Origin of the sequence: Micromonospora sp. NPDC002296 (assembly GCF_040296145.1) — a bacterium.
Lineage (GTDB): Bacteria > Actinomycetota > Actinomycetes > Mycobacteriales > Micromonosporaceae > Micromonospora.
Window position 1 is genome coordinate 1 of record NZ_JBEOWQ010000033.1, and the last position, 57671, is coordinate 57671.

The window sequence follows — 57671 nt, forward strand, 5'->3', positions numbered from 1 at the left end:
CTCCGATCGGGCCGCCCGGCTCCCCGCGCCGCCCCCCCGGGCCCCGCGGCGGCGGCCCGGCGCCGGGCCACCGCTCGGGCGGTCGGGAGGAGCCGGCATCGCGCGGATCGGCGACGCGACGGCGTGCAGGCGCGTCAGAGGGGCCGGGGCTGGTCGGGGGGCATGGGCACCTGGAGGTAGGTGGTGCCGCGCAGGTCCAGCCAGGCCCGGTCGGGCGCCCGGACCAGGCGCAGCATCACCGCCGCGCAGGCCGGGCAGCGGGCGACCAGGCCGGGGGCGTGCGGGTAGACGTGCAGGCCGGCGAGCGGTCCGGTCATGCCGCACGACTGGCAGCGCCCGGTGGCGGTGCTCAGGTCGACGGCGAACAGCTCACGCAGCGGGCCGTCGAGCATGTTGCCGTCCAGGTAGGTCATCTCGGTCATCGGGTCTCCTCGGGCGGGTCGGGGCCGGATCGGCTGGGGCCGGCCGCGTCCGGCCGGGCCTCGGTCAACCGGTCGGGCCGAAACGTTCGGTGCGGACCCGCCGGGGCTGGTGGCCCAGGCCCACCAGCAGGTCCGCCACCGTCTCGACGAAGCCGGTCGGCCCGCAGACGTAACAGAGCGGCTCCAGGTCGGGCGGCCAGCCGTGGACGTTGACGTCGGCCAGCCCGATCCGGTGCGGCTCGCCGCGCCACCCGTCGGGCGCGGCCCGGGTGTACACGTACGCCACGTCGAGGCCCCGGTCGTCGCGGGCGCGGCGACGCAGCTCCTCGGCGTAGAACACGTCGGTCGGGGTGCGCACCGAGTAGACCAGCCGGAACGGCGTCCGGCTGTCGGCGGCCCGGCGGGCCCGGACCATCGCCATCAACGGCACCACGCCCGAGCCGCCGGCAACCAGCAGCACCGGCGCGGTCTGGGTCGGCCGCCAGACGAACCAGCCGCCGACGGGGCCGCGCACCTCCACCGGGTCGCCCGGCGCCCAGACGTCGATCAGGTACGGCGACACCTCGCCGTCGGGCACCCGCTGCACGGTCAGCGCGATCCGGTCACCGTCGGCCGGCCCGGCGAGGGAGTACGACCGGGCTGCCTGATACCCGTCGGACGCGGTGAGCCGGACGTCGACGTGCTGGCCGGGCAGGTGCCCGGGCCAGCCGGGCACGTCGATGACGAGCGTCCGCGCGGTCGGTGTCTCGCCCCGCCGCTCGACCAGCCGGGCCACCCGCCAGGTCAGCGGGGCGTTCGAGGGGGCGTTCAATCGCCGGTGTAGCGCTGCTCGCGCCACGGGTCGCCGTAGGCGTGGTACCCGGCGGTCTCCCAGAAGCCGGGCTCGTCCATGGTCCTGAGCCGGATGCCGCGCACCCACTTCGCGGACTTCCAGAAGTAGAGGTGGGGCACCAGCAGCCGGGCCGGGCCGCCGTGCTCGGCGGGCAGGTCGCGGCCGTCGAAGCGGTGCGCCACCCAGGCCCGGCCGCCGCGCAGGTCGGCCAGCGGCAGGTTGGTGGTGTACCCGCCGTACGAGTGGACCAGGGCGTACGCCGCGTCGGTGTCGACGCCGTCGAGCAGGACGTCCAGCGAGACGCCCTGCCAGGTCGTCGCGATCTTGGACCAGCGGGTGACGCAGTGGATGTCGACGGTCGGGGTGTCCTGGGGCAGGGCGGTGAACTCGGCCCAGGACCAGCGGCGCTCCGCGCCGGTCTCGGTGGTGACGACGAACTCCCAGGTGTCCGGCCGCACCTTCGGGGTGGGGCCGGCGGAGAGCACCGGGAAGTCCTCGGTCAGGTACTGCCCCGGTGGCAGGGCCGGCTCCGCCGAGCGGGGCCGGCCCTGGAAGCCCGGTGACACGATTCCCACCAGTCAGTCGTACCACCTGCCGGATCTCGGCGGCGCCGTTCGTCCGGACCCGCCGGGCGGACGACCACGGCGGACGCGGGTCGGGCCGGAGTCCCGCCCACGCCCGTCGCGCCGTGACCGATGTCGACGGCGGGCGGTGACGCCCGGCCGTCGACGCGGTCAGTGCCGGTCGGCGACGGTCTCCTTGTCGCCGGGTGCGGCGTTGCGGGTGGCCCGGAGGCTGGTGAACGTGACGACGACCAACACGCCGATGATCACCCCGAGCGAGGCCAGCGTGGGGATCTGCGGCACGCCCGGCCAGATCCCGTGCGCCCAGTGCAGGCCGAGTTTCACGCCGATGAAGGCGAGGATGATGGCCAGGCCGTAGCTGAGGTGCACCAGCCGGCTCAGCGCGGCGTGCAGCACGAAGTACAGCGCCCGCAGGCCGAGCAGGGCGAAGGCGTTGGTGGCGAAGACGAGGTACGGGTCCTCGGTGATGCCGTACACGGCGGGCACCGAGTCGACGGCGAAGACGATGTCGGTGGCGAACACCGCGACCACCACGAGGGCGAGCGGGGTGAGCGCCCGGCGACCGTTCTGCCGGACGATCATCCTCGTGCCCTGGTACTCCTCGACGACCGGCATGAACCGGCGGAGCAGCCGCACCGACCGCATCTTGTTGATGTCCACCGTCTGCTCGTGGCCGGAGAGGGCGTCACGGAGCAGCTTGACGGCGGTGACGATGAGGATCGCCGCGAAGATCAGGAAGGCGAAGTCGAGGCGCTGCAGGGCCGCCGCGCCGAGGGCGATGAAGATCGCCCGCAGCACCAGCGCACCGGCGATGCCGTAGAGCAGCACCCGCTGGGCGAGGGCGGCGGGCACCGCGAACGCCGCCAGCAGCAGCATGAAGACGAACAGGTTGTCGACCGAGAGGGACTTCTCGACCAGGTAGCCGGTCAGGTACTCCACGCCCTGCTGGGAGCCGAACCGGGACCAGATCCAGGCGCCGAAGGCCAGCGGCAGGGCGATGTAGAAGGCGGACCAGCCGAGCGCCTCCCTGATCGACACCTCGTGCGGCTTGCGGGTGACGAGGAAGTCCAGCACCAGCAGGGCGAGCACGCCGGCGATGGTGACCGCCCAGAGCATGGGCGTGCCCACCGATGACAACTCACCGGCGGACAGATAAGACAATTCGGTCATGGAATCCCCTCGAACACCCTGTCATGTTCGAGGTCTCCTTCACCCACGTACTCGTGGGCAACCACCCGAGGCGTGCTCCGGGCACGCCGTACTGACCGGAATGATTCGTGGGAAGTACTCCCCTCGTGCGACAAGGTTAGGTCAGCCCGGTCGACTCGCCAAGCCGCGACCCCGGCCGTCACCAGCGGTGATCGGGCCGGGACGCGCGGAGCGGATCCCCGACGCCTTACGGGACAAACGCGAAACGCCTATGGTGGCCCGATGGACGAGCGCGCGAGCCACCCCGACGCGGGCCGGTCGGCGGCCGGCGGCGGGGCCGGCCCGCTGGCCGGGGTGCGGGTGGTCGAGCTGGCCGGCATCGGCCCCGGCCCGTTCGCCGCGATGATGCTGGCCGACCTGGGCGCCGACGTGATCCGGGTGGACCGGGCCACCGACGTCGACCCGTCGGCGTTCGGCACCCCCCACCCGGACCTGCTCAACCGGGGCCGCCGTTCAGTCGCGGTGGACCTGAAGTCGGCCGGCGGCCGGGACGCGGTGCTGGCCCTGGTCGGCCGCGCGGACGCGCTGGTCGAGGGCTTCCGCCCCGGGGTGACCGAGCGGCTCGGCCTGGGCCCCGCCGACTGCCGTGCGGTCAACCCCCGCCTGGTGTACGGGCGGATGACCGGCTGGGGGCAGGACGGCCCGCTCGCCCCCTACGCCGGGCACGACATCGACTACCTGGCCCTGACCGGGGCGCTGCACGGCATCGGCCGGTCCGGTGAGCGTCCGGTGCCGCCGTTGAACCTGCTCGGCGACTTCGGCGGCGGCGGGATGATGCTGGCCCTGGGCATCGTCTCGGCCCTGTACGCCGTCCGGGCCGGAGCGCCCGGACAGGTGATCGACGCGGCCGTCGTGGACGGGGTGGCGGTGCTGTCCACCCAGGTCCACGCGCTGCGCCGGCTCGGCCTTTGGCAGGACCCGCGCGGGGTCAACCTGCTCGACGGCGGCGCGCCGTTCTACGACACGTACGAGTGCGCGGACGGCCGCCACCTCGCCGTCGGAGCCCTGGAGTCCCGCTTCTACGCGGAGCTGGTCCGGCGTACCGGCTTCCCGCTGCCCGGCGACGAGGCGCCGGACCGCGACGACCCGGCGAACTGGCCGGCGCTGCGTGCGGCGTGGGCGCGGCTGTTCCGCACCCGAACCCGCGACGAGTGGACGGCGCTGCTCGGCTCCTCGGACGCGTGCGTCACGCCGGTGCTGGACTGGCGGGAGGCGCCGGAGCACCCGCACCTGACGGCCCGGGGGGTGTTCGTGGAGCACGCCGGGGCGACCCAGCCGGCGCCCGCGCCCCGGTTCACCGAGACACCGACGGCGCTGCGCCGGCCGCCCCCGCACCCGGGCGAGCACACCGACGAGGTGCTGGCGGAGGCCGGCCTCGCCGCCGACCGGATCGCCGCCCTGCGCGCCGCCGGCGCGGTCGCCTGAGGGTCGCCGCCTCGATGGGCGGCCCCGGGTGGCACGACGCCGACACGTTCGCTGAACCCGGCCGGCACCACCCGGGCCGGGGTTCGCCGCCGGGGGCCGGTCGGCCGGTCAGGCTCGGCGCGGGACGGCCGCCCCCGGGGCGAGCGCCGGCTCGACCATGTCCCGGTAGTCGCGCGGCATCTGGATCACGATGTCGTCGAACTCCCCGCCGCTGACCGCCTCGCGCAGGGTCACGAACACCGCCCGGACGGCGTCCCGGGCGGCCCGCTCGTCCAGGCCGGCCCGCTGGCCGACCCGGGCGACGAACTCGGCCGCGCCGAACCGGTCGGCGGCCTCGGTGTCCGGGCTCGGCCGCAGCACCAGCTGCAACGGCTTCGGCAGCTGCGCCGCGAGGTCGAGGACCTCGCCACCGGTCAGCCGCTCCGCCAGGGTCTCCAGCGTGGCGCGGGTCAACTCCACGGCCCGCTCCCCGGGGACCTGTGCCCGCAGGGCCACCTGTTCGACGAAGGTGTCGTAGTTCATGGTGCTCCTTCCGCTGCCTCGGGCCGGTCGCGTACCCGGCCTGCGGGGCCGGAAACGGCGGTTCGGCCGGATCGACCCGACCGGGCCGTGTCCGCGATTTCCCCCGCGACGGACGGGCGTGGGCGGCCGGCGGGTGGGTAACCGCGGCCGGTCGTGAAGTCGTGAACCGGATCGCACCGGCGAGGAGAGCCCACACCATGGCGAGTTACGACGACGTCCTGCGGTACCTGTCCAGCCTCGACTACCCGGCCGGGAAGGCCGACGTGGTACGCGAGGCGCAGCGGGAGGGGGCGCCGCCGGACGTGCTGCGCGCGTTGCGGGCCCTGCCCCCGGTCGACTACGCCAACGGCAACGAGGTGGCCCGGTCCGCCAGGATCGACGCCGCCCCGGAGATCGGCAGGTCGCAGCGCGCGGCGCAGGCCCGAAACCCGCACACCCGGATCTCGCAGCACCTGCGCGGCATCTGAGCGCCGCGCCAACGGGGGCGGGTGAGTGCGCGGCAGGGACGGGCACACCCCGGCGGTGGTCCAGCTCGCTGTGCTCGGGCTGGCCGGCGGGCTGGGCGGCGGCCTGTTCGCGCTCGTCGGCCCGCCGGCCCTCGGCCCCCTCGTGGGCTGGGACGCGGCGGCCCTGAGCTGGCTGGTGCTGGTCTGGCGCACGCTGTGGCCGTCGGACGCCGACCGGACCGCCCGGCTCGCCGTACGCGAGGACCCGAACCGGCCCACCCGCGACCTCCTGCTGCTGGTCGCCTGCCTGGCCAGCCTGCTCGCCGTCGCGGTCGTGCTGGTCACCGCGCGCGGCGCCCGGCCGGGGCCGGCGCGGGACGCCTACGGCGTGCTGGGGGTGGCCAGCGTGCTGCTGTCCTGGCTGGTGGTGCACACCGTCTTCACCGCCCGGTACGCCCGGATCTACTACGGCGGACCCGACGGCGGGGTGATGTTCCACCAGGCGCAGCGCCCGCGCTACTCGGACTTCGCCTACCTGGCGTTCACGGTGGGGATGACCTTCCAGGTCTCCGACACGAACCTGACCAGCAACGAGATGCGTACGACCGTGCTGCGGCACGCGCTGGTGTCGTACCTGTTCGGGGCGGTGATCATCGCCGCGACGGTGAACCTGCTGGCCGGGCTCGTCAGGTGAGCGGACCGCCCGGAGACAGGCGGGCGCCCCGGGCCACGAACCGCGACCTGGGGCGCACGCAGAACCTGTCTCCCGGCGGTGACCGCGACCCGAACCGGGTCGCACCGCCGGACGGCCACGTCCGCCCGAACCGGGCGAACTCGACTGCCGAGATCATCATAGCTTCCGCCATCGTACTTACGGTCAAATTTCGAGGAACTGTGGGCCGGCACACGTTCAGTCGGTCAGCTCGGCGTACCGCTTCTCCAGGTCCACCCGGGCGAGCGCGCCGACCAGCCAGGCCAGCCGCTCCGACTCGCCGCCGCCTGCCAGGTGGGCGAGATCGGTCGCGGACCGCCCCAGGCCGAGCCGGCGGGCCGCCGCGAGCGCCCGTCGGTCCGCCACCGGGGCCACCTCCCGCCACAGCGCCTGCGCCTCGCGCAGGAACAGGTCGACCACCCCGGCGTCGACGCCGGGCAGTTCGGCCAGCAGCGCCCGCTCGCCGGCCGGGTCGTGGTGCCCCGCGGCGCGCAGCCGGCGCAGGTCGCCCCGATACCGATCCACCACGGCACGGGCGAGGTCGCCCAGGGTGTCGGCGAGGGCGTCCACGTCACCGCGCTGCCCGGCCGCCCGCAGCACCCGCACCCGGTCGGCGTGCAGCGAACGGGCCATCCGGGCCGCGCTGTCCCAGCCGGCGTCGCGCAGCGCGGCGGCGGTGTCCAGGGCCCGCCGGAAGTCGCCCCGCCGGGCCAGCAGGACCGACAGGACGAGGAGCTGGAACAGGCTGGACGGATTGTTGGTGACCCGGAACCCGTACTGCTCGGCGAACCCTCGCCCGCTGCCGGCGAGCCGGCGAGCCAGTCGTTTCTTGTCCTCGATGCTGGAGATCGCAATGGTCGGCATGCCCGCGACTACCCGCGTCGCCACCCGCCACGCCTCCACCCGCCGGCCCCTGTGCCGCCCGGCCCCGCCCGGGGTTCAGGCCCGGATGTCGCCGTGCCGGGTGCGGGCCTTGAGCCGGGTGGTCGGCAGCGCGGGCGCCGGCAGCGGCGGCGCGTCGTCGTCGGCCACCGTCCCGAACCTGCGGCCGGCCGCCCAGTCCTCGCGGGCCGCGGCGACCTCCTCGTGCGACCGGCCGACGAAGTTCCACCACATCACCAGCGGCTCCTCGAACGGCGCCCCGCCGAGCAGCAGCAGCCGGCTGTCCGGCGCCGCGCTCAGGGTGAGGCTCTCCCGGCCGGCGCCGAGGTAGAGCAGCGCACCCGGCTCCAGCGGCACGTCACCCACCTGGGCGGAACCGGACATCGCCAGCAGGCCGTACTCGAAGTCGCGGCGCAGCGGCAGCCGGGCCGGCCCCGCGCCCCGGGCCGTGAGCTGTGCGCCGACCAGCGGGGTGTGCAGCACCGCCGGGGACCGTTCCCCGCCCAGCTCGCCGGCCAGCAGCGTGACGTCGAGGTCGCCGTCGCGCCACACCGGCAGGTCCTCGTGGTGGGCGAAGTCGGGCGCCGCCGCCCGCGCCGGGTCCGGCAGGGCCACCCAGAGCTGTACGCCGTGCATCACCGGCGGATGCGCCGCCGGCGACCGCTCCGAGTGGGCGATGCCGTGGCCGGAGGTCATCACGTTGAGCTGCCCCGGCCGGATCGGCTGGACGTTGCCGAGGCTGTCCCGGTGCACGATCTCCCCGTCGAGCAGCCAGGTGACCGTCTGCAACCCGGTGTGCGGGTGCGGCGGCACCTCCATACCGGGCCGCTCGGCGACGTCGTCCGGCCCGAAGTGGTCGACGAAGCACCAGGCCCCGACCATCCGCCGCCGGCGCTGCGGCAGCAGCCGACGCACCGTCGTGTAGCGGCCGAGCGGCACGTCGTGCCCGGGCAGCAGCACGCTGCCCGGATCGGCGGGCGCCACGCCGGGCGGTCGCGTCTGTGCCGGCAGGGATTCGGTACGGTCCACCGTCCGACTGTACGCTCAGCCCCCCTCGCCGGTCACCGAGTCGGACGCGCAGACGCCGCCGGCCGGTCCCCGGGGTGTCGGGGACCGGCCGGCGGCGGTGCCGTAGTGGTGCGGTGGTGTCGTGGTGCGGGTGTCAGCTGTTCCAGTGCTCGGCGACGAGGTCGGCTGCCTGCTGCTCCCACTGCGCGTACGCGTCGGGGTACGCCGACACCTGCACGGTCTGCGCAGCCTCGGTCAGCGGCATGTCCTGCCACCCGTCGACCTGCTTCAGACCCTTCAGGAACGCCAGCGTCGAGTACTCCGGATCGGTGATCTGCTCCACCGTGCCCCAACCCGACGACGGACGCTGCTGGAACAGGCCCCGCGAGTCATGATCGTTACGGTCACCCAGATGGCCCAGGTTCTCCAACTTCGACTCCTGCAAAGACGTGCCGACCGAGATCACAGCGGCCCGCTCGCCCATACCGGCCTTCTTCGTCGCGGCCACGATCGCCTTCACGTTCGCGGTCTGCTCGTCGCCGAGCGCGATGCGGGACTGCTCACCCCGCACACCGTGCGGAATCAGCTTGCCCTCGTCCACACCCGGCTTGTCAGCCTGCACGGCCACAACCGTCGGGGCGGCGCTCGACCCGGCGGTCGGGGCGGTGGTGGCGTGCAGCGGACCGGCGGCCAGACCACCGGCGAACGCCAGACCAGCGATACCGAGAACGCTCTTACGCATGAACGTGTTCATCAGGGTGACTCCAATCGGGGGTCGACACACCCCACCCCAGGGGAAAAAGGGTGAGCATGTGAGCACCACGTCGAGGCGCCCAAAAGATCAAAAAGGGGGAAAACCCATCCGGCAACCCACCGCACCCCGGGGGGGTGCTGGCGGCGGCGGGACCATGTGCAACGACCGGCCGCCCACCCACATTCCACCAATGAAGTCACCGGGGGGTCGGGCAGCTCAGCAGCGGCGTGCGCTACTCGATCGTCCGCCATGTGTAACGACCCCAGGCCCGCCCATGTTCCGCCGGACGGATGCCGCCGGTCACACCCCCAAAACCCCCCAAACACCCCACCCTTCTGCGCGGTGATCAAGAGGTACGTCGGATTCGGGGCGCGAACCTGACGCAAACCTCCTGATCACCGAAGGCGGGGGTAGGCCGGCCGGGTGCGCGGGGCGACGGGCCACCGGGGTCAGCGCTCGGGCCCTCCCCGCCAGGACCCGCTGCGGTAGACGGTCCCCCGGTACTCACGCGCCCCACCGAACTCCGGCCCGACCGACGGCGACGCCTCCGCGTCCGAGGCGTGGACAGCGTCGACCGGGGCGATCGGGTCGGGCCTGTCGACGGGCAGCCGTCGGGCGGCGCGGGCACGCCGCACCCGGGTGACGACGAACCAGCCGAGCGCCACCGCGCACACCACGATGACCACGTTCTGGAACGTGCCGACGTAGCCCTCGACGACGTGCCACTTCTCCCCGAGCAGATAGCCCGCCATCACGAAGATCGTGTTCCAGATCAGGCTGCCCAGGGTCGTGAACAGCAGGAAGGTCGGCACCGGCATCCGTTCCACGCCGGCCGGGATCGAGATGAGGCTGCGGAACACCGGGATCATCCGGCCGAAGAACACCGCCTTGACCCCGTGCCGGAGGAACCACGCCTCCGTCCGGTCGACGTCCTCGAGCTTGACCAGCGGCAGTCGCGCGACGATGGCGCGCATCCGGTCCCGGCCCAACATGGCACCGATCACGTACAGCGCGAGGGCACCCACCACGGAGCCGAGGGTGGTCCAGCCGATCGCCCCGACCAGGCTCATTCTTCCCTGGCTGGCGACGAAACCGGCCAGCGGCAGGATCACCTCGCTGGGGATGGGCGGGAAGAGATTCTCAAGCGCGACCGCCAGTCCCGCGCCGGGACCGCCCAGCCGTTCGACCAGTCCCGTGACGAATCCCACGGGCCCGTCGGAGCCAGGCTCGGGACCGGCGGCGACCGTACGGGGGAAGGGCAGGAGCGGTTGCGTGCTGATCATCCGACAAAGCTAATGACCGTCGCCGCCGACTGCCATGCCGTCACCCGCCGCAGTCGCGCGGGGGCTGAGGGCGGTCAGTCCGCCTCGACACCGCGCAAGTGGCCGTACCCGGTGAGCAGGTCGCGCAGCCGGTTCGCCACCGCCGCGCCGAGCCGGTCCCGCTCCACCGCCTCGGAGACCCGTTCGAGCAGGTCCCTGACCCGCTTGACCCGGTCCTTGAGCTTCACCCGGTTCAGCGCCTCGGCCTTGTCGCGCAGCTCGTCGGCGGTCTTCCGGTCGACCTCGCCGCGGGCCTGCGCCTCGTCGACCACTGCGATGAACTCGGCGGCCAGCTCGCGCAGGGTGACCGGGCGGGTTCGAGTGGTGGTCGACGAGGCCGGGCGCGGCGCGGCGCTGGTCGGCGCGGGGGCCGCGGCCCGCGTCGTCGTCGGCCGGGGAGCCGGAGTGGTCACGTCGGGTGCGGCGGCCGGCGGGGCCGGGGACCCGCCGCCGAGGGCGAACAGCCCGACCACCAGCGCCACCCCGGCCGCGACAAGGACGCCGAGCAGCCGGTTCCCGTGCCGCGACCGCCCGGACGAGGCGACCGAGGACGACCCACCCGAAGGCGAGGCGACCGAGGCCGAGGCCGAGGCGGGGAACGACGACGCGGCCGAGGGTGCGGCGGGGAACGGCGACGCGTACCGGGTCGCCGGGCCGGGGGCGGCACGGGTGGCGGGTGGGCCGGCCCGGTCGATCAGGGTCAGCGGGTGGGATGCGGCCGGAGGCACGACGGGCAGGAGCGCGGTAGGTGGTTCCGCCGGGGGCGCCGCGCCGAGCCGGGCGGCCAACTCGGCGGCGGTGGGTCTGCGGGCGGGATCGACGTCCAGGCAGGCGAGGGTGAGCGCGGCGACGTCCGGGGGCAGCCCGGTGACCCGCAGCGGCGGCACCGGCACCCGCCGGGCGTGCACCTCGACGGCGTCCGCCCAGGTCTGCACGGGCAGCGGGGCGCTGCCGGTGAGGGCCCGGTAGAGCAGTGCGCCGAGGGCGTAGACGTCGCTGGCCGGGTCCGGCGGCCCGGGGGTCATCCGCTCGGGCGCGACGTACCCCGGGGTGCCCATCATCAGCTCGCCGCTGTGACCGGAGGACGGGCCGGCGAGCGCGGCGATGCCGAAGTCGAGCACCTTGGCACCGGTCCCGGTGAGCATGACGTTGCCCGGCTTGACGTCCCGGTGCACCACGCCGATGCGGTGCGCGGCGGCGAGGGCGGCGGCGACCTGCCCGGCCACCCGGACGGCCTCCGGCCAGGGCAGCGGGCCGGCGGTGAGCCGGTCGGCCAGGCTGTGCCCGTCGACCAGCTCCATCACCAGGTAGGGAAGCACGGTGCCGCCGGCCAGGGTGGCCTCGCCGTAGTCGTACACCTGGGTGACGTGCGGATGGGTGAGCCGGGCGGCGGCCCGGGCCTCGCGCTGGATGGTGGCGCGCAGCTGCGGGTCGGCGGCGGGCTGCCCCGCGAGCGCCTTGACCGCGACGGGACGGTGCAGCACCTCGTCGTCGGCAAGCCACACCTCGGACATCCCGCCGAGGCCGATGCGCGCGCGCAGGACGTACCGGTCGTGCAGCCGCAGGCCGGGGGTGAACGGCGACATGGGGGTCAGTCTGCCTGCCGGACCGGGGCGGGCACCAGCCGCGGTACCCGGCCGGGACCACGATGCCCGACCATGGGAGCAGCCATGTGCGGGTGCCCCGGGACGGGCGCGCCAGGGCCGGTCAGGGCTTGCGCGCCACGGCCGCGTACAGGCTGACGTCGGCCGCCGAGGGCCGGGGCTGCGGCTCCGCGGCGGCACGCCACTCGGCTGCGGAGACGATGCCCGGCTCGACCAGTTCCAGGCCGTCGAAGAACCGGGTGAAATCGGCCAGGCTGCGCAGGTAGAGCGCGCCGTACCCGCCCCCGTTCCTCGTCGCCGCCCTGGCGTCCTCGCCGACCTGCGCCGGGAGGTGGTCGTACGTGGCGTGCGTGGCGGCCAGGTGGCTGCCCGGGGGCAGGGCGTCCAGCAGCCGCCGGACCAGGGCGTACGGCTCGTCCGGGTCGGGCAGGAAGTGCAGGATCGCCACCAGTATCAGCGCCACCGGCTGCCCGAGATCGACGGTGCGCCGCAGGTCGGGGTGGGAGAGGATCTTCTCCGGGTCGCGAAGGTCGGCGTCGATGTAGGCGGTGGCGCCCTCGGGTGCGCTGGTCAGCAGGGCACGGGCGTGGGCGAGCACGATGGGGTCGTTGTCGACGTACACCACCCGGGTCTGCGGGGCGACGGCCTGGGCGACCTCGTGGGTGTTGTCGGCGGTGGGGATGCCGGTGCCGATGTCGAGGAACTGCCGCATGCCGGCCTCGCGGGCCAGGTAGCGCACCGCTCGCTGGAGGAAGCGGCGGTTCTCCAGGGCGGTGACGCGGATGGTCGGGAAGGCCGCGGCCATCGCGTCACCCGAGTCGCGGTCGGCCTGGAAGTTGTCCTTGCCGCCCAGCCAGTAGTTGTAGCGGCGGGCGGGATGCGCCACCGAGGTGTCGATCCGGTCGCTGCGGTGGACGGGGTCGGTCGGGGCACCGGGGGCATCGGTGGTCAAGGCTCCTCCATGCTCTGCGCTGGCATCGCGCGCCGACGTCCGTCCACTGTCGTCGGTCCCGACCATGCTAGAGGCTCCCGGGCCGACTGCGCGCCCGGGAACCCGTCACCCCGGAAAGATCTCGTCACGCAGCCGGGCCAGCAGCTCCGGCGTTCGCTCCGGGGGCTCGGCCTCCACGCAGAGGCGCTCCATGGCCGCGGCGTAGTAGTCGAGGTCCTCGCGCTTGTCGAGGTAGATGGCGCTGGTGAGCTGTTCGATGTAGACGATGTCCGGCAGGTCCTGGTCGCCGAAGCGCAGGATGGTGAAGGCACCGCCTGCGGCGGCGTGCCCGCCCGCCTCGAACGGGATTATCTGCAACCGCACGTGCGGCGACCGGGTCGCCTCGATCAGGGCGGCGAACTGGCCGCGCATCACCTCGGGGCCACCGATCGGTCGGCGCAGCGCGGCCTCGTCGACCACCGCCCACAGTTGGGGCGGCTGCGGGCGGCGCAGCAGCTCCTGGCGCTGCATGCGCAGGCCCACCCGCCGGTCGATCTCGTCCGCGCCGGCGCCGCGGTGGCCGAGCAGGACGACCGCCCGGGCGTACTCCGGGGTCTGGAGCAGACCGGGCACGAACTGGACCTCGTAGCTGCGGATCAGCGCGGCGGCCGCCTCCAGGCCCAGGTAGGACTGGAACCAGGACGGCAACACGTCGCCGTAACGGTGCCACCAGCCCGGACTGTTGGCGTCCCGGGCAAGCTTGAGCAGGGCCTCGCGCTCCTCGGAATCGGTGACCCCGTAGTGGCTGAGCAGGTCGGCGACGTCGCGCTCCTTGAAGCCGACCCGGCCCAGCTCCATCCGGCTGATCTTCGATTCGGAGGCCCGGATCTCCCAGCCGGCGCCCTCCCTGGTCACCCCGACGGACTCACGCAGGCGGCGCAGTTGGGCGCCGAGCAGCATGCGCAGCACGGTCGGGCCGGTGGCTGGGCCACCTTCCGTGGGAACCATCGTCACGTGCCGACCTCCGCTTGCCAGCCTCCGTCAACCGGGCCCCGACCCCGGCCGACGTGTAAGCATGCCATGGACCGACAGTGAGGTGTACCCGCCCGAGGCGTGTTTTGGTCCCATCGACGGGACGGAGCCGGCTGGTTACCCTGGGTCAGGCGATCAGATCGTCGAAGTCCCCGTCCCGGGCGCCGAGCACGAAGGCGGCGATCTCGTCCACCGTGTAGATCAGCGCCGGCCCCTCGGGGTGGCGCGAGTTGCGCAGGGCGATCCCGCCGCCGCCGGGGAGTTCGGCCAACTCGACGCAGTTGCCGCTGGGGTTGCTCCGTCGGCTCTTCTGCCAGTTCAGCGGGGGAAGCTGCGCGGCGGGAACGCCGTTGTGGGGCTGCTGCATGGGGGCGTCTTTCTCTTCAAGAGCCTGCCTATGCCGCGGGGAGGAGCGGTGCTGGCGAGGGGGTGGGTCGAAAACGATTCTGCTGCACGTGCATCTGCTATTGCATCTGCACCGGACAACGAGCATGATAACGCACGTGCGGTGTACCCATTCGTTCACTTTGGGTTACTCAAATCGAGGCCGCACCAGGGAAAACGCGGGTGTGTAGGAACGCGCCGGCCGGCACCGGGCAGGGCCAGCGGGCGGACGCGGCGAGGGGAGGGTTCGTGCCGGATCCGTTGACCATCGCGTCCGGCATCTCGGCCGCCGGGGCCCTCGTGTCCGCGTGGCAGCTACGCCGCCGTGCCCTGCTGGCCGAGGCGGAGATCGAGCATCTCCAGGCGGAACTCGCCGCCGAACGGCACGCCGCGAGCCACGATCCGCTCACCGGGCTGCCCAACCGACGGGCCTTCTTCCGGCTGGCCGCCAATCTGCTCACCGACGCCGTCGGCCAGCCGCTGATCGCGGTGGTGCTCGACCTGGACGACTTCAAGCAGGTCAACGACCGCTACGGGCACGCCGCCGGGGACCGGGTGCTGATCAGCGTGGCCGAGCGGCTGGCCGCGTTCGCCGGCGACAACCTGGTGGCCCGCCTCGGCGGCGACGAGTTCGCCGGCCTGCTGACCAGCCCGACGGTCGACCGACGGTGGATCGAGCACGCCTCCCGCCGGCTCTGCGAGGCGCTCGCCGCGCCCATCCCGCTCGACGGTCTCAGCCTCCGGGTCACCGCCTCGGTCGGCCTGGCCCCGGTGACCGGCCCCGCCCAGCTCACCGAGGCGCTCGACCGCGCCGACGCGGCCATGTACCGGGCCAAGAGCGTCGGCGCGTCCAGCCCCACCCGGCAGCTCGTGGACAGCGCGCACCTCGCCGAGTGTTGACCGCCCGGGCCGGGCGGCGGCATGGGGTCAGCGCCAGCCGTAGCCGGCACGCAGGGCCTGGCCGACCCGGTCGAAGCGGGGCCGGTCCAGCACCGCGCCCTCGCGCCGGATGCTGTCCTCCCGCATGGTGAGCACCCGATCGAGGCGTACCCAGCTCGGCCGGTTGTCGCGGTCCCAGGCGCCGGGGCCGAGGGAGAGCCAGTGCCGCTGGCCGTCCCGCTCGCTCTGACTGGACAGCATCAGGCCGAACAGGGTGCGGCTGGCCCGGCCGACGACCAGGACCGGCCGGTCCTTGCCCTGCCGGGGGTCGTCCTCGTAGGGGACCCAGGTCCAGACGACCTCGCCCGGGTCGGCCTGCCCGTCGGGTTCCGGGGCGTAGCTGAGCTCCCGCCGCTGCAACGCCGCGACCTGCCGACGCCGCGCGACCTGGGCCGGAATCGGACCGGGGGTACGCGTCGGGGCGACCCCACGGGTCACCCGCCCCAGCCGGGACGCCACGCTCCTCAACAGACCTGCCACGCCGGGCAGCCTAGCCCCTCCCCCGGCACCGCCGCCGAACGGCGTCGGGCACAAAGCGACGGGCCAGGAGCGGTGGAGACGAAAAGCGGTGGAGGCGGGGCGGCCCGACCCGCGACGATGCCGACGTGACCATCCCCCTGCGCCAGATCCGCGCCCGGTACACCGCCGACACCCTGACCGTGTACCAGGCGTACCCGCCGGAGATCGCCGGGCCGGCGGTGGCGGCGGGCCGGTTCGTGCCCCCGTTCAAGCGGGACCGGATGACCTGGATCAAGCCGTCGTTCCGCTGGATGATGTACCGCTGCGGTTGGGCCCGGAAGCCGGGCCAGGAGCGGGTGCTCGCCGTCGAGATCACCCGCGCCGGATTCGAGTGGGCCCTGACGCACGCCTGCCTCAGCGGCTACGAGCCCGACCTGCACGCCGACCGGGACGGCTGGGCCCGGCGGCTGCGCGCCAGCCCGGTGCGGGTGCAGTGGGACCCGGAGCGGACCGTGCGGGCGCAGCCGCTGCCCCACCGGTCCCTGCAGATGGGCCTGGCCGGCGAGGCGGCCCGGCGGTACGTCGACGAGTGGATCGTCGGGATCACCGACGTCACCGCGACGGCCCGCGCGGTCCGGGCCCGGCTGGAGGCGGGCGACGACTCCTCCGCCGGGGCGCTGCTGCCCACGGAGCGCCCCTACCCGCTGCCGACCGGGGTGGGCGACGCCGTCGCCGTCCACCCCGGCTGACGTCCGCACCGCCGCGCACCCGCTGGCCTTGCGGGCACACCGACCGACGCTGGCGGCGGGCCAGCTTCATCCACCGCCGGCTGCGGTCGTGAGGACCGGCCGGAGCGGGCACAGTGGGAGCATGACGACAGACCTCCACGGCCCGCTGGCCCGCTACGCCGCCCGGCTGCACGGCTCGGTCGGCGACCGGCACCACGTCGCGTCCCCGCTGGGCGCCTGGCTGCTGCTCGCGTTGTGCGGGTCGGCCGTCCCCGACCGGGGCGCCGACGGCCTCGCCGACGCGCTGGGCACCGACCCGGCGACGGCGGCGCGGACCGCCGCCGCGCTGCTCGACGCCCCGCACCCGCTGGCACCGGCCGCCACCGCCGTCTGGCACCGGCCGGACGCGGACACCGACGCGCTGGCCGCCTGGCGGGCCACCCTCCCCCGCGCCACGGAGACCGGCCCACTGCCGGACCAGGCCGGCCTGGACGCCTGGGCACGCAGGCACAGCGCGGGCCTGCTCGACAGGTTCCCGCTGACCCTCTCCCCCCGCGTCGTGCTCGCGCTGGCCTCGGCCGTGGCCACCCGGATCTCCTGGGCCGACCCGTTCGACCTCGCCCCGGCCGCGGCGCTGGGGCCGGACAGCCCCTGGGCCGGGCGGCTGACCCGGGTGCTGCGCACCCCGGCGTACGGGCATCGGGCGTGGATCGCCGCGACGCCGGAGGCGGGCGACGTCGTCGTGCACACGGCGGCGGCCGAACCGGGGGGCGGGAACGAGGCCGCCGGACCCGGGGACGGGGCCGGGCTGCTGGTCGTGTCGGTGGCCGCCGCTGCCGGGGTCGCCCCCGCCGACGTGCTCGCCGCCGCGTACCGGATCGCGGCCGACGCCGATGCCGACGAGCCCACCGGCCGGCGGTCGCTGTTCGACCTGCCGCTGGGCGCGACGCCGCTGTGGACGTTGCGTGAGGAGACCGTCCGCACCCACGCCCGCGACCGCCGGGAGGAGCGGCACGCGGCGGCGCTGCCCTGCTGGTCGGCCCGCGCCGAGCACGACCTGACCGGGCCGGGGCTCGGGTTCTCCGCCCTCGCCCCGGTCCTCGCCCCACTGGTCGGGGGCACCGACATCGAGGCACGGCAGGTTGCCGTCGCCCGGTACAGCCGGTACGGGTTCGAGGCCGCGGCCGTGACCGGGGTGTTCGGGACGGTGAGCCTGCCCCCGGAGGGGGTGGCCCGCACCGCCGAGCTGCGCTTCGGCCACCCGTACGCGGTGGTGGCCGTCGCCACCGACCGGCAGGGCGGCGGGGTGGGCCCGTGGCACGGGGTGCCGGTCTTCTCCGGCTGGGTCGCCGAGCCCGGCGACGTTCCCGAGGCCGATCTCGTCGACCCACCCCAAGGCTGACCGCCCGCCCTTCACGGGCGCTCGGGGGGGCCTCCGGTGGTGCGCCGGAGGCCCCCCCGAGCAAGGGTCACGCCGCGACCGGCACCTTCTCCTCCTGCCGCTCGGCGGCCCGGGCGGCCAGCCGCCGCTCGCGCTCCTGGGCGCCGATCAGGTCGTCCGGCAGCGAGTCCGGCACCTCCATGTCGAAGCGCCGCAGCAGCCGGATCGCGAAGCCGCCCAGGGTGACCAGCACCAGCGCCGCGCCGAAGCAGACGTACGCGAAGCCGATGCCGCGGCCCGGACCGGTGCCGATCACCGCGCCCACCGAGTCGGCCAGCGCGCCGCCCGGGGCGAGCATCGGCTCGAACAGGCCGGTGGCGGCCGGGGCGATCAGCGCGAAGCCGATCGGCAGCGTGGACCAGGAGATGGTCTGGTTCAGGCTGAACACCCGGCCGTGGTACCGCTGGGGCACCTTCACCTGGACGATCGTGGCGTAGATCGACTGGGCCGTGGTCATCGCCAGGGCCAGCCAGAACGCCCCGAGGCAGATCACCGCGACGGAGGCGTCCAGCCCGATCAGCACGCACCCGACCGCGGTGCCGAGGTTGCCGATCAGCACGCCGATCATCCGCCGGTTGCGGGGGCCGCCCCACAGCGACATCAGCACGCCGCCGGCCACCGCGCCGAGCGCCTCGGCCAGGGCCACCTGCGCCACCTGCGTGGCGGTGGCGAAGGAGAGCACCAGCGGGGTGGTCAGCACCAGCGCCGGGGCCAGGAAGATGTTGCCGATCGCGAAGTAGCCCAGCATCAGCCGGAAGCCCCGGTGCTGCCACGAGTAGCGCAGCCCGTTGGCGATCGCCGCCAGCAGCCGCTCCCGGGGCCGGAAGCCGAGCAGGTCCGGGAACCGGACCACCGCGAGGGTCAGCACCGCCACCACGTAGCTCGCCACGTCGATGAGCAGGATGCCCTTGAGTTCGATGGCGGCCAGCAGGCCGGCCGCGAAGACCGGCATCAGCAGCATGGCGAAGCCGTTGGTGAGCTGGGTGACGCCCATGGCGTGGCCCAGGAAGCGCTTCGGCACGAGCTGGGGCACCGCCGACTGGAACGCGATGCGCTGGAACGACCCGGCGACCTGGCTCAGCGCCACCAGGACGTAGATCATCCACAGCCGCAGGTTGTCCGTCCAGAGCAGGGCGGCCAGCACGAGCTGGATCGACCCGGCGGCGGAGCTGGCGATCATCATGATCTTCCGGCGGCTGGTCCGGTCGATGACCGCGCCCGCGATCGGCAGCATCAGCACGCCGCAGACCAGCGCGAGGGCCCAGAGCAGGCCCAGGTTGGCCACCGAGCCGGTCCGGGTGAACAGCCAGATCGGCACGGCGAACGCGGTCAGCGCCGAGCCCGTGGTGGAGACGAGCTGGCCTGCGGTGACCGCCACGAACCGGGTCATGCTCGGCTGCACCACGGCCTTCCCCGAACGCGGGGCCCCGCCGATGCGCTGGTGGTCGGCGACCACCCAGCCGGCGTCCTCGCCCCGGGCCGGCGCCTCCAGCGCCGTGGTGTCGCCGACGCACACCGCCGGGTGCACCGCCGTGACGATCTCGGCCAGCTCGTCGGCCCGGTACTTGAGGAAGAAGTGCCCCGCCTGGTCGAGGACGACCAGCCCGAGGGTGTCGGAGAGGAACCCCCACTCGGCGTACCGCTCGGTGTAGTAGTCGGTCACCGGGTCCTCGGAGCCGACCACCGAGACGATCGGGGCGCGCAGCTTCGTCACGCCGGAGTCGAGCAGGCCGGTGAAGTACTCCTCGGAGGCGCGGGAGTCGGCCCGCATGTTGCTGATGATCCGGTCGGCCTGCTCCGGGTCAAGCTCGTCGGTGTCCACCCCCATCGACTTGAGCCAGCTCGCGTAGTGCTTGTTGCTGCGCAGCCGCTCCAGGCGGTTGCGGGCGGCGGCGAAGAAGCCCTTCGGCCGGGCGAACGGGAACATCGCGCCGATGTAGAGCGCCTCCAGCTCCCGGCCGGCCGCCTCGACCTTGCGGGCCACCTCGGCGACGATCGCGCTGCCGACGCCGCAGTGGCCGTACAGCACGATCGGGCCCTCGATCCGCTCGACGATCTCGTCGGCGACCCGCCGGGTCAGCTCCTCGAACGGCAGGCCGTCCTCGCTGAGCCCGACGTCGTGGCCGGGGATGGCCAGCGAGTACAGGGCGTTGCCGGCGGGCAGGGCGTCGGCGAGGGGCTGGTAGACGATGGCGCTGCCGCCGCCGTACGGGACGCAGACGTACGTGCGGACCCGCTTGCCGGCCGGGATCGGCTTGGTCAGCTCGTAGAGCAGCCGGCGCGGGCCGTCGTCGGCGGCGTCGCCGGTCATGAACGCGGCCAGCTCCCGGATGGTCCGCTGCTGGAACAGGTCCATCACGCCGACCGGCCGGCCGCCGTGCTCGGCCTTACGGATCTTCGCCACCACCTGGGTGGCGAGCATCGAGTGCCCGCCCAGGTCGAAGAAGTCGTCGTCGATGCCGAGCGTGTCGACGCCCAGCACCTCCGACCAGATCCCGGCCAGCAGCCGCTCGGTGTCGTCGCGCGGTTCGACCAGCACCACCGACGCCTCACGGGTCACCACGGGGGCCGGCAGTGCCCGGCGGTCGAGCTTGCCGTTGGGGCTCAGCGGCAGCGCGTCGAGGGTGACGAACGCGGTCGGCACCATGTACTCGGGCAGGGTCTCCTTCAGCGCCGCCTTCAGCGCGGCGTGCTCGGCGTCGCCGACCACGTACCCGGTGAGCCGCTTGTCGCCCGGGGTGTCCTCGCGGACGATCACCGCCGCCTCGGTCACCCGGGGCTGCTCGCGCAGGGCGCTCTCGATCTCGCCCAGCTCGATGCGCAGGCCGCGCAGCTTCACCTGATGGTCGATCCGGCCGAGGAACTCGACGACCCCGGAGCCGTCCGGCGAGGCCACCCAGCGGGCCAGGTCGCCGGTGCGGTACAGCCGGGCGCCCGGCTCGAAGGAGAACGGGTCGGGCACGAACCGCTCGGCGGTCAGCGCCGGCCGGCGGTGGTAGCCCCGGGCCAGCCCGACGCCGCCGATGTGCAGCTCACCCGCGACGCCGATCGGGCACTCGTTGCCGGCCGGGTCCAGCACGTGCAGCCGCAGGTTGGCGATCGGGCCGCCGATCGGGACGCTGGTCAGCCCGGCCAGCCCGGCCGGATCGCAGTGCCAGGCGCTGACATCGATGGCCGCCTCGGTGGGGCCGTACAGGTTGTGCAGCTCGCACCAGGGCAGCCGGGCGGTGAACTCCACCGCCGAGACCAGCGGCAGCTCCTCGCCGGAGCAGATCACCCGGCGCAGGCCGGTGGCCGCCTCGGCCCCGTCCTCGCCGAGGAACACGGTCAGCATCGACGGGACGAAGTGGGCGGTGGTGATCCGCTCGGACACCAGCAGGTCGCGCAGGTACGCGGCGTCCTTGTGCCCGCCGGGCCTGGCCAGCACCAGCCGGGCGCCCTCGCGCAGCGGCCAGAAGAACTCCCACACCGACACGTCGAAGCTGGCCGGGGTCTTCTGCAGCACCGCGTCGTCGGCGCCGAGCCGGTACGTCTTCTGCATCCAGTCCAGCCGGTTGACGATGCCCCGGTGGGTGTTCGGCACCCCCTTGGGCCGGCCGGTGGAGCCGGAGGTGTAGATGACGTACGCCAGGTTGCCCGGCCCGGCGGTCGGCGCGGGGTCGGCGGTGGGCTGCTCGGCCCACACCGCCTCGTCGTCCAGGGCCAGCACGGTCGCGCCGGTGTCGGGCAGCACGTCGCGCAGGTGCTGCTGCACCAGCACGACACCGGCGGCGGCGTCGGTGACCATGAAGGACAGCCGGTCGGCCGGGTACTCCGGGTCCAGCGGCAGGTAGGCGCCACCGGCCTTGAGCACGCCGAGCAGCCCGGCGACCAGCTCCACCGAGCGTTCCGCGCACACCCCGACGAGGGTCTCCGGGCCGACGCCGGCGGCACGCAGCCGGTGCGCCACCCGGTTCGCGGCGGCGTTCAGCTCGGCGTACGTCACCGAGCAGTCCTCGAAGGTCAGCGCCACCGCGTCCGGGGTGGTCACGGCCCGCTGCTCGAACGGGCCGTGCAGGGTCTGCGCCTGTGGGAAGTCGGCCGTGGTGTCGTTCCAGCCGGCCAGCAGCACCCGCTCGGCGGGAGCGGTCAGCTCCAGCGCGGAGACCGGGGTGTCCGGGGCGGCGACGACCGCCCGCAGCAGGGTGGTCCAGCGCCGCGCGATCCGCTCGACGGTCTCCCGGGTGAACAGGTCGGTGTTGAAGACCAGCTTCCCCCAGAGGCCCTCGGTGGTCTCCACGGCGTGCAGCTCGAAGTCGAAGCGGGTGGCCCGCAGCTCCATCGGGGTCCACCGGAAGCGCACGTCGGCGGCGTCGGAGACCCCGGTGAACCGGCCCATCTCGTAGTTCTGGAGCACGAACATGGCCTGGAACACCGGGGACCGGCTCACGTCGCGGGGCAGCCCCAGCTCGTGGACGACCTTCGCGAACGGCACCTCGGCGTGCTCGAAGCCGTCCAGCACGCTGCGCCGGGTGCGCTCCAGCAGCTCGCTGAACGTCGGGTCGCCGGCCAGCTCGGCCCGCATCGGCAGCATGTTGATGAACATGCCGACGATGTTCTCCAGCTCGGGGGCGGACCGGCCGGCCACGGACGCGCCGACGGCGAAGTCGTCCTGGCCGGCGTGCCGGGCCAACAGCACCTGGTACGCGGCGAGCAGCGTCATGAACAGCGTGCCGCCGCCGGCCCGGGTGAGCGCGTTGAGCCGCTCGGTGTCCGCCGGGTCGAGCTGGAACTCGACGAAGTCGCCCCGGTAGGTCTGGGTCGCCGGGCGGGGCGCGTCCAGCGGCAGCTCCAGCGGGGTGATCCCGGCCAGTCGGGACTTCCACCAGTCCAGGTGGCCCTGGGCCGCCGGGCCTTCCAGCTCGCGGGCCTCCCAGACGGCGAAGTCGCCGTACTGCACGGGCAGGGCCGGCGGCTCGCCGCCGTGGTAGAGGGTGATCAGGTCGCGCAGCAGCACGTCCACCGACCAGCCGTCGCCGACGATGTGGTGCTGGCCGAGGAACAGCACGTGGTCGTCGACGTTCATCCGGTCCGGAGTGCCGTCTTGCGGCGCGGAGGCCGGATTATCGTCGTCGACGTTGAGCCGGATCAGCAGGGCGCGCAGGAGCGGCCCGGCGGCCAGGTCGAACGGCTCCGTCGAGGCGGCGTCCACCAGCGCCTGCGCCGCCGCCTCGTCGGCCGCCTCCGTCACCGTCAGCGGCACCTCGACGGTGTCCTCGACGACCACGGTGGGGCGGCCGTCGGCGTCGGCCGGGAACCGGGTGCGCAGCGACTCGTGCCGCGCCGTCAGCCCGGCCAGCGCGCCGCGCAGGGCCGCGACGTCGAGCGGGCCACGCACCCGCAGCGGCACCGCGATGTGGTACGCGGCCTCGCCCGGGGCGAGCTGGTCCATGAACCAGACCCGCTCCTGGGCGTACGACAGCGGCACCTCGGCGCCTTCGGGCCGGGGGGTGATCCGGGCCGCCGGGGTGGCCTGGCGCCGACGTAACCGCTTGGCGATCAGCGCCTGCCGGGCCGCGTCCCGGGCCGGATCCTTCAGGTCGGTCATGTGGTACGTCCCTCTTCCGTCGCCAGCAACGCGGCGACCTCGGTGTCGGAGAGCTCGTCGAGTTCCGCGGCGATCAGGCTCTCGAGCTGGGCGGCCAGGTCGGCCACCACCGGGCTGCCGAACAGCGCCCGCATCGGCAGGTCGACGTCCACCTCGGCCCGGATCCGGGCCATCGCCCGCATGCCGCGCAGCGAGTTGCCGCCGAGGGCGAAGAAGTCGTCGGTCGCGCCGACCTTCTCCACGCCGAGGATGTCGGCGTACACCTCGGCCACCAGGGCCTCGGCGTCGGTACGCGGGGCGACGTACGCGTCGTCGACCGTCCCGGCGGCGGCGGGGGCGGGAAGCGCGGCCCGGTCCAGCTTGCCGTTCGGGGTCAGCGGCAGCGCGTCGAGCCGGACGAACGCGGTCGGCACCAGGTGCGCCGGCAGCTCCCGGGCCAGGTCGGCGGCCAGCGCGGCCTCGTCGGCGTCGCCGACCAGGTAGCCGACCAGGGTCGGCTCGCCGGAGTCGGTGCGCACGGCCACCGCCGCCTCCCGGACGCCGGGCCGGGCCAGCAGGGCCGCCTCGATCTCGCCCAGCTCGATGCGCATGCCGCGCACCTTCACCTGCTCGTCGCGGCGGCCCAGGTACTCCAGCGTCCCGTCGGCCCGCCACCGGGCCAGGTCGCCGGTGCGGTACATCCGCTGCCCGGCCTGCCCGTACGGGCAGGGCAGGAAGCGCTCGGCGGTGAGGCCGGGCCGGCGCAGGTAGCCGCGGGCGAGCTGGTCGCCGGCGACGTACAGCTCGCCGGCCACGCCCGGCGGCACCGGGTTCAGCGCCGCGTCCAGCAGCAGCGCCCGGGTGTTCCAGGTGGGGGTGCCGATCGGCACCGCCCCGGCGGGCAGTTCCGCCCCCGGCGCGATCCGGGCGGCCACGCAGCCGACGGTGGCCTCGGTCGGGCCGTACTCGTTGATCACCGCCGCCTCGGGGTGGGCGGCCCGCCAGCCGGCGAGTTGCTCGCCGGTGAGCGCCTCGCCGCCGATGACCAGGTCGGCCGTCGGCGACAGCGCCTCGTCGAGCAGCGGCAGGTGACTCGGGGTCACCTTGAGGAAGGTCGGCCGGCCGCCGGCGCGAGCGGCCGGCTCGTCGATCGCCGCGAGCCGGACCGTGCCGCCCGCGGTGAGCGGCCCGAGCAGCCCGGTGACGGTGAGGTCGAACGACACCGGCGAGTGCAGCAGGGCGGTGCCGGCCAGGCCCGGGTAGGTGTGCCGGGCCCAGGCCAGGTACGCGGTCACCGACCGGTGCTCCACCACGACGCCCTTGGGGCGGCCGGTGGAGCCGGACGTGTACAGCACGTAGGCCGGGTGGTCCGGGCGCAGCGGGGCGGCCCGGTCGGCGTCGGTCAGGTCCGCCGCGTCGAGGTCGGCGGCGGTGAGCGGGCCGAGCACCAGCGCGTCGCCGGGCACTGCGGCGGCGGTGTCGGCGCAGGCCAGCACCAGCGCCGGCTCGGCGTCGGTCAGCAGGTACCCGATCCGGGCCGCCGGGTAGCCGGTGTCCACCGGCACGTACGCCGCGCCGGACTTGAGCACCGCGAGGATGGCCACCAGCAGGTCCGTCGAGCGGGGCAGCGCGAGCGCGACCCGGGTCTCCGGGCCGGCCCCTCGGGCGACCAGCAGCCGGGCCAGCCGGTTCGCGGCGGCGTTCAGCTCGGCGTACGTCAGCTCGGCGCCGTCGCAGACCAGCGCGAGGGCCTGCGGGGTGGCCGCGGCCTGGCGCTGCACCTCGTCGACCACGGTGCGCACCGGCCGGTGGTGGGCGGTGGCGTTCCAGGTGGAGAGGACGAGCCGCCGCTCGGCGTCGTCGAGCAGCGGCAGCTCGGAGACCCGCCGGCCGGGGTCGGCGACGGCGGCGGCGAGCAGCCGGACGTACCGGGTGACGACCGACTCGGCGGTGGCCCGGTCGAACAGGTCGGTGCGGTAGACCAGCCGGCTCTCCCCGGCGGTGACGTCGAAGGCCAGGTCGTCCTTGGTGGTGCCCAGCGGCACCGGGTCCAGGCCGGAGTCGGGGATGAAGTTCAGCGCGGTCTGGAAGATCGGCTGCACCGACGGGTCCCGCTGCGGGGCCACGGCCTCGACGATCTTCTGGAACGGCGTCTGCCCGTGCTCCATCGCGTCGATCAGGCCGCCCCGGACGCGGCCGAGCAGCTCGGCGACGGTGGGGTCGCCGGTCAGGTCGCAGCGCAGCGCCACCGGGTTGACGAACATGCCGATCAGCGGGGCCACCTCGTCGGTGTCCCGGCCGGCGGTGGACACGCCGACCACCACCGTGTCGTCGCCGGAGATCCGGGACAGCAACGCCGCGAACCCGGTCAGCAGCACCATGTACGGGGTGGCTGCCGAGGTGGCGGCGAGCCGGCCGACGGAGTCGAGCAGCCCGGCGGGCAGGTCGAAGCGCACCTCGTCGCCGGCGAAGCCGAGCTGGGCCGGGCGGGGCCGGTCCAGCGGCAGATTGGTCACCGCCGGGGCCCCGGCAAGGTGGCCGGTCCAGAAGGCGAGCTGCCGGTGCAGTTCCGGGCCGGTGAGCTGGTCGCGCTGCCAGGCGGCGAAGTCGGCGTACTGGATGGGCAGCTCGGGCACCTCGGCGGGGGCGCCGGTGAGCGCGGCAGTGGTGAACGCGGCCAGGTCGCCGGTGAACACCACCGCCGAGTGGGCGTCGTAGACGGCGTGGTGCACCACGAGCAGCAACGTCCACGCCGTGTCGCCCTTGATCAGCCGGGCCCGCCACAGCGGCGCGGCGTCCAGCGGGATCGGGGTGCGGGCCAGTTCCTCCTTGATCGCCGCGTACCGGGCGAGCCGCTCGGCCTCCGGCAGGCCCGACAGGTCCTCGGCGTCGATCCGGACCGGCTCGTGCGCGCGGACCACCTGCACCAGGGTCCCGTCCGCCATCCGCAGGTGGGTGCGCAGCGCCTCGTGCCGGGCGACGACCTGGTTGAACACGTCGCCGGCCGCGTCGGCGTCCAACTCGGCCGGGAAGGACCACAGGTTGGACACGTTGTAGACCGGCGAGCCGGGGTCGAGCTGGTTGGCCATCCACACCCGCTCCTGCGCGAAGGAGGCGGGGAAGGTCCACTCCCGGGTCATGAGGAGGCCTCGCGGACGGAACGGGGGCGCATGTCGGTCCACACGGTGTCGATGTGCGCCAGGCACTCCTCGCGGGTGCCGGCGAAGCCGGTGTCGTTCCAGCCCGCGGGGAGCTCACGGTCGGCCGACCAGATCGAGTACTGCTCCTCGTCGTTGCGCACGACCAGGAAGCGTGATTCGGCCATCAGTTGTCTCCAGTGCTCTCGGGGGTGTGCGGCTCGGCCATCGCGACGGCGATCTTGCGGGGGCCGGTGAACGGCTCCCGGGCGTGCGCGGCGGTCATGTTGTCCACCACCAGCACGTCGTCGCGCTGGTAGTCGAAGCGGACGCTGGCGGCCCGGTACGCGGCCCGCAGGTGGTCCAGCACGTCGCCGGGGATCTCGGCGCCGTCGCCGTAGTAGGTGTTCGACGGCAGCCCGTCGGGGCCGAACATCGCCAGCAGCCCCTCCTGGTACTCCTGCGGCAGGGTGCTCACGTGGAAGAACGTGGCGTGGTTGAACCAGCGCGGCGTGTCCGAGCCGGGCCGGTGGTGCACCACGTCGCGCACGGCGCGGGTGCGCAGCCCGTCGGACCCCACCCATTCCAGGGCGATCCGGTTGGCCGCCGCGTACGCCTCGACCTCGGCCCGGTCGTCGGTGTTGAACACGTCCTGCCAGCGGGTGCCGAAGTCGGCGTGGAAGTTGCGCACCAGCATCCACCGGCGGCGGACGAACTCCTCCCGTACGGCCGGGTCGATCAGCTCGTACACCCGGCGCACGTCGGCGAGCGGGGTCGCGCCCCGGGTCTGGGGCGGGGTGACGCACCAGAAGAACAGGGTCAGCGGCCAGCGCGCCTGGTACGAGTTCTCGTTGTGCAGGAAGATCTCCTCGTCCGGCGGGTAGTCGGTCGAGGTGTACACCCGGCCCTTGATGGCGTGCCGGGGCGAGGACCGCTCGGTGTAGACCAGCGGCTCCCCGGCCAGCGCCCGCACCACCGCGTCGAAACCGTCGACGCCGCCGACGTCGAAGCCACGGAACAGCAGCCCGCCGTGCTCGACGAGGGTGGCCCGCAGCTCGGCCCGGCGGGCGTCGATGAGGTCGGTCAGCGCCCGGCCGTCGCTTTCGACGACCACCGGCAGCGTGGCGATCGTGTCGCTCATAGCTCTGTACTCCCTTGTTCCTCGGTGCTCACGCGCGGGGCAGCCGCGGGATGCTCGTGGTCGCCGCCGGGGCGGCCGGCTCGGCTACGGCGGACGCCTCGGCGCGCAACTCCTCGATCCGGACGGCCAACCCGGCGACGGTGGGCGTCTCGAAGAGGCTGCGCATCGGCAGCCGCACCCCGGTCGCCTTGCGCATCGACGCGATGAGCTGCACCGCGACGAGGGAGTTGCCGCCGAGGGCGAAGAAGTCGTCGTCCACACCCACCACCGGCACCCCGAGCCCGTCGCGCCACACCTGGGCGATGGTGGCCTCCAGTTCGGTGCGCGGCGCCGCCGAGCCGCCGGCCTCCACCGTGGCGGTCGACGCGGTCGGGTCGGTCTCCGACTCCAGGCTCTCGGTGGTGACCCGGGCGGCGCGACGCCGGTTGTCGGCCACCGACCGGGTGGTGATCACCACCTGGGCGCCGAGGCCGGCGGTGAGGCTGCGCCGGAACGCCTCCGCGCCGTCGACCGGCCGGATGTCCTCGCCGGGAACGTCGGCGGCCGGGCCGGTGCCGACCGGGGCGGCCTCGGCGGTGAGCCCTCCGGTGACCGCCGACTGGTCCACCCGGCGCAGCACGAAGTCGCTGATCGCGATCAGCTCCCGGCCGGACGTGTCGGTCAGGGTCAGGTCGGCGGTGAGCACCTCGTCGGTTCCGCCGTCGCGGTGGCGCAGGTGGCTGTGGAACCGCTGCGGCAGCGTTCCGCGCACCACGATCCGCCCGTAGGACAACGGCAGGTAGGTGCCGGAGCCCTGACCCCGGCCGAAGGCGGTGGCCACGTCCAGCAGGGCCGGGTGCAGCCCCCACGCGGCCAGGTCGGCGACGGCCTCGGCGGGCGCCTCGACGAGGGCCAGCTCCTCGCCGTCGGCGAGGTGGTGCTCGGCCAGCGAGTGCCAGCGCGGCCCGAAGGTCAGCATGCTGGTGCGGCCCCGGCCGAACGACGAGTCGTCGTCGACCCGGCGGGACCGGGCGACCACGTCGGCGAGGTCCCGCGCCTGCGGGGCGGGGTCGGTGGTCCAGCCGGCCGCGCCACGCACGTGGGTGCGCAGCACCCCGGCGGCGAGGCTCTGCACCACGAACTCCGTCGACTCGTCCTCGGCGTCGGTCAGCGTCACCCGGTACTGGGCGACCGAGCCGTCCGGCACCGAGAACGGCTCCAGGAACACCACGTCGCGCAGCTCCACCGCCGCGTCCGGGCCGGGGGCGGGGACGGCGGCGGCCACGGCGGCGCGGACGGACTCCAGGTGGGCGGTGCCCGGCACCACGGGCACCCCGCCGATGCGGTGCTCGTCGAGCAGCCAGTGGGTGGCGGCGCAGACCAGACCGTGCAGCACCGTGCCCTCCGGGCCGGTCACCTTCGTGGTGAGCACCGGGTGGTCGACGGCGGCGGTGACGGTGTCCCGGGTCAGGGCCCGGAACCCGGCCGGGGCGGTGCTCTCCGCCGCCATGCCGACCTCGGCCCAGCCGCCCCAGTTCTGCGACACCACCGGGGCGGACCAGCCGGCGCCCGCGCGGGCGTGCGCGTCGAGGAAGTTGTTCGCCGCGCAGTAGTCGACCTGGCCGAAGCCGCCGATCACGGCGGTGATCGAGGAGCACAGCACCACGAAGTCCAGCGGCAGGTCGCCGAAGACCTGGGCGAGGGCGAGCGTGCCGGCGAGCTTCGGGGCGAGCACCCGCTCGGCCTCGGCCCGCTCCTTGATCTCGGCCATGCCGCCGCCGGGCAGGCCGGCGGCGTGCACGACGCCGTCGATCCCGCCGAACTCGGCCTCGGCGGCGGCCCGGACCCGGCGCAGGTCGGCCGGGTCGGTGACGTCGGCGGCGAGCACCAGCACCGACGCGCCGGCCTCCTCCATCCGGCGGATCGCGGCGATCGCGCGGCCCACCCGGTCGGACTGGCCGGAGCCGTGCACGGCGAGGTGGTCGTCCCACTGCTCGCGCGGCGGCAGGCCGGAGCGGGCCAGCAGCACCAGCTTCGCCCGGGCCCGCCGGGCGAAGTCCTCGGCGAGGGTGATGCCGATGCCGCCGAGGCCGCCGGTGATCACGTACCGGCCGCCGTCGCGCAGCGCGCCGGGCTCACCCTCGGCGTCGACGGTGACCTGCTCGTAGCCGGTGACCCAGCGGCGGGTGCCGCGCAGCGCCACCTCGGTGTGTTCCGGGTCGACCGGGCGGCGCAGCTCGGCGACCAGGGCGTCCGCCCCGGTGGCGGCGGGGTCGGCGTCGAGCAGCCGGACGGTCAGCCCGGGCAGCTCGACGGGGAGCACCCGGACCAGGCCGGTGAGGGTGGCGTGCTCGGGCCGGGTCAGGTCCGCGCCGGTCACGTCGCCGATGCCGGCGGTCACCAGGTCCAGGGCCAGCGAGCCGTCCTCGGCGGTGCGGCCCGCCCCGGCGAGGGCCTGCACCAGGTGCAGGGCGCTGAAGAAGCCCCGGTCCTGGGCGGCCCAACCGGCGGCGATGTCGGTGCCGGTGGGCTCGCCGTCGAGGGCGAAGGCGTGCACCAGCCGCTCGGGCAGGGCGTCGCCGAGGGCGGCGACCAGCGCGTCGTGGTCCTCGCGCACTCCGGGGCGCAGCGCCCAGCCGCCGTCGGTGGCGGCGAAGGCGTCGCCGGCGCGTACCTCGACGATCTCGGCGCCGGCGGCGCGCAGGCCGGCGACGAGCGCGTCGCCGCGCGGGCCGTCGGTCAGCACCAGGCAGCGGCCGGGCGCGGCGGTGGCCGGCGCGGGCGCGGCCTGACGCCACACCGGCACGGCGAACCACTCGGGCAGCGCCCGCGGGCCGGTGTCGGCCGGCGCGGCGGCGGCCTGCTCCTGCGGGTCCGGGTCGACCCAGTAGCGACGCCGCTCGAACGGGTACGTCGGCAGCGACACCCGCCGGGCGTCCGGGTCGGAGCCGGCGCGCACGCCCACGCCGGCGCACCACAGCGCCCCGGCGGTGGTGAGCAGGGCGGCCAGGTCGCCGGCCGGCTCCCCCGGGCCGGGCAGGCTGCCCAGCGGGACGAGCGCCCGCTGCTCCGGCGAGCCCTTGGCGACCTGCATCCGGGCCAGGTTGGCGAGCTGCCGGCCGGGGCCGCACTCGACCAGCGCCCAGGTGCCCTCGGCGAGCAGGGTGGCCACGCAGTCGCCGAAGCGCACCGGCTGGCGCAGGTGCGCCGCCCAGTACGCCGGGTCGGTGGCCTGCGCGTCGGTGATCCAGGTGCCGGAGACGTTGGACAGGAACGGAACCTTCGGCGCGCGCAGCGGCACGGCGGCCATCAGCGCGGTGAACTCGGCGAGGATCGGGTCCATCATCGGCGAGTGGAAGGCGTGCGAGGTGCGCAGCGCCTTGCTCTTGACCTTGCGGGTGGTCTTCAGGGTCTCGGCGAACGCGTCGACCGCGGCGGTCTCCCCGGCCACCACGCAGGTCCCGGGGCCGTTGACCGTGGCGATCGAGACACCCTCGGGCAGCAGCCCGGCGACCACCGACTCGTCCAGCGGGACGGCCAGCATCGACCCGGCCGGCAGCGACTGCATGAGCCGGCCCCGGGCGACGACGATCCGCAGCGCGTCGGGCAGGTCGAGCACCCCGGCGACGGTCGCGGCGACGTACTCGCCGATGGAGTGCCCGGCCATCGCCGCCGGCCGGACCCCGACGCGCTGCCAGTGCGTGGCCAGGGCGTACTCGACGACGAACAGGGCCGGCTGGGTGTAGCGGGTCTGGAGCAGCTTCTCGGCTGCCTCCGGGTCCCGGTCGAGGATCAGGTCGCGGATGTCCAGGCCCAGCTCGCCCCGGAGCAGCTCGGCGCACTCGTCGACGACGGCGGCGTAGCCGGGCTCCTCGGCGTAGAGCTGCGCGCCCATCCCGGCGTACTGGCTGCCCTGGCCGGAGAGGAGGAAGGCGACCCGGGGCGCGGGCCCGTCGGCGACGCCGGCCTGCCGGCGGCGCTTGGTGCGCAGGGCGGCGACGGCGTCGGGCAGGTCGGTGGCGACCACGGCGACCCGGTGCGCGTACTGCTGGCGGCCCACCCGCAGGGTGTGCGAGACGTCGGCCAGGTGCGCGGCCCCGTCGGGGTTGCCGGCGAGGTGCTCGGCGAGCCGGTCCACGGCGGTCTCCAGCGCGGTGGCGGTCTTCGCCGACACGTGCAGCAGCTGCGCGGGGCGCACCCGCCGGTCGGCGCGGTACGCCTCCGGCGCCTCCTCGAGCACCACGTGGGCGTTGGTGCCGCCGATGCCGAAGGAGCTGACCCCGGCCCGGCGGGGCCCGGAGTCGGCGTCCCACTTGGTGAGGGTGTTCGCCACGTAGAACGGGGTGTCGGCGAACTCGATCGCCGGGTTCGGGGTCTCGTAGTTGATGGTCGGCGGGATCAGCCCGTGCTCCATCGCCAGCACCGTCTTGATCACGCTGACGATGCCGGAGGGCTGGCTGAGGTGGCCGATGTTGGACTTCACCGAGCCGATGCCGCACCAGCCCCGCTCGTCGGTGTCCTTCGTGTACACCGCCGACAGGGCGGCGACCTCGATCGGGTCGCCCATCGCGGTGCCGGTGCCGTGCGCCTCGACGTAGCTGATGGTGCGCGGGTCGATCCCGGCCATCCCGACGGCCTGGGCGACGGCCTCCATCTGCCCGTCGACGCTGGGGGCGGTGAAGCCGACCTTGCCGGCGCCGTCGTTGTTGATGGCGTTGCCGAGCACCACGGCGCGGATGTGGTCGCCGTCGGCGATCGCGTCGGAGAGCCGCTTGAGCAGGGTCACCCCGACGCCGCTGCCCCACATGGTGCCGTTCGCCTCCGCGTCGAACGGCCGGCACCGCCCGTCGGGGGAGGTGAAGCCGTCCATGCCGAGGTACCCGGCGTGCGGCAGCTCGATGTTGACGCCGCCCGCGAGGGCCATGTCGCACTCGCCGTTGCGCAGCGCCTCGCAGGCCAGGTGGAACGCGACCAGGGAGGTGGAGCAGGCGGTGTGCACGGTCAGGCTGGGCCCGCGCAGGTCCAGCCGGTACGACACGCCGGTCGCCACGTAGTTGGGCGAGTTGCTGGTGGCGATGGAGACGGCGTTGTGCGGGTTGCCGCCGACCCGCTTGTTGTGCAGCACGTTGCGGTGGAGGTACGCGGTGCCGCCGGTGCCGGCGTACACGCCGACGGCGCCGTCGTAGCGGGCCGGGTCGTAGCCGGCGTCCTGCAGGGCGGTGTAGCAGGTCTCCAGGAACAGCCGGTGCTGCGGGTCGGTGACCTCGGCCTCCCGGGCGGTCATCCCGAACAGGGCGGCGTCGAACTGGTCGTAGCCGTCGACCAGCGGGGCCTTGTTGACCCAGCCAGGGTCGTCGAGCTCCTCGGGGGTGACGCCCCGGGCGAGCTGCTCCTCCCGGGTCAGCTCGGTGACCGACTCGACGCCGTCGACCAGGTTGCGCCAGAACTCGTGCACGTCGGCGGCGCCGGGCAGCCGGGCGGCCAGCCCGACGATCGCGATCGGCTCGATGCCGTCGTCGGCGGGGTTGTCTGTTTCGATCGCGTTGTCCATCAGGTCGTCCTTCGTCACGCGGTGCCGCCGGGGCGGCGGGGAGGGATACGTCGGGTCCGGCTACGGCGGGCGGCGGCCCGCAGCGCGGCGCGGGCCAGTTCCGGTCGGTCGGCCGCGCCGTCGAGGTGGGCGGCGAGGGCCCGGACGGTGGGATGGCGGAACAGGTCGAGCATCGCGATCGACCGGCCGGTGGCGGCGGTCAGCCGGGCGTGCACGGCGGCCAGGGCGAGCGAGTGCCCGCCGATGTCGAAGAAGTTGTCGGTGACCCCGACCCGGTCACGTTCCAGGACCTCCCGCCAGATGCCGGCGACCAGTTCCTCGGTGTCGGTGAGCGCGTCCGGGCCGGCGGGCAGCGCCACCGTCCGCGCGGGCTCGGCGGTCGCGGCGACGGTCATCGCGCCGAGCTGGGCGGTGCGCACGGTCGGCCGGGGCAGGTCGGCGGCGACCTCCCCGGCCGGCGCGTCGGGGGCGGCGGCCAGCGCACCGACCAGGGTGGCCAGGTCGGCCAGCAGCGCGTCGATCCGGTCGGCGTCGAACAGGTCCGGATTGTGCACCACCTCGACGCCGAGCCGGCCGGCCCGCTCCGCCACGTAGACGGTGAGGTCGAACGGGGAGCCGGGCTTGGGCACCGGCGCGGGCTCGCCGGTCAGCCCGGTCAGCGCCAGCCGGGGCTGGGTGAAGTTGAGCACGTTGAACAGCACCTGCAACAGCGGCGCCCGGGAGGTGTCCCGGCCGACGCCGAGCGCCTCGACGATCTTCTCCAGCGGCGCGCCGGGGTGGGCGGTGGCGTCGTGCAGCTCGGCCGCGCAGCGGTCGACCAGTTCGGCGAAGCTCGCCCCGCCGGTGCGCACCCGCACCGGCACGGTGTCGATGAAGAACCCGACGACGTCGTCGAACGCGGCCAGCCGCCGGTCGGCGACGATCGCGCCGACGACGTGGTCGTCGCCGCCGGTGAGCCGGCTCAGCAGCTCGCCGAAGCCGGCCAGCAGCACCGCCGCGACGCCCGTGCCGCGCCGCTCGGCCAGCGCCCGCACCGCCCGGTCCGCCTCGGTGGACAGGGTGACCGCGGCCTCCACGCCGGCGTACGTCTGCACGGCGGGGCGGGGCCGGTCGCGGGGCAGGTCCAGCACGGTCGGCGCGCCGCGCAGGTGCCCGGCCCACCAGGCCACGTCGTCGGCGCCTCGCCGGCGGTCCCGCTCGGCCCGCCACACGGCGTAGTCGGCGTACCGGGCGGCCACGGCGGGCAGGGTGGGGGCCTCGCCGGCCACGGCCAGCGCGTACGCGGCGGCGAGGTCGTCGTAGAACACCGCCTCGGACCAGCCGTCGAACACGGCGTGGTGCCAGGTGATCGCGAGCACGTGGGCGTCCGGTCCGAGCCGGTACACGGCGACCTGCCAGGGCGGCCCGGTGGCCAGGTCGAACGCGTGCGCCGCGCCGGCGGCGAGCATCCCGGCCAGCTCCGCCTCCGGGTCCGCCCCGCCGGTCAGGTCGACCACCGGCACCGCCACGTCGGTGGGTTCCTCGCACACCGCGTACGGCACCCCGGCGGTCTGCGGGATGCGCCAGCGCAGCACGTCGTGTCGCTCGGCCACGGCGCGCAGGGCCGCGCCGAGGGCGGGGACGTCCAGCTCGCCGCGCAGCCGGTGGGCCACCGCGATGTTGTAGGGCGCGCTGGACGGGGCGAGCTGGTCGACGAACCACAGCCGGCGCTGCGGCGGGGACAGGGTGGGCGGGTTGCCGGTGGTCAGCCCGTCGCCCGGGTCCGGGGTGGCGGCGGTGATCCGCTCGACGAGGCCGGTCAGGGTGCGGCCGGCGAACACGTCCCGGGTGTCGACGTGCCGGCCCAGCTCGTCCCGGAGCGCGGCGACCAGCCGCATCGCGACGATGGAGTTCCCGCCGGAGGCGAGGAAGTCGGTGTCCGGGCCGGGGGCGGCGCCGAGCAGCCGGGTCCAGGCCCGGGCCACGGCCCGGGTGACCGGGTCGGCGTCGGCCGCCCTGCCGTCGGCCACGGGCGCGGGGCGGGCGGCGGCGGCGGCCAGGGCGCGCAGCGCCGGGCGGTCCAGCTTGCCGGTGATCGCGCTGACCGGCAGCGCGGCCAGGCGCACCGTCCGGGCCGGGCGCATCGCGGCGGTCAGCCGGGGCTCGGCGTACGCGCGCAGCGCCGCGTCGTCGGGCGCGTCGGCGGGGGTGAGGAACGCGACCAGCTCGGCGCCGGCCGGGCCGTCGACGGCCTCGACGGCGACCCGGTCGACGCCGGGCAGCCCGGCGAGGACGCCCTCGACCTCGCCCGGCTCGATGCGCTGCCCGCGGATCTTGACCTGCCGGTCGGTGCGCCCGTGGTAGACGATCCGCCCGTCGGGGGCCTGGGTGACCAGGTCGCCGGTGCGGTACAGCCGTTCCCCGGGCTGCCCGGAGAACGGGTCGGGCACGAACCGCTCGGCGGTCAGGCCGGGCCGGTCGAGGTACCCGTCGGCCAGGCCGGGGCCGCCGATCAGCAGCTCACCGGTCTCCCCCGGCGGCACCGGGCGCAGCTCGGCGTCGACCACGTACGCCCGGTGGTTGGGCAGCGGAGCGCCGATCGGCACCGGGTCGGTCTCGGCGGCGGTCAGCTCGCCGCTGACCGCCACCACCGTGGTCTCGGTGGGGCCGTAGCTGTTGACGAAGCGCCGGCCGGGCGCCCAGCGGGCGGCCAGCTCGGCGGGCACGGCCTCGCCGCCGCAGAGCACGGTGCGCCAGCCGGGCAGCTCGGCCGGGTCCAGCATGGACAGCACGGTCGGGGTGATGAAGCCCCAGTTCACCTCGTGCTCGGCGACGAACCGGGCCAGCCGGGCCGGGTCGGACCGGTCGTCGGCGCCGAGGAGCTGCACCGCGCCGCCGAGCAGCAGCGGGACGAACAGGTCGATGACGGCCGCGTCGAAGCCGAGCGAGGCGATGCCGAGGCTGCGCACCGAGGCGTCCGCGCCGGACCGGGCCGCGTAGCCGGTGACGAACTCGACGACGTTGCGGTGGGTGGTGAGCACCCCCTTGGGCCGGCCGGTGGAGCCGGAGGTGAACAGCACGTACGCCGGGTCGCCGGGGCCGGCCGGGCAGGCGGCGAGCGGGGCGGGGCCGGGCAGCGCGACGGTCTCCACGCCCGGCACGTCGCCGAACTCGGCCCCGGCGGCGTCGCCGACGACGACCCGCACCCCGGCGTCGGCGACGATCTCGCGCAGTCGCCGGGGCGGGCCGCCCGGCTCCAGCGGCACGTAGCAGCCGCCGGCGAGCAGCACGCCGAGGACGGTGACCACGAGGTCGGGCCGCCGCTCGCCGCACACCCCGACCCGGCTCTGCCGGCCGACGCCGCGCTCGCGCAGCGCGGCGGCCACGCCGGCGGCCCGGCCGACCAGTTCCCGGTAGGTCAGCCGCTCGTCCCACTGGCGCACCGCCACCGCATCCGGGGTCCGCGCGGCCTGGGCGGCGATCAGCTCGGCCAGCGTGGCGTCGGGCCAGGGCAGCGGCTCCCCGTGCGCGGCGCTGATGGACAGGATGTCGGTCACCCGTGTTCTCCCCGGTAGGTGGCTGGATCGGTGATCTGCAGGCGCAGTTCGCTGACGTAGCCGTGCCCGGCCGCGTCGGTGACCCAGGCGTCGGCGGGGGCGGGCAGCAGCTCGCTGACCGTGAGCGAGACGTCCGGGTCGGTCCGGGCGGCGGCGTCGGCCATCGCGCACAGCGACTGGGCGTACAGCGGTCCGGTCAGGTCGACGTAGCAGGGCTTGACCTCGGTGCCGACCTTGACGAAGACCCGCTCGGGCAGTCCGAGGCGGTCCCGCCAGCGGCGCACCGCCAGGTACCGCGCGGACTCGCCGGTGACCCCGGCCAGCCCGCTCTCGGCGACGGTGGTCCGCCAGGTGCGCCGGGCCACCACCAGCCGGTCGATGGTGATCCGCGGGGTGGCCGGTGCCGGGGCGAGCAGCTTGAAGCTGTCCAGCAGCAAAGCGCCGAGCAGGTTCGCGAAGACCTCCACCAGCGGCCACCGGGCCCCGTCGGGCAGCACCGCGACCAGCCGGTCCTCGTCCGGCTCCACCCGCACCGCGCTCGCCGGGACGAGCCCGGTGACGTCCGCGCCCCGGGCGGTGTCGATGCCGACCTGCCGGTCGGCCGGGCCGCGCAGGTGCCAGGTGGTGCGGGTGGTCTGCCGGGGGAAGCCCTCGGGGGGCAGCAGCCGCAGCCGGGCCGGCCCCAGGTCGGCGTCGACGCCGGCGCGCAGCGCCACCGGGTCGGGGTGGAACGGGGCGAACACGGCGCTGTCGAACGGGGTGGTCGCCGGATGCAGCTCGCCGAGGACGAGCAGGAACTCGCCCCGGTTGAGCGCCTCGACGCTGGCCGCGCCGACCTGCACGTCCGGGCTGTGGATGCGGGCGGTGGGCCAGCCCGGGGCGTCGGCCGGGAACAGCGCCTCGGCGCGGGCGGCCAGGTCGACGCTGCGCAGCCGCAGCTCGGCCTGGTCCGCGCCGACGGCGTCGAGCCCGAACAGCTCGGCCCAGCGGGCGGTGAACCCGGCGCTGGCCACCGCGATCGGGCCGTCCGGGGCGAGGATCAGGCCCTGGGCCAGCGACCACATGTCGGGCAGCCGGACCGGACCGTCGGCGACCAGCTCGGCGTGCAGCTCGGCGAGGAGCCGCTCGCAGGCGACCCCGATCTCGGCGGTGAGCCAGCGGGCGGCCCGCAGCACGACCGCCAGGGGGGCGGCGAGGGCGTCGAGGACGGCCGACCCGACGGCCAGCTCCAGGTCGCGGGACGTCTCCTCGTAGACCACCGTGCGGCCGGTGTACATCTGCCCGCCGTGCCGGGTGGCCGGCCGGCCGGTGACGGCGGTGAACTCGGCGTTCAGGGCGGCGAGCGCGGTGCCCAGCCGGTCCGGGTCTCCGGCGGCGTCCGCGACCCCGTCCCGGGCGGCCCGGAGCCGGTCGAGGCCGGCGGCCAGCCCGGCCCGGATCGCCGGGTCGCCGACCGCCGCGATCCGCTCGGCCAGCACCGCCTCCGCGCCCGGGTTGTTGGGCAGGCCCGCGTCCCAGGTGAGCAGGCCCCGCTCGGCCAGCCGGTCGAGCAGCAGGTACCCGTCGTCCGCGCGGCGCAGGCCGGCGTCGCCGGCGGCGCGGAGCCGGTCCACCAGCTCGCCGGCGGGGGTGCGGCCGTCGCAGCCGGCCAGCAGCCGGGCCTCCAGGGCGGTCAGCTCGACCGGCGGGTGCAGCGCCCGGCGCAGCCGACGCCCGTCGAGGATCAGGTCGGGCGGCAGCACCGGCGCCCACCAGCGGCGCACCGCCGGGTCGTCGGCCAGCCGGTCGGCGTACGCCGTGAGCGCCCACGCCTCCAGGTGCACCTCGCGGCGGGCGACCAGTCCGGGGCCCGGGGTCAGCCGGGTGTCGGGGGTGGCCGGGTCGAGGACGCCCCAGCAGACCGGCCCGAAGAAGCCGATGGTCTCGGCCTTGCCGCAGTAGCGCTGCCAGTAGCGCAGCACCGCGATCTCCCGCTTGCGGCGGGGCTTGTTGCGGGCGGCGGGGTCGGTGCGCAGCAGCCCGTCGAGGGCGACCAGCATCTCCGGGTTCTGCCAGGTGACCGCCTCGCGTACCAGCGGGTCGGCGCAGATCTCGGCGAGCACGGCGGAGGACCGGGCCAGCGCGGCGGCCAGCTCCTTGTCGTACGCCTCGGCGGAGGCCGCGCCGGTCAGCAGCGCGTCGGCGGCCTCGGCGGCGTCGGGTGCGGCGAACCGGTCGAGGCCGGCGGCGGGGAAGCCGGCGGTGCGCAGCAGCACGTCCCGCCACACCGACCAGCCGGTGTCGCCCAGCGGCAACAGATGGTCGTGGTTCACCGCCCGGCCCGCCGCTCGTCGTCGACGATGTGCAGCCGCAGCTCGCTGAAGTAGCGCCGGCCGGCGCCGTCGGGCACCCAGGCGTCCTCGGGGGTCGGCAGCATCTCGCTGACGGTCAGCGACACCCCGTCCCCGCCGTCCTTGCGGGCCGCCCGGACCATGGCGCTGAACATCGCGGCGTACGCGGGGCTGCCCAGGTCGACGAAGCAGGGCTTGGTCTCGGTGCCGAGCTTGACGTACACCAGTTCGGGCAGGCCCTTCTCGCGCCGCCAGCGGCGGACGGCGAGGAACCGGTCCCGTTCGCTGGTGACGTCGGCCAGGCCGCACTCCCCCACCGTGGTACGCCAGGTCTGCCGGGCCACCACCAGCCGGTCCAGGGTGATCCGGGGCGTGTACGGCGCGGCGGCGACCAGCTTGAACCCGTCGACCGCGTGGCCGCTGAGCAGCCCGGCGAACACCTCGGTCAGCGGCCAGCGGGACCCGTCGCGGGCGGTGGCCACGAGCCGGCCGGCGGAGTCGGACACGGTCAGGTCCACGGTGGGCAGCACCCGGTCCGGGTCGACGCCCGGCGCGGGCAGGAACGCGAGCTGCCGGTCCGTCGGGCCGACCAGCGCCTCGGCGGTGCGGCTGGTGCGGCGGGGCCAGTCGGCCGGGAACAGCAGCCGCATCCGGTGCGTGCCGAGGTCCGCGGCCAGCGCCGCGCGCAGCCGCTCGACGTCCGGGTGGGACGGGGTGAACACCTGGCAGTCGAAGGACGGCCAGGCGGCGTGCAGCTCGCCGAGCACGACGGTGTAGTCCCCACGGGCGAAGGCGTCGGCGTCGGTGGCGCAGATCTGCAGGTCGGGGCTGTGCAGCCGGGCGCTGGTCCACTCGCTCGCGCGGGCCGGGAACACCTCGGCGGCCCGGTCGGCCAGGTCGGCGACGGACAGCCGCACCTCGGTGCCGCCCGGGGGCAGGTCGGCCAGGCCGAACAGCCCGGCCCAGCGGGCGGCGAACTCGGCGGCGACCGCGTCGACGGGCCGCTCGCCGGTGCCCCAGAACAGGCCCTGCACGAGGAACCACAGGTCGGCCAGCGACACCGGGCCGTCGCCGGCCTCGGCGCGCAGCTCGTCGTACAGCTCGCGGAACGTGGCCCCGTACGCCTGCTCCAGCTCGCCGGCCAGCCAGCGGGCGGCCCGCAGCAGCACGGCGAGCGGGGCGGCCAGGTCGGCCAGCAGCGGGGCGCCGAAGGCCACGTCGAGGTCCCGGGCGGTGTCCTCGTAGCAGAGGGTGCGTCCGGCGTACATCTGGCCGGCGCGGCGGCTGGCCGGCTGGCCGGTCAGCTCGGTGAACGTCTCGTCGAGCCGGTCGAGGGCGGCGCGCAGCCGGTCGGGGTCGCCGGCCGCGGCGGCCACCTCGTCGCGGGCGGCGCGCAGCCGGTCCAGCCCGGCCCGGGCGGCCCGGCGGGCGGGCTCGTCGCCGATGGCGTCGATCCGGGCCGCGAGCACGTCCTCGGCGTCGGGGGCGACCGGCAGGGCGGCGTCCCAGGTGATCAGCTCCCGCTCGACCAGCCGGTCCAGCAGCGCGTAGCCGTCCTCGGCGCGGCGCAGCCCGACGGCCGGGTCGGTGACCAGGTCCCGGGCGGGGCGGTGACCGTCGGCGGCGGCGAGCAGGGCCGCCTCGACGGGGGTGAGGGTGACCGGGGGGCGGCCGGGTCGCAGCACGGACCGGTCGCGCAGGCTCAGGTGGGGCTGGAGCATCGGCGGCCAGTACTGCCGCACCGCGAGGTCGGCGCCGATCCGGTCGCCGTACGCGGACAGCGCCCACGACTCGAACCACACCCAGCGCCGCCGGGTCAGCGCCGCGCCGGGGCGCACCCGGGCGGTGTCGGCCAGCTCCGGGTCGAGGGTGACCCAGCAGCTCGGGCCGAAGAAGCCGACGGTCTCGTTCTTCCCGCAGTAGCGCTGCCAGTACTTGAGCAGGGCCCGCTCTCGGTCCCGCCGGCGCACGTTGCGGGGCGCGTCCGCGCCGCCGGAGGCCAGCCCGTCGAGGGCGAGCAGGGCGTTGCGGTTCTGCCAGGTGACGGCCTCGCGAAGCAGCGGGTCGGCGGCCCGCTCGCTGAGCCGGCCGGCGGTGGCGGTGAGGGCCTCGGCGAACTCCTTGTCGAACCGCTCCTCCCCGACGCCGGTGGCGATCAGCTCGTCGGCCGCGGCGGCGGCCTGCGGGGCGCCGAGCGCGGTGAGCCCGTCGGCGGGAAAGCCGGTGGTGCGCAGGATCGCGTCGCGCCACACCGACCAGCCGGTGTCGCCCAGCGGCACCCGGTGCCCCGCCGTGTCGGCGGTGTCCGTCGGGTCCGCCGCGCCGGCCGCCTGCGACTCGCCCTTCGGATCAGCCGGGCCGTCCGGGGCCGGTGCGGTCCCGTTCGCGCCGGCGACCCGGACGGCGGTCGTGAGGTCGGCGCGGATCGTCGCGGCCAACTCGGGGAGGCGGTCGTGCAGGAAGAAGTGCCCGCCGTCGATCTCGTGCAGGGTGAACCCGGCGGCGGTGTGCCGCTCCCAGGCGACGCTCTGCGCGTGGCTCACCGCCTGATCGGACCGCCCGCTGAACGCCACGACCGGCACCGGCAGCGGCTCGCCCGGGACGTACCGGTAGCTGTCCACCCGGCCGAAGTCCGCGCGCAGCAGCGGCAGCAGCAGCTCCACCAGCTCGGGGTGCTCCAGCACGCCGGCCGGCAGCCCGCCGCCGTCGCCGAGCCGGCGCAGCAGCTCGTCGTCGTCCACCCGGGACAGCCCGTCGAAGAGGCTGGCGTCGTCGACGTGCGGGGCCCGCGCGCCGCCCACGTACAGCCGCAGCGGCAGCGGCCCGCCGGTGCGGCGCAGCTCGCGGACCACCTCGAAGCCGACCCGCCCGCCCATCGAGTGCCCGTAGATCGCGTACGGCCGGTCGGCCCGCCCGGCGATCGCGGCGGCGACCTCGGCGACGGTGAAGTTCGGGTCCTCGCTGATCCGGTTCTCCCGGCCGGGCAGTTGCACCGGCAGCACCTCGACGTCGGCGCCGAACTCCCGCTGCCAGTCGCGGAACGCGCTCGCGCCGGCGCCGGCGTAGGGCAGGCAGAACAACCGCACCGGCGCCTGGGGTCGACTTCCGGCGGAGACGTACCAGTTCACCGCGTGCCTCTCTGAGGGGGGTCGATCCAGTACCGCTGGCGCTGGAACGGGTAGGTGGGCAGCCCGGTGCGCCGGACGCCGCCCTCGGGGTGCAGGGCCGCGAGGTCGACGTTCCGGCCGGCCGCCCAGTCGGCGGCGAGGTCGCGCAGTTCGCCGGGCGGGCCGGCGACCCGACCGTCGGCGGCGAGCAGGCCGCCCGCCGGGGGCAGGTCCGCTGCGGTGGGCGGGGCCTCGGCGGCGAGCAGGGCGTCCAGGCCGGCCAGGGCGTCGGCGAGGTCGCCCGCCACGACCGCCGCCCGGCAGGCGAAGGCCCGGCGGCCGAGCGCGAGGGTGGCGGCCACGTCGGGCAGCGCCGGGGCCGCGCCGGCCAGGTGTCGCCGCAGCCGGGTCAGCGCCGCCCGCAGCGCCGCCGGGGTACGCGCCGACACCGGCAGCAGGTGCTCCGCCGCGTCCGGGGCGTCGGCCGGCTCGACCGGCGGCGGCTGCTCGACGACCACGTGGGCGTTGGTGCCGCCGAGCCCGAACGAGCTGACCCCGGCCACCCGGCGGGCCACCTGCGGCCAGTCCCGGGCCTTCGTCGGCACGTGGAACGGGCCGCCGGCGAGGTCGATCTCCGGATGCGGCCGGGTGAAGTGCAGGTTCGGCGGGATGACGCCGTGCTGGACGGCGAGCACCGTCTTGATCAGCCCGGCGATGCCGGCGGCGGCGTCGAGGTGACCGATGTTGGTCTTCACCGAGCCCAGCGCGCAGGACTCGGCGGGGGCGGCTCCCCCGTACACCTCGTGCAGGGCGGCGACCTCCAGGGCGTCGCCCAGCGGGGTGCCGCTGCCGTGCGCCTCGATGAACCGGACCTCGCCGGGGGCGACCTCGGCGGCGGCGAGCGCGCCGGCCACGGCGGCGGCCTGCCCGGCGGGGCCGGGCACCGCGAAGCCGGCCCGGTCGGCGCCGTCGTTGGTGACCGCCCAGCCGGGCAGCACCGCGTAGACGCGGTCCCCGTCGGCCTGGGCGTCGGCGAGCCGGCGCAGCGCGACCACCCCGACGCCGGAGCCGAAGCCGGAGCCGTTGGCGGCCTCGTCGAAGGCCCGGCACCGGCCGTCCGGGGAGGCCATCCCGCCGGCGGTGTGCCGGTACCGGGGCCAGGTCACGTTGACCCCGCCGGCCAGGGCGATGTCGCACTGGTAGTCGGCGAGGCTCTGGGCGGCGACGCAGACCGCGACCAGCGAGCTGGAGCAGGCGCTCTGCACGGCCATCGCCGGCCCGGTCAGCCCGAGCCGGTACGCGACCTGGCCGGGCAGGTGGTCGGTGGACTGCCGGCCGATCAGCCGGGCCTCCCAGTCGTCGGGGTCGACGTGGCCGACGACCGCCGGGTTGTCCATGAGGTGGAACAGGAAGTACCGGTTGGCGGAGGTGGCCGAGTACACGCCGACCAGCCCGGGGAACCGCGACGGGTCGTGCCCGGCGTCCTCCAGGGCCTCCCACGCGGTCTCCAGGAACAGCCGGTGCTGCGGGTCGGTGCGGGCGGCCTCCTGCGCGCCGAAGGCGAAGAAGGCGGCGTCGAAGTCGGCCACGGCGTCGAGCCGGCCGGTGGCCCGGACGTGCCGGGGGTCGGCGAGCAGCCGTGGGCCGATGCCCAGGGCGGCCAGTTCCTCGTCGGTGTGGTCGTGGACCGCGTCGACCCCGGCGCAGAGGTTCCACCAGAAGGTCGCCAGGTCCTCCGCGCCGGGGAAGCGGCCGGCCATCCCCACCACCGCGATCTCGTCGCCGGTGTACTCGCGGGGGGCGGCCGGCGCGACCGGGGCCGGCCCGACCGGGGCGCGGTCGGGCACGGGCGGGGCGTCGACGAGGCGGGCCTGCGCCTCGACCGTGGGGTTCTCGAACAGCCGCAGCAGGGGCGGGCGCACCCCGAACCGCTCGGCGAGGCGCTGCTGGACCACGCCGAGCAGCAGCGACTGGCCGCCGACGTCGAAGAAGCTGGCGGTGCGGGCGACCGCCGGGCGGCCCAGCACCGCGCACCAGATGTCGTGCACGGCCCGCTCGGTGGCGGTGGCCGGCTCCTCCCCCGCCGGGACGTCCCGGGCCGGGTCGGGCAGCGCCCGCTCGTCGATCTTCCCGGTGACGGTGAGCGGGAACTCGTCGACCACCACGACGGCGCGGGGCAGCGCGTACTCCGGCAGCCGCCGGGCGAGGCCGGCGCGCAGGGCCGCCGGGTCGAGGGGCCCGCCGGCCGGCCGGGCGTACGCGAGCAGCTCGCCGTCGCGGGCGATGGCGCGGACCGCGCCGACGCCGCTCTGGGCGGCGAGGACGGCCTCGATCTCGGTCAGCTCGACCCGGAACCCGCGCACCTTGACCTGCCGGTCGAGCCGGCCGAGGCAGACCAGTTCGCCGCCGGCCAGCCGGGCGCCGAGGTCCCCGGTCCGGTACGACCACACCCCGTCGGGCTCCCGGGTGAACCGGTCGTCGGCCCGGTCGAGATAGCCGGGGGCGACGTGTCGACCGCGCACCACGATCTCGCCGCCGGCCGGGTTCTCGCCGCCGGCCGGGGCGAGGTGCACCTCGTAGCCGGGGAGCGCGGTGCCGATCGGCAGCGGGCCGGTGGCGGCGGGGTCGGCGTCGGCCAGCGGCAGCGCGTACCGGGCGGCGAACGTCATCTCGGTCGCGCCGTAGCCGTTGACCAGGACGCAGTCGGGGGCGAACCGGTCCCGCCCCCGGGCGGCGTCGGAGAAGGTGGCCTGCTCGCCGCCGAGCAGCACCGCCCGGACCGCGTCCAGCCGCCGGTCGCCGAGGGCGTCGAGCAGGAACCGGTACACCGTGGGGGTGGAGTGGTAGACGGTGACCCGGTGCCGGACGAGCTGGTCGACGGCGTGGGCGAGGCCGTGCCGGCGCAGGTCGACCGGGACGACGGCGGCGCCGGTGAGCAGCGCCGGGTACAGGTCGGGGATGGCCGCGTCGAAGCTGAACGAGGCGAGCAGGCTGAGCCGGTCGTCCGGGCCGACGGCCAGGGTGTCGATCTGGTTGTCGACGACGCGGGCGAGGTTGCGGTGGGTCTGCCCGACCGCCTTCGGCAGCCCCGTCGAGCCGGAGGTGAACAGCACGTACGCCGGCGCGTCCGGGTCGACGACGGTCGGGCGCAGCGGCGCGGGGATCACCGCGTCGGTGGTCAGCACGGCGGTGCCGGGGCGGTCGGCGGCGAGCCGGGCGGCCAGCTCCCGGTGCTCCGGGGCGGACAGCACGGTGCGCACGTCGGCGGCGGCGAGCATGTGCCGCAGCCGGTCGGCGGGGAAGCCCGGGTCCAGCGGCACGTACGCGCAGCCGGCGGCGAGCGCGCCGAGGAGCGCCGCGACGGTCGGCGCGCCGTGCGGGGTGAGCACGGCGACCCGGTCGCCGGGTCGGACCCCGGCGGCGGCGAGGAGCGCGGCGTGCCCCCCGGCGGCGGCGGCGAGGTCGGCGTAGCTGACCGCAGGGCCCTCCCCGAGCACGGCCGGACGGGCCGGGGCCTCGGCCGCGAGGCGGGCGAATCGATCGATGATGGCGTGTTTTTCCATGTCAGCGGGCGCGGGTCGCGACACCGTCGACGGGCGTGCGACATCCGGTCACTGTGATCACGATCCCCCCCCAGGACTACACAATGGATGCAGCATATGGGCCCACAACCGGGCGGCAAGATCATCGATTGGAGTCGGACCGAAGAGCCGACGATGCCCGCCCGGGACGGCTGGCCAGATCCAGCCGATCAGTCCTCTAGCGCGTAGAGGATCTTGGATTTACGGGTGTACCCGCCAGTAATCTTGCGGCCAGAGCCCCTGCTGGCCGGGGGTTTTCCCATATGGAACGTCCTGAGTGGCAGCTCAGAAGGGCCCGCCGGCAGGGCCGACGCCGCCGGATGGTGATCGCACATCAGGTGGAGCTGTCCATAGTGCGGCAATCCGGACGAGGCCTTGCCACATAGATAGATGAATCCCTATCCTCACGGTGGAAAGCGCTTTCCAGGCCCACGTCGCGGCGACATCCAGCATTCGAGAACGAAGGTGAGGCGACGATGAGACGACCAGTCGCACTGCGACTCCAGGCTGCGCTGGCCACGGCGGCCGTCGGGGTCGCGATCGGGGTGGCGCTGCCGACCCCCCAGGCGTCGGCGGCGGCCGGCAGCGCCACCGGGTACGCGACCCAGAACGGCGGGACCACCGGCGGCGCGGGCGGGCAGACGGTACGGGCCACCACCGGGACCGCGATCCACACTGCCCTGTGCACCCGGACCAGCAGCAACACACCGATCATCATCGAGGTCACGGGGACCATCAACCACGGCAACACCGGCAAGGTGTCGGGCGACAGCTGCAACACCGCCGACGGCGTGATCGAACTCAAGCAGATCAGCAACGTCACGATCATCGGGGTGGGTGGCGGAGCCGTCTTCGACCAACTCGGCATCCACATCCGCGACTCCAGCAACATCATCATCCGGAACGTGACCGTCCGGAACGTCAAGAAGTCGGGCTCGCCCACGTCCAACGGTGGTGACGCCATCGGCATGGAGAGCACCGTCCGCAACGTCTGGGTCGATCACGTCACCCTGGAGGCCTCCGGCGGGGAGTCGGAGGGGTTCGACGGCCTGTTCGACATGAAGGACAACGTCCAGTACGTGACCCTGTCCTACAGCATCCTGCGCAACTCCGGCCGAGGCGGCCTCATCGGCTCCAGCGAGAGCGACCGTTCGAACGGCTTCGTCACGTTCCACCACAACCTGTACGAGAACATCGACTCCCGCACGCCCCTGCTGCGCGGCGGCATCGCCCACATCTACAACAACTCCTACGTGAGCCTGCACGAGTCCGGCATCAACTCCCGGGCCGGGGCCAAGGCAAAGGTGGAGAACAACTACTTCAGGAACTCCAAGGACGTCCTGGGCACCTTCTACACCAGCGAGGCCGGCTACTGGCAGGTCAGCGGCAACGTCTTCGACAACGTCACCTGGTCCAGCCCCGGCACCGACAACAACCCCGCCGGCCCCAACCCGCAGTCCAACACCACCGTCAGCATCCCGTACTCCTACAGCCTCGACGGGGCCGGCTGCGTGCCGGACGTCGTCCGCCAGACGGCCGGCGCCAACACGGGCCTGAAGGAGTCGAACGGCAGCTGCTCACCGCAGACGCCGTCGCCGACACCGACCACCCCCACGCCGGGACCGACCACTCCCACGCCGGGGCCGACCAGCCCCGGCGGGACCAACCTCAGCATCGGTGCCGGCTCCGACGGGTCGAGCAAGGCCAGCGGCACGAGCTACGGCAACGTGCGGGACGGCGACATGAGCACCTACTGGTCGCCGGCCGGCTCGACCGGCTCCATCTCGATCAAGTGGGGCTCCGCCACCACGGTGTCCAGGATCGTCATCCGTGAGGCGTCGGGCGCCGTGGGCAACATCGGGTCCTGGCGGGTCACCAACGGCGGTACCGGCGCCGTCCTGGCCTCCGGCAGCGGGGCGGGTGCCATCACCTTCCCCTCGACCTCACTGACCAAGGTCACCTTCGAGATCACCAGCTCGACCGGCACGCCGAAGGTCGCCGAGTTCGAGACGTACGCCGGCTAGCAGCGCGGTCCCGCTGCCCGGTGGTCCGGCATCCCCCCGGACCCGCCGGGCGGCGGCGACCGACCCGGCATCGACGCCGTGACCTCCGCCCGCCGCCGATCATCCGGGGGCGGGGGCCGTCGGACGCCCCGGAATCGGGATGGCCGCGTGGTACGCCGCCCACATCGCGCGGGTCATCTCGTACTCGACCTCACCCAGGTCGGCTGCCGGCAGCGGATCGTCCCAGGTCGGAAAGTACGTGCGCACGTACCGCATGCCGACGGCCTCCAGCACGCCCCGGGAGCCGATGTTCACGGTCATGGTCTGCGCGATCACCCGGCTCTGCCCGACGGTGTCGAAGGCGTGCCGCAGCAGGGCGCGGGACACCTCGCTGGCCAAGCCCCTGCGCCAGTACCGACGGGCGAGGCGGTAGCCGAGTTCCGCGACGGTCGGGTCGTCGGGTTGGTCGGGGCCGTGCGCCGGCGGAAGCATCATGAGCCCGACGAACTCGCCCTCGTCCTCATGGGCCGGCGGCGTCGAGCCCCGCGCGCCACCGTCAGTGCCGAACGCCATCCAGTAGCCCAGGCCGTCCACCTTGTCGGCCAGAGCCATCCTCCGCGAGTGGGACTCGACCACCTCGTCCCGGGACCGCGCCCGGCCGGTGAGGTAGCGAAGCACCTCCGGGTCGGAGTCGAGCTGGACCTCCGCCTCGATGTGCCGGTCGGCGAGCGGAGTCAGCAGCAGGCGGTCGGTGCGCAGGACTGGTTGGGCCATCCGGCGAGAATCACATGACGGTGCTGGCGGTGCGAGCCAATTACTGCCGATCTGCACTGGTCCGTCAGGTGACGGGGCCGAGCTTCCTCGCGAAGTCCACGAACCCGGCCCAGGCGACCGGCGCGAAGGCCAGCGTCCCGCCGTCGCGGTCCTTGGTGTCACGGACGAGGACGACACCGGGCAGATTGTCGGCGACCTCGACGCAATCGCCGCCGTTGTTGCCGCTCTTCGTGCTCTTGCGCCACTGCGCGCCGGTCAGGTCCATGAGGCTGCCGCTTCCCTGATGAGGTCTAGGGAGTGCCTTCGGGACAGAGCCTCCCCGCGCACGCACTCCCAACGTCGTTCGAGCGTAGCAATGTCGGCGGTCCGTTCGATGATCTGCGCTTCCGCCTGGCTATCGACATGTACGACCCGACCACCGTCAGGGAGTTCGGCGACCGTGAAGGGGCCGCCGAGCCCCGGATACATCCCGGTGGACACCGGCACTATGAACACCTGGATGGCGGGCCGGGCGGCACACTCTGCCAGATGGGCGAGCTGGTCCGCCATCATGGCGCGGTCACCGTCGAGGGTCCGCCGCAGCACGGATTCATCGATCACCGCGACGAGTAGAGGCGGACGGTCCCGGCGTAGGACGCCCTGCCTGCTGAGTCGAGCTGCGACGAGATTGTCCACCTCGGCCGACGACAACGCTTCACCCGCGAGCGTCGCCCGTGCGTACGCCTCGATCTGCAGCAGACCCGGCACCCAGGCGAGCTGGAAGCTCCGCAGGGACACAGCCTCCCGTTCGATCTCGGCCCATGGTCGGAACCAGGCTGGTGCCCGGCGCTTCAGAGCGTCAGGCCACAGCGTGCCCACATCCTTCCCGAGCAGCTTCGCGACCTTCGCGCGATGGCGGGACTGCGGAATATGCCCTGGGTTTGCCCAGCGGGCCGCAGTTTTGGGATCCACACCGACCTGAGCTGCGAGGGTTTCGGCGGTCAACCCGCCGGTGGTCATGGCCTCGATCACGGCATGGTTCATCCGGCTTCCCCTCTGGATTGTCCCGCCCGCTCCGACCCCATAATGCTACGCGGTGTGATTGTCTCGCAACCGTCAGAAAGCTGGTATCGGGGCGGCGCGGGTCGGCTGACAGGTTCCCGGCTCGCGTTCGTCGAGGGGGCCGCCCGGTCCTTCCCGCACCACGCCGAGCGGGCGGCCCCCTCTCCAATCTCGACGGACGAGGGAGAGTCATGTCGCACCGGGGAGGACGTCATCGGGCCTATCGCGGCCGGCACTGCGCGTGCCAGGTGTGCGGGGAGACGAGGGCCGGCAAGGAGAGACGCGAGCCGAGGACCGAGCCCGAGCCGAAGACCGAACCGAAGCCCGCGCGGTACGACCCGCCGCTGGTCGGCCCGATGATCCCGCCGCTGCGCGTACCACGCAACGACGCGGAGATGCAGGTCAGGTGGAGCCTCGCCGGCGAGCCGCGCGGCCGGACGGAGACCTGGCACGGGAACGGGGGCCGGTGGTGAGGTCGACTCCCGGTCCACTGGCGCTGGAGCTGCACTACGCGGCGGGTTCCGGCTGGCGGTGCGAGGCCGACGGCGAGCCGTTCCCGTGCTCCGTATGGCGGGGCCTACCGATGGACGACCACCTACGCGGCGCACTGCTGGCGAGCTTCACGCTGTTCCTCCGCCCGGCGATCCGCGACCTGAGGGGCCGACCCGAGGGCCCGACCCCGCCGGAAATCGTGAAGCGGTTCCTGTGGTTCCTGCCGATGACCGACGAGGAGGCGCGGGCGACCGCGCTGCGGTGCCGCTGATGCCCGGCGGCCCGCACCTCCCGATCCGTCCTCTCTGGCTGTGCAGGCGCTGCGGGGCCCCGTGGCCGTGCGGCCCGGCGCGGCTGTCGCTGCTGGCCGAGTACCAGGGCAACCGGACAGCCCTGCTGTTCTACCTGGCGATGCTCAAAGAAGAGGCAAACGTCCACCTGACGGCGTTGAATCCGTCGAATCCGCCGGTCGACCTGACCAACCGCTTCCTGTCCTGGGTCCGCGCGCCACGGTAGCCCTCCCCGACCGCCCGCCCCGGTCCGGTTCCCTCCCCCGGGACCGGCCCGGGGCGGGCCTGATCCCGCGCGAACAGCTCGTACCTCGCTGGCGCACGACCCTTCTTCCGACAACAGGGCTCAGGATGCCAGCGTTGCCGAACGAGTCACCGCACTCAGACGTGCGCTAGTAATAGTTGTCGATCGGCTGGCGCGCCTCATCGAATAGCGCCGGCCCTTCGTACCGCACCGGGGGCAGCGGCGGGGTAGCCGGTCTGACCTCCTCAAGCTGTTCGGTGGACAGGGCGTACACCACCCGGCCGAGGCCGGAGCGGTCGATCGCGGTCGCGCACATGGGGCAGGGCTGGCAACTGGTGAACATGGTGGTGCCGGCCGCCACGTCGGGGGTGAGTTCCCGGGCGGCCCAGCGGGCCAGCTTCAGTTCCGGATGGGCGGTGATGTCGGAGTCGGAGACCACGGTGTTGTGGTCCTCGGCCAGGACTGTGCCGTCCGCACCGACAAGCAACGAGCCGAATGGCCGTTCGCCGGACGCCCCGGCCTGGCTGGCGATTTCCAAGGCACGGCGGAGAAATGTCTCGTCGTCGGGGATCATCGGTCCTCCTGGGATTCGTGGTGTGCGCGGCCAAGGCCGCTAGTTGTAGTGCCCGCCAGGCGCGTTCGGGCTGGCGGATCTCAGTCAGGTCGCCGTTGAACGGATCGAGCAGCACCGTCTCCGCGCCGAGCAGACGGATCTGGTCGATGTCGGCGATGATCTGGTCGGGCGTACTCGGGGGTCTGCACTGTCTTCGGATCCATGCCGACCTGCCCAGTCCCAGCCCTGGGCGATCATCCACTAATTCCAACGAGAGCTGGGCCAAAATGGCAAAGGCTCCGGTCGCCGCCCGACGAACGATCATCCTGCGCGGCGCGTGGGAGCCGGATCGTGGCAGGCAGGCTGGCCGTCGACCCGCACCTGCCCCCGGCTGGTGAGCGTCCGACGCCAGGCGTAGGCGGCCTCCGGATCGACCGGTGGGCGGGCACCCAGACGTCGGCCGAGGTTTCCTGCGCGATCGTGAACGACCGCCCGCTGCTCGACCGCATCGACGCGCTGTCCGGTCGCAGGGAAGGCTACGAGTCCAACCGAGGCGGCCGGGTGACGGGTGGAGGCGAGTCGTCCGCACGCCGGACACGCTTTCGCCACCGGTAGTGACGCCACGTGGCGACTGTGACCGCCACGGCAACGAGCAGCGCGACGGCACCCTTCCAGGCACGCTCGAACCACCATCGGTCGTTGCCGAACGCCGCCTCACCGGCCGTCATCAGCCATAGCCCCACCCACGCCCACTGCCAGCCGCGTGGACGGCGGAGTTCGTCGGGCGGGTCGAGGAATGCGACGGACACAGCGGTTGCGGCGACGGCGGCGACGGCCGTCAGCGGTACTCCGATGCGCCAGATGGCCTCCGACAGCGACACGAACCGATCATGGCACCGCGTTGGCTTGAATCACCAAAGCCGCGCTCGCGGCTCTGCCGATGACAGCGCATCTGATCGTGCCGACATCACGTGAGAGCCTCTGGTAGAACACCTGTATGGCCAGCTTTGACGAATTGCCCGCCTTGACCGCTGCTGAACGACTTGCCGGCCTCTTCGCCGACACCGTTGGTGCTGATGCCCGGTCAGTGATCCTGCACGGGTCACTTTCGGCTGGCGACTTCCGTGCCGGAAGCAGCGACATTGACCTGCTCATCGTCATCGAAGGTGGACTTTCCGATGCGCAGTCAACGGTCCTGGAGCGCTTGGTTCGCCAGGCGGACATCGGCAGCGCGGCCGGCATCGATCTTCATGTCGTCACGGCCGAGATCGCCAGCGCGCCGAACCGGACGCCGGCCCTGGAGCTTCACATCGGCCGTTACGACCGGTCGTCCACCGGGTTCGAGGTCGAACGTCGGGTGGCAGCTTCGCCTGATCTGCCTGTTGAGTTGTCCATGGCACGCGCGGACGGGCGTGCTCTCAAGGGCGCTCCACCGCGTGAGGTGATCGCACCCGTTCCGGCCGATTGGATCGTTGATCGTGGCAGGCACTGGTTGAGGGCCTGGCGGTCGCTCACCGATGACACCGAGAACGCCGCCCTCATGGTGCTTACCGCCTGCCGCATCTGGCGATTCGCGGTAGAGAACGTGCACTGCTCCAAGGCGCAGGCCGCGCGGTGGGCACTCGACAGGGACCCGTCGTTGACGGCCGTGCGGCAGGTCGTTCAGCAGTACGAGCAAGACCCGACAGTCGACGTTGGCGAGCGGGGCATAGCTCACCTGCTCGACACCGTGTTGCAGGAAACCGCACCAACGTGGCGACTCGCCGGGCCGGCGTCTGTTCAACACTCCGGAGCGGACAATTCATAGCGCCCGACGTATCCAGATCTGCCGCTCACCGGTAGCCAGGACGGTATGGCCGGCAGTCAGGCAGCGCGGCGGGCGCGGATCAGGTGGTATCGATCCGGCGCGCGAGCTGCCGCACCGGCTGACGCCGCGCGCCGAGACCGACCGACCGTGCGCCCGGGGGCTTCCGGCCGACGGACCGGCCGACGGTTCAGTCGCCGGCCGACTCGTCGGCGAGGACGTCGAGCAGCAGGGCGGCGGTCCAGCCGAACGCGGGTGAGCCGAGGCCGGCCCCGGTGTCCGGGTGGAAGTACTCGTGGCAGCCGGCCGTCGCGACCAGGTCCACCATGGACGAGCGCAGCCCGGCGGCGAGGTCGAGCCGGTGGTGGGTGCGCAGCCCCCGCCACAGCAGCCAGTCGAGGTTCATCCAGCTCGGCCCCCGCCAGTAGCGCAGCGGCTCGAAGTCCGGGGCGGTCCGGTCGTGGCTGGGCAGCGGCCGGTCCATCCGCGCGGCCAGCCCGAACCGGGGCGAGCACGCCTCGGCGATCACCGTGGCGACCTGCCGGGGCGGCAGGTCGGGCAGCGCCAGTGGGGCGAGGCCGAGCGCGGTGCGGGCCGGCACGAGCCGGCCGGTGCGCAGGTCCCGGGGGTGGAAGGCGCCGGTCGCCGGGTCGTACAGCCGGTCGACGAGGGTCGCGGTGATCCGGGCCGCCCGCTCGCGGTGCGGGCCGGGGTCGCCGCCGACCGCGCGGGCGATGGCCGCCAGGGCGTGCTCGGCGAGCCCCAGCGCGGTGTTGAACAGCGGGCACTCCACCAGGAACGGGTGCCGCCCGGCCAGCCCGTCGTCGCCGTACCGGCCCGCCCGGTAGGCGTCGACCAGCGCGACGTACCGCGCGTAGTCGAGGTCGGTGGGGCGGTGCGTGGCGTCGGCGTGGGCGGTGTCGTGCCGCCGGTACGCCCGCATGACCGCCTCGTCGGCGGGCACCGCGGCCAGCGGCGGGTCCCAGGCGGGGCTGTTGTCCAGCCCGGACTCCCAGGGGTGCACGAGGCAGGCCAGCCCGGCCCCGCCCACGTCGCGCCGGCCGGTGAGGTAGCGCTGTTGGGCGATCAGCCGGGGGTAGAGCCAGGCCAGTTCCGCCCGGCTTCGCTCGGACGGTGTCCGCCGGTACGCCAGCCAGGCGGCGAGGGCGTGCACGGGCGGCTGGACGATGCCGGAGGTGGCCCCGGCGGGCGCGCCCGGGGCTCGGGCGGAGTCCCAGAACCCGGGCCCGGGGAAGTACGACCCGGCGCGCAGCGCGGGGTTGAACACGATGTGCGGCACCCGACCGTCGGCCCACTGGGCGGCGAACAGGGTGCGCAGCTCCCGCCAGGCGCGGCCGGGACGCGCCGTGGCCAGGCCGATCGCGATGAACGCCGAGTCCCAGCTCCACTGGTGCGGGTAGAGGGTGCGCGACGGGACAGTGTGGTCGTGCTCCCAGTTGCCGTCGAGAGTGGCGAGCGCCAGCAGGCGCAGCGCCCCGGGGTCCCGGGCCGTGGCCGGGCCGACCGGCGGCGCGTCGTCGGCGGCGGTGCCGGCGCTCACGCCGCCGCCCGCTTCGGCTCGGCGTGCCGGAGGACGGTGGCGGCCTGTTGCAGCGCCCGCACCGGCTCGCCGCGCAGCCGGCACTCCAGGGCCAGCCAGCCCCGGTAGTCGACCTCCAGCAGGGTACGCACCAGCGCCCGCCAGTCCAGGTGCCCGGCGCCGGGCTGGCACCGGTTGGAGTCGCTGACCTGCACGTGCCCGAGGTAGGGCGCGGCGGCCCGCAGGGCGGCGTGCACGTCGTCCTCCTCGATGTTCATGTGGAAGGTGTCGGCGACCACCCGCACCGAGGGCAGCCCGACGGCCGCGCAGAGGGCCACCGCCTCGTCGAGCCGGTTGACCATGTGGTCCTCGTACCGGTTGAGTGGTTCGAGGAAGAGGGTGACCCCCTCGGCGCGGGCGTGCTCGCCGAGGGCGCCGAGGGCGTCGAGGAGCACCCGCCGGTCGGCGGCCGGCGGGCGGGGCGGCTCGAACGGCGGCAGCCGGCGGGAGAACATCCCCCAGGCGGCGGGGGTCATCACGCCGACGCCGCCCAGCTCGGCGATGACCGACAGTTGGGAGCGCAGGTTGGTCACGGCGTCGCGGGACCGGTCGGGGTCGAAGTCGCCGATGAAGTGGTCCATCTCGACGCAGACGGTCGGCATCGTCACCCCGGCGGCGCGGGCCCGGCGCAGCTCGGGCAGCCGGCGGGCGAAGGACAGGTCGCCCCGGCCGCGCAGTTCGAGCCCGTCGAAGCCGAGCGCGGCGGCAAGGGCGTGCTTCTGGATCAGGTCTCCGCCGGGGAGCAGTTGCTCCTGGCAGGCGAGCGGAATGGTCATCTCTAGAACCTCAGCACCACTTGGAGGACATCACCGTCACCGTGGTCGAGCAACGCCAGCGCGTCGGCCACCGCGCCCGCGTCGACGACGTGGCTCACCAGCGGCAGCGGGTCGACGCTGCCCTCGGCCACCAGGTCCATGAAGGTGTGGGCGACCCGGGCCCCGGTCCACCGGCCGGCCAGGCCGGGCGCCGGGTCGGCCCCGGACACCTGGGCCGCCACGAGCTGGATCCGGTTGTGGTGGAACTCCTCGCCGAGTCCCAGCCCGTCGGCGTGCCCCTGGTAGAAGCCGGCCGCCACGACGCGGCCGGCGTGGGCGGTGGCCCGGATCGCCTCGTGCAGCGCCGGGTACGCCCCGGACAGCTCCAGGCAGACGTCGGCGCCCCGGCCGCCGCTCACCCGGCGCAGCGCGACGGCGGCGGACTCGGCGTCCGCGTCGACGACCAGCCGGGCGCCGCAGCGGGCCGCGTGGCCCAGCCGGACGGCCAGCCGGTCCACCGCCACCACCCGGGCCCCGGACAGGGTGGCCAGCCGGGTGGCGAGCAGCCCGATGACGCCCTGGCCGAAGACGCCGACCCAGTCGCCGAGGTGCAGGTCTCCCGCGATGACGGCGGTGAGCGCGATGGCGCCGGGCCGGGCGAACACGGCGGCGAGCGGGTCGAGCCCGGCGGGCAGCGGGTGGACCGCGTCGGCGCGGACGACCGCCTCGGCGCGGTGGCCCCAGATGCCCCAGACGGTCTGGCCGGGGTGCCGGTCGGCGACGTCCGGGGCCGCCTCGACGATCTCGCCGACCTCCTCGTAGCCGAATCCGGCCAGCGGGTACGGCACCGGCGCCCGGCGGGGGACGAACATCCGGGTGGCGTCGTCCCAGTCCTTGCTCAGCCGGGGGTTGCTGCCCCGGTAGAGGGTTAGCTCGGTGCCGGCCGAGATGCCGGAGTAGCAGGTGCGGACGCGGACCTGGCCGGGGCCGAGCGGGTCCGGGGCACAGGGCTCGAGGCTGATCCGTCGAGGCCCGGCGAGTGAGACAACCCAGTTGACCATGAGTCACATCCCGGTAGCACTGGGCTCCATCGTAGAACAAAATATCGGCATATGTCTTGTAATTGATCAATCGAAGGTATTGAATCCGTCATGTACCCCTTCGAGAGGAGTGCCACCGATGCCATCACCCTCGATGCGGATGTTCGCCTCTGCCCTGATCCTGGCAGTAGTCGGCGTCTCCCTGCCGGCCTGCGGCGACGACGAGGCGGGCGACGAGAAGACGCTCACCGTGTGGAGCCTGGAGGACGTGGCCGACCGGGTCACCGCCACCAGGGCACTCATCGCCGACTTCACCGCCCAAACCGGGACCAAGGTGGACCTGGTCACCGTCAACGAGGACCAGTTCCCGTCCCTGATCGCCACCAGCGCCGCCGCCGGTGAGCTGCCCGACGTGATCGGGTCCGTCCCGCTGGCCGGCGTGCGCACGCTGGCCGGCAACGAGCTGCTGCACCCGTCCGCCAACGGCGAGATCGTCGAGGCGCTGGGCCGGCAGACCTTCTCCGCGCGGGCCCTGGAGCTCACCGCCGACGGCGGCAGGCAGCTCGCCGTGCCCAGCGACGGGTGGGGGCAGCTCCTGGTCTACCGCAAGGACCTGTTCACCGCCGCCGGCCTGCCCGTCCCCGACACGTACGAGAAGATCGCCGCCGCCGCGGCGAAGCTGAACACCGGCGGGGTCGCCGGCATCACCGCGGCCACCGCGGCGGGCGACGTGTTCACCCAGCAGACCTTCGAACACCTGGCCCTGGCCAACAACTGTCAGCTCACCGACGACTCCGGGTCGGTCACGCTGGACTCCCCCGAGTGCGTCGAGGCGTTCCGGTTCTACGGCGACCTGATGCGCACCGCCTCCGTCCCCGGCGCGCAGGACGTGGACACCACCCGGGCGACGTACTTCGCCGGCAGGGCGGCGATGCTGGTCTGGTCGCCGTTCATCCTCGACGAGCTGGCCGGGCTGCGCGACGACGCCAGGCCGACCTGCCCGCAGTGCCAGGCCGACCCGACGTACCTCGCCCGCAACAGCGGCTTCGTCACCGCGATCAAGGGCCCGAACGGCGCCCAGCCGGCCCAGTACGGCGAGATCAGCTCCTGGGCGGTGCTCGACGACGCGGCCGACGCGGCGAAGTCCCTCGTCCGGTTCATGCTCGGCGACGGGTACCCGCGCTGGTTCGGCATGTCCCCCGAGGGCCGGTTCCCGGTGCGCAGGGGCACCGCCGACGACCCGGAGAAGTTCCTCACCGCCTGGAACGGCAGCCAGGCCGGCGTGGACCGCAAGCAGCCGCTGGCCCAGGTGTACGGCGACGACGTCCTGGCCGCCCTGCGACGCAGCCCGGACAGCTTCGAACGCTGGGGCCTCACCCAGGGCCAGGGCAAGCTGGTCGGCGCGATCCTCGGCGAACTGCCGGTCCCCAGGGCGCTCGCCGGCGTGGTGTCCGGGAAGTCCGACGCCGCGACGGCGGCCCGGCGGGCGAAGAAGGACGTCGAGGCGATCA

At 74.5% G+C, this 57671-nt stretch carries 43 protein-coding genes (1 of these 43 running past the window's edge); 12 read left to right on the top strand and 31 right to left on the bottom strand.

Annotation, left to right across the window (positions count from 1 at the left end; translation table 11 throughout):
• Positions 1 to 134: 134 nt before the first annotated feature.
• The 4 genes from ABT023_RS21975 to ABT023_RS21990 form a co-directional block, all read right to left on the bottom strand.
• Positions 135 to 422 (bottom strand): DUF6510 family protein, encoded by a 288-nt coding sequence (locus ABT023_RS21975; protein WP_350888255.1) that lies wholly within the window; start codon positions 420 to 422, stop codon positions 135 to 137.
• A gap of 64 nt (positions 423 to 486) precedes the next feature.
• Complete coding sequence (locus ABT023_RS21980) at positions 487 to 1233, bottom strand: ferredoxin reductase (protein ID WP_350888256.1); 747 nt, start codon at positions 1231 to 1233, stop codon at positions 487 to 489.
• A complete protein-coding gene (locus ABT023_RS21985; RefSeq protein WP_350888305.1) occupies positions 1230 to 1820 on the bottom strand; it encodes a sulfite oxidase-like oxidoreductase in 591 nt (196 codons plus the stop codon). Before ABT023_RS21985 ends, ABT023_RS21980 begins: the two co-directional genes overlap by 4 nt.
• A gap of 168 nt (positions 1821 to 1988) precedes the next feature.
• Positions 1989 to 3008: a TerC/Alx family metal homeostasis membrane protein gene (locus tag ABT023_RS21990; RefSeq protein ID WP_350888257.1), complete on the bottom strand. Its 1020-nt coding sequence runs from the start codon at positions 3006 to 3008 to the stop codon at positions 1989 to 1991.
• 261 nt (positions 3009 to 3269) lie between these two features.
• On the opposite strand from ABT023_RS21990, the gene ABT023_RS21995 reads away from it, so the two are divergent.
• Positions 3270 to 4472, top strand: a complete 1203-nt coding sequence (locus tag ABT023_RS21995) for a CaiB/BaiF CoA transferase family protein (RefSeq protein ID WP_350888258.1) — start codon at positions 3270 to 3272, stop codon at positions 4470 to 4472.
• A gap of 108 nt (positions 4473 to 4580) precedes the next feature.
• On the opposite strand, the gene ABT023_RS22000 is transcribed toward ABT023_RS21995, so the two are convergent.
• Positions 4581 to 4994, bottom strand: coding sequence for a DUF2267 domain-containing protein (locus tag ABT023_RS22000; protein ID WP_350888259.1), 414 nt, complete (start codon positions 4992 to 4994; stop codon positions 4581 to 4583).
• Positions 4995 to 5191: 197 nt separating this feature from the next.
• Between ABT023_RS22000 and ABT023_RS22005 the strand changes: the two genes are divergently transcribed.
• Positions 5192 to 5461: a DUF2795 domain-containing protein gene (locus ABT023_RS22005; RefSeq protein WP_350888260.1), complete on the top strand. Its 270-nt coding sequence runs from the start codon at positions 5192 to 5194 to the stop codon at positions 5459 to 5461.
• A 25-nt stretch (positions 5462 to 5486) separates the two neighbouring features.
• Positions 5487 to 6134, top strand: coding sequence for a DUF1345 domain-containing protein (locus ABT023_RS22010; protein ID WP_350888261.1), 648 nt, complete (start codon positions 5487 to 5489; stop codon positions 6132 to 6134).
• 216 nt (positions 6135 to 6350) lie between these two features.
• On the opposite strand, the gene ABT023_RS22015 is transcribed toward ABT023_RS22010, so the two are convergent.
• The 8 genes from ABT023_RS22015 to ABT023_RS22050 form a co-directional block, all read right to left on the bottom strand.
• On the bottom strand, positions 6351 to 7016 hold the full coding sequence (locus tag ABT023_RS22015; RefSeq protein ID WP_350888262.1) for a hypothetical protein: 666 nt from the start codon (positions 7014 to 7016) through the stop codon (positions 6351 to 6353).
• A 75-nt stretch (positions 7017 to 7091) separates the two neighbouring features.
• Complete coding sequence (locus ABT023_RS22020) at positions 7092 to 8063, bottom strand: pirin family protein (protein WP_350888263.1); 972 nt, start codon at positions 8061 to 8063, stop codon at positions 7092 to 7094.
• Positions 8064 to 8196: 133 nt separating this feature from the next.
• Positions 8197 to 8796: a hypothetical protein gene (locus ABT023_RS22025; RefSeq protein ID WP_350888264.1), complete on the bottom strand. Its 600-nt coding sequence runs from the start codon at positions 8794 to 8796 to the stop codon at positions 8197 to 8199.
• 449 nt (positions 8797 to 9245) lie between these two features.
• Positions 9246 to 10079 (bottom strand): DedA family protein, encoded by an 834-nt coding sequence (locus tag ABT023_RS22030; RefSeq protein WP_350888265.1) that lies wholly within the window; start codon positions 10077 to 10079, stop codon positions 9246 to 9248.
• A 74-nt stretch (positions 10080 to 10153) separates the two neighbouring features.
• A complete protein-coding gene (locus ABT023_RS22035; RefSeq protein ID WP_350888266.1) occupies positions 10154 to 11704 on the bottom strand; it encodes a protein kinase domain-containing protein in 1551 nt (516 codons plus the stop codon).
• A 121-nt stretch (positions 11705 to 11825) separates the two neighbouring features.
• Entirely contained in the window at positions 11826 to 12674 is an 849-nt protein-coding gene (locus tag ABT023_RS22040) for an SAM-dependent methyltransferase (protein ID WP_350888267.1), read from the bottom strand.
• A gap of 105 nt (positions 12675 to 12779) precedes the next feature.
• Positions 12780 to 13661, bottom strand: a complete 882-nt coding sequence (locus ABT023_RS22045; protein WP_502890737.1) for a Sco1979 family transcriptional regulator — start codon at positions 13659 to 13661, stop codon at positions 12780 to 12782.
• 151 nt (positions 13662 to 13812) lie between these two features.
• Positions 13813 to 14052: a DUF397 domain-containing protein gene (locus ABT023_RS22050; protein WP_350888269.1), complete on the bottom strand. Its 240-nt coding sequence runs from the start codon at positions 14050 to 14052 to the stop codon at positions 13813 to 13815.
• A gap of 266 nt (positions 14053 to 14318) precedes the next feature.
• On the opposite strand from ABT023_RS22050, the gene ABT023_RS22055 reads away from it, so the two are divergent.
• Entirely contained in the window at positions 14319 to 14969 is a 651-nt protein-coding gene (locus ABT023_RS22055; RefSeq protein WP_350888270.1) for a GGDEF domain-containing protein, read from the top strand.
• 27 nt (positions 14970 to 14996) lie between these two features.
• Here ABT023_RS22055 and ABT023_RS22060 read toward each other — a convergent pair whose 3' ends face one another.
• Complete coding sequence (locus ABT023_RS22060) at positions 14997 to 15488, bottom strand: type II toxin-antitoxin system PemK/MazF family toxin (protein ID WP_350888271.1); 492 nt, start codon at positions 15486 to 15488, stop codon at positions 14997 to 14999.
• A gap of 125 nt (positions 15489 to 15613) precedes the next feature.
• On the opposite strand from ABT023_RS22060, the gene ABT023_RS22065 reads away from it, so the two are divergent.
• Positions 15614 to 16216 carry a DUF4291 domain-containing protein gene (locus ABT023_RS22065; RefSeq protein ID WP_350888272.1) on the top strand — a complete coding sequence of 201 codons (603 nt, stop codon included), beginning with the start codon at positions 15614 to 15616 and terminating at the stop codon, positions 16214 to 16216.
• Between the two features lie 121 nt (positions 16217 to 16337).
• On the top strand, positions 16338 to 17597 hold the full coding sequence (locus ABT023_RS22070) for a hypothetical protein (protein WP_350888273.1): 1260 nt from the start codon (positions 16338 to 16340) through the stop codon (positions 17595 to 17597).
• A 67-nt stretch (positions 17598 to 17664) separates the two neighbouring features.
• Here ABT023_RS22070 and ABT023_RS22075 read toward each other — a convergent pair whose 3' ends face one another.
• From ABT023_RS22075 to ABT023_RS22115, 9 genes are read right to left on the bottom strand one after another with little or no spacing between them, the layout of a single operon-like run.
• The gene (locus ABT023_RS22075; protein ID WP_350888274.1) at positions 17665 to 23223 is read right to left on the bottom strand and encodes a non-ribosomal peptide synthetase/MFS transporter; all 5559 of its coding nucleotides are present in this window, start codon (positions 23221 to 23223) and stop codon (positions 17665 to 17667) included.
• Positions 23220 to 26342, bottom strand: coding sequence for a non-ribosomal peptide synthetase (locus ABT023_RS22080; RefSeq protein WP_350888275.1), 3123 nt, complete (start codon positions 26340 to 26342; stop codon positions 23220 to 23222). Before ABT023_RS22080 ends, ABT023_RS22075 begins: the two co-directional genes overlap by 4 nt.
• Positions 26339 to 26527: an MbtH family protein gene (locus ABT023_RS22085; RefSeq protein ID WP_350888276.1), complete on the bottom strand. Its 189-nt coding sequence runs from the start codon at positions 26525 to 26527 to the stop codon at positions 26339 to 26341. Before ABT023_RS22085 ends, ABT023_RS22080 begins: the two co-directional genes overlap by 4 nt.
• On the bottom strand, positions 26527 to 27480 hold the full coding sequence (locus ABT023_RS22090; RefSeq protein ID WP_350888277.1) for a TauD/TfdA family dioxygenase: 954 nt from the start codon (positions 27478 to 27480) through the stop codon (positions 26527 to 26529). The genes ABT023_RS22085 and ABT023_RS22090 overlap by 1 nt, the downstream gene beginning before the upstream one ends.
• A 28-nt stretch (positions 27481 to 27508) precedes the next feature.
• On the bottom strand, positions 27509 to 33010 hold the full coding sequence (locus tag ABT023_RS22095) for a type I polyketide synthase (RefSeq protein ID WP_350888278.1): 5502 nt from the start codon (positions 33008 to 33010) through the stop codon (positions 27509 to 27511).
• 14 nt (positions 33011 to 33024) lie between these two features.
• On the bottom strand, positions 33025 to 36546 hold the full coding sequence (locus ABT023_RS22100) for a non-ribosomal peptide synthetase (RefSeq protein WP_350888279.1): 3522 nt from the start codon (positions 36544 to 36546) through the stop codon (positions 33025 to 33027).
• The gene (locus tag ABT023_RS22105; RefSeq protein ID WP_350888280.1) at positions 36543 to 38858 is read right to left on the bottom strand and encodes a lantibiotic dehydratase; all 2316 of its coding nucleotides are present in this window, start codon (positions 38856 to 38858) and stop codon (positions 36543 to 36545) included. Before ABT023_RS22105 ends, ABT023_RS22100 begins: the two co-directional genes overlap by 4 nt.
• On the bottom strand, positions 38855 to 42004 hold the full coding sequence (locus ABT023_RS22110) for a thioesterase domain-containing protein (RefSeq protein ID WP_350888281.1): 3150 nt from the start codon (positions 42002 to 42004) through the stop codon (positions 38855 to 38857). Before ABT023_RS22110 ends, ABT023_RS22105 begins: the two co-directional genes overlap by 4 nt.
• Complete coding sequence (locus tag ABT023_RS22115) at positions 42001 to 45546, bottom strand: amino acid adenylation domain-containing protein (RefSeq protein WP_350888282.1); 3546 nt, start codon at positions 45544 to 45546, stop codon at positions 42001 to 42003. The genes ABT023_RS22110 and ABT023_RS22115 overlap by 4 nt, the downstream gene beginning before the upstream one ends.
• Before the next feature lie 494 nt (positions 45547 to 46040).
• On the opposite strand from ABT023_RS22115, the gene ABT023_RS22120 reads away from it, so the two are divergent.
• Positions 46041 to 47588 (top strand): pectate lyase family protein, encoded by a 1548-nt coding sequence (locus ABT023_RS22120; RefSeq protein ID WP_350888283.1) that lies wholly within the window; start codon positions 46041 to 46043, stop codon positions 47586 to 47588.
• A gap of 99 nt (positions 47589 to 47687) precedes the next feature.
• Here ABT023_RS22120 and ABT023_RS22125 read toward each other — a convergent pair whose 3' ends face one another.
• From ABT023_RS22125 to ABT023_RS22135, 3 genes are all read right to left on the bottom strand, one after another.
• Positions 47688 to 48341: a GNAT family N-acetyltransferase gene (locus ABT023_RS22125; RefSeq protein WP_350888284.1), complete on the bottom strand. Its 654-nt coding sequence runs from the start codon at positions 48339 to 48341 to the stop codon at positions 47688 to 47690.
• Between the two features lie 64 nt (positions 48342 to 48405).
• A complete protein-coding gene (locus ABT023_RS22130; protein ID WP_350888285.1) occupies positions 48406 to 48606 on the bottom strand; it encodes a DUF397 domain-containing protein in 201 nt (66 codons plus the stop codon).
• A complete protein-coding gene (locus ABT023_RS22135; protein ID WP_350888286.1) occupies positions 48597 to 49364 on the bottom strand; it encodes a DUF5753 domain-containing protein in 768 nt (255 codons plus the stop codon). The genes ABT023_RS22130 and ABT023_RS22135 overlap by 10 nt, the downstream gene beginning before the upstream one ends.
• Before the next feature lie 209 nt (positions 49365 to 49573).
• Between ABT023_RS22135 and ABT023_RS22140 the strand changes: the two genes are divergently transcribed.
• Genes ABT023_RS22140 through ABT023_RS22150 form a run of 3 tightly spaced genes read left to right on the top strand, consistent with a single transcriptional unit; the run spans position 49574 to position 50390 of the window.
• Positions 49574 to 49855, top strand: a complete 282-nt coding sequence (locus ABT023_RS22140; protein WP_350888287.1) for a hypothetical protein — start codon at positions 49574 to 49576, stop codon at positions 49853 to 49855.
• Positions 49852 to 50145, top strand: coding sequence for a hypothetical protein (locus tag ABT023_RS22145; protein ID WP_350888288.1), 294 nt, complete (start codon positions 49852 to 49854; stop codon positions 50143 to 50145). The genes ABT023_RS22140 and ABT023_RS22145 overlap by 4 nt, the downstream gene beginning before the upstream one ends.
• Positions 50145 to 50390, top strand: a complete 246-nt coding sequence (locus tag ABT023_RS22150; protein ID WP_350888306.1) for a flavin reductase — start codon at positions 50145 to 50147, stop codon at positions 50388 to 50390. The genes ABT023_RS22145 and ABT023_RS22150 overlap by 1 nt, the downstream gene beginning before the upstream one ends.
• A 166-nt stretch (positions 50391 to 50556) precedes the next feature.
• Here ABT023_RS22150 and ABT023_RS22155 read toward each other — a convergent pair whose 3' ends face one another.
• Together ABT023_RS22155 and ABT023_RS22160 are read right to left on the bottom strand one after the other, a co-directional pair.
• A complete protein-coding gene (locus ABT023_RS22155; RefSeq protein WP_350888289.1) occupies positions 50557 to 50982 on the bottom strand; it encodes a nucleoside deaminase in 426 nt (141 codons plus the stop codon).
• A 515-nt stretch (positions 50983 to 51497) separates the two neighbouring features.
• On the bottom strand, positions 51498 to 51842 hold the full coding sequence (locus ABT023_RS22160; RefSeq protein ID WP_350888290.1) for a hypothetical protein: 345 nt from the start codon (positions 51840 to 51842) through the stop codon (positions 51498 to 51500).
• 116 nt (positions 51843 to 51958) lie between these two features.
• On the opposite strand from ABT023_RS22160, the gene ABT023_RS22165 reads away from it, so the two are divergent.
• Positions 51959 to 52768, top strand: coding sequence for an aminoglycoside adenylyltransferase domain-containing protein (locus ABT023_RS22165; protein ID WP_350888291.1), 810 nt, complete (start codon positions 51959 to 51961; stop codon positions 52766 to 52768).
• A 187-nt stretch (positions 52769 to 52955) separates the two neighbouring features.
• Here ABT023_RS22165 and ABT023_RS22170 read toward each other — a convergent pair whose 3' ends face one another.
• From ABT023_RS22170 to ABT023_RS22180, 3 genes are all read right to left on the bottom strand, one after another.
• Positions 52956 to 54257, bottom strand: a complete 1302-nt coding sequence (locus ABT023_RS22170; RefSeq protein ID WP_350888307.1) for an MGH1-like glycoside hydrolase domain-containing protein — start codon at positions 54255 to 54257, stop codon at positions 52956 to 52958.
• A gap of 65 nt (positions 54258 to 54322) precedes the next feature.
• Positions 54323 to 55141, bottom strand: a complete 819-nt coding sequence (locus ABT023_RS22175) for a sugar phosphate isomerase/epimerase family protein (protein ID WP_350888292.1) — start codon at positions 55139 to 55141, stop codon at positions 54323 to 54325.
• Between the two features lie 2 nt (positions 55142 to 55143).
• A complete protein-coding gene (locus tag ABT023_RS22180; RefSeq protein WP_350888293.1) occupies positions 55144 to 56181 on the bottom strand; it encodes a zinc-binding dehydrogenase in 1038 nt (345 codons plus the stop codon).
• 118 nt (positions 56182 to 56299) lie between these two features.
• Between ABT023_RS22180 and ABT023_RS22185 the strand changes: the two genes are divergently transcribed.
• Positions 56300 to 57671: the 5' portion of an ABC transporter substrate-binding protein gene (locus tag ABT023_RS22185; RefSeq protein ID WP_350888294.1), read on the top strand. Its footprint extends 17 nt past the window's final position; only the first 1372 of its 1389 coding nucleotides appear in the window; it begins with the start codon at positions 56300 to 56302; the stop codon falls past the right edge of the window.

What these genes read in the sequence shown, in the direction of transcription:
- ABT023_RS21975 (WP_350888255.1), bottom strand. Translation starts at nt 422, where the DNA reads ATGACCGAGATGACCTACCTGGACGGCAACATGCTCGACGGCCCGCTG.
- ABT023_RS21990 (WP_350888257.1), bottom strand. Translation starts at nt 3,008, where the DNA reads ATGACCGAATTGTCTTATCTGTCCGCCGGTGAGTTGTCATCGGTGGGC.
- ABT023_RS21995 (WP_350888258.1), top strand. Translation starts at nt 3,270, where the DNA reads ATGGACGAGCGCGCGAGCCACCCCGACGCGGGCCGGTCGGCGGCCGGC.
- ABT023_RS22000 (WP_350888259.1), bottom strand. Translation starts at nt 4,994, where the DNA reads ATGAACTACGACACCTTCGTCGAACAGGTGGCCCTGCGGGCACAGGTC.
- ABT023_RS22005 (WP_350888260.1), top strand. Translation starts at nt 5,192, where the DNA reads ATGGCGAGTTACGACGACGTCCTGCGGTACCTGTCCAGCCTCGACTAC.
- ABT023_RS22015 (WP_350888262.1), bottom strand. Translation starts at nt 7,016, where the DNA reads ATGCCGACCATTGCGATCTCCAGCATCGAGGACAAGAAACGACTGGCT.
- ABT023_RS22025 (WP_350888264.1), bottom strand. Translation starts at nt 8,796, where the DNA reads ATGAACACGTTCATGCGTAAGAGCGTTCTCGGTATCGCTGGTCTGGCG.
- ABT023_RS22030 (WP_350888265.1), bottom strand. Translation starts at nt 10,079, where the DNA reads ATGATCAGCACGCAACCGCTCCTGCCCTTCCCCCGTACGGTCGCCGCC.
- ABT023_RS22035 (WP_350888266.1), bottom strand. Translation starts at nt 11,704, where the DNA reads ATGTCGCCGTTCACCCCCGGCCTGCGGCTGCACGACCGGTACGTCCTG.
- ABT023_RS22045 (WP_502890737.1), bottom strand. Translation starts at nt 13,661, where the DNA reads ATGGTTCCCACGGAAGGTGGCCCAGCCACCGGCCCGACCGTGCTGCGC.
- ABT023_RS22050 (WP_350888269.1), bottom strand. Translation starts at nt 14,052, where the DNA reads ATGCAGCAGCCCCACAACGGCGTTCCCGCCGCGCAGCTTCCCCCGCTG.
- ABT023_RS22070 (WP_350888273.1), top strand. Translation starts at nt 16,338, where the DNA reads ATGACGACAGACCTCCACGGCCCGCTGGCCCGCTACGCCGCCCGGCTG.
- ABT023_RS22075 (WP_350888274.1), bottom strand. Translation starts at nt 23,223, where the DNA reads ATGACCGACCTGAAGGATCCGGCCCGGGACGCGGCCCGGCAGGCGCTG.
- ABT023_RS22080 (WP_350888275.1), bottom strand. Translation starts at nt 26,342, where the DNA reads ATGACCCGGGAGTGGACCTTCCCCGCCTCCTTCGCGCAGGAGCGGGTG.
- ABT023_RS22085 (WP_350888276.1), bottom strand. Translation starts at nt 26,527, where the DNA reads ATGGCCGAATCACGCTTCCTGGTCGTGCGCAACGACGAGGAGCAGTAC.
- ABT023_RS22090 (WP_350888277.1), bottom strand. Translation starts at nt 27,480, where the DNA reads ATGAGCGACACGATCGCCACGCTGCCGGTGGTCGTCGAAAGCGACGGC.
- ABT023_RS22095 (WP_350888278.1), bottom strand. Translation starts at nt 33,010, where the DNA reads ATGGACAACGCGATCGAAACAGACAACCCCGCCGACGACGGCATCGAG.
- ABT023_RS22115 (WP_350888282.1), bottom strand. Translation starts at nt 45,546, where the DNA reads ATGGAAAAACACGCCATCATCGATCGATTCGCCCGCCTCGCGGCCGAG.
- ABT023_RS22120 (WP_350888283.1), top strand. Translation starts at nt 46,041, where the DNA reads ATGAGACGACCAGTCGCACTGCGACTCCAGGCTGCGCTGGCCACGGCG.
- ABT023_RS22125 (WP_350888284.1), bottom strand. Translation starts at nt 48,341, where the DNA reads ATGGCCCAACCAGTCCTGCGCACCGACCGCCTGCTGCTGACTCCGCTC.
- ABT023_RS22130 (WP_350888285.1), bottom strand. Translation starts at nt 48,606, where the DNA reads ATGGACCTGACCGGCGCGCAGTGGCGCAAGAGCACGAAGAGCGGCAAC.
- ABT023_RS22135 (WP_350888286.1), bottom strand. Translation starts at nt 49,364, where the DNA reads ATGAACCATGCCGTGATCGAGGCCATGACCACCGGCGGGTTGACCGCC.
- ABT023_RS22140 (WP_350888287.1), top strand. Translation starts at nt 49,574, where the DNA reads ATGTCGCACCGGGGAGGACGTCATCGGGCCTATCGCGGCCGGCACTGC.
- ABT023_RS22150 (WP_350888306.1), top strand. Translation starts at nt 50,145, where the DNA reads ATGCCCGGCGGCCCGCACCTCCCGATCCGTCCTCTCTGGCTGTGCAGG.
- ABT023_RS22155 (WP_350888289.1), bottom strand. Translation starts at nt 50,982, where the DNA reads ATGATCCCCGACGACGAGACATTTCTCCGCCGTGCCTTGGAAATCGCC.
- ABT023_RS22165 (WP_350888291.1), top strand. Translation starts at nt 51,959, where the DNA reads ATGGCCAGCTTTGACGAATTGCCCGCCTTGACCGCTGCTGAACGACTT.
- ABT023_RS22175 (WP_350888292.1), bottom strand. Translation starts at nt 55,141, where the DNA reads ATGACCATTCCGCTCGCCTGCCAGGAGCAACTGCTCCCCGGCGGAGAC.
- ABT023_RS22180 (WP_350888293.1), bottom strand. Translation starts at nt 56,181, where the DNA reads ATGGTCAACTGGGTTGTCTCACTCGCCGGGCCTCGACGGATCAGCCTC.